This is a genomic window from Telluria mixta (assembly GCF_029223865.1).
Taxonomy (GTDB): domain Bacteria; phylum Pseudomonadota; class Gammaproteobacteria; order Burkholderiales; family Burkholderiaceae_D; genus Telluria; species Telluria mixta.
This window is the reverse complement of record NZ_CP119520.1, coordinates 2,406,107-2,461,962: the sequence shown is the minus strand read 5'-3', so window position 1 is coordinate 2,461,962 and position 55,856 is coordinate 2,406,107. Positions and strand designations below refer to the sequence as shown.

Annotated in this window: 54 protein-coding genes (2 of these 54 running past the window's edge); 16 read left to right on the top strand and 38 right to left on the bottom strand. The window is 65.6% G+C overall.

Going from position 1 to position 55,856, the window contains the following annotated elements; translation table 11 throughout:
* From P0M04_RS10960 to P0M04_RS10925, 8 genes are all read right to left on the bottom strand, one after another.
* On the bottom strand, nt 1-116 hold the 5' end (the start) of the coding sequence (locus P0M04_RS10960) for an NAD-glutamate dehydrogenase domain-containing protein (RefSeq protein ID WP_259450519.1). It extends 4,642 nt beyond the left edge of the window; 116 of the gene's 4,758 nt are visible here — the first part of the coding sequence; the start codon lies at nt 114-116; the stop codon falls past the left edge of the window.
* A 136-nt stretch (nt 117-252) separates the two neighbouring features.
* Nucleotides 253-1,596 (bottom strand): N-succinylarginine dihydrolase, encoded by a 1,344-nt coding sequence (gene astB, locus P0M04_RS10955; protein ID WP_259450518.1) that lies wholly within the window; start codon nt 1,594-1,596, stop codon nt 253-255.
* Nucleotides 1,597-1,601: 5 nt separating this feature from the next.
* Nucleotides 1,602-3,086 (bottom strand): succinylglutamate-semialdehyde dehydrogenase, encoded by a 1,485-nt coding sequence (gene astD / locus P0M04_RS10950; protein WP_259450517.1) that lies wholly within the window; start codon nt 3,084-3,086, stop codon nt 1,602-1,604.
* Nucleotides 3,079-4,110, bottom strand: coding sequence for an arginine N-succinyltransferase (gene astA, locus P0M04_RS10945; protein WP_259450516.1), 1,032 nt, complete (start codon nt 4,108-4,110; stop codon nt 3,079-3,081). Before astA ends, astD begins: the two co-directional genes overlap by 8 nt.
* A 20-nt stretch (nt 4,111-4,130) precedes the next feature.
* On the bottom strand, nt 4,131-5,171 hold the full coding sequence (locus P0M04_RS10940) for an arginine N-succinyltransferase (protein WP_259450515.1): 1,041 nt from the start codon (nt 5,169-5,171) through the stop codon (nt 4,131-4,133).
* Nucleotides 5,172-5,249: 78 nt separating this feature from the next.
* Nucleotides 5,250-6,491, bottom strand: coding sequence for an acetylornithine/succinyldiaminopimelate transaminase (locus tag P0M04_RS10935; RefSeq protein ID WP_259450514.1), 1,242 nt, complete (start codon nt 6,489-6,491; stop codon nt 5,250-5,252).
* A 192-nt stretch (nt 6,492-6,683) separates the two neighbouring features.
* Nucleotides 6,684-7,622: a GlxA family transcriptional regulator gene (locus P0M04_RS10930; RefSeq protein ID WP_259450513.1), complete on the bottom strand. Its 939-nt coding sequence runs from the start codon at nt 7,620-7,622 to the stop codon at nt 6,684-6,686.
* Nucleotides 7,623-7,640: 18 nt separating this feature from the next.
* A complete protein-coding gene (locus P0M04_RS10925) occupies nt 7,641-8,555 on the bottom strand; it encodes a DMT family transporter (RefSeq protein WP_259450512.1) in 915 nt (304 codons plus the stop codon).
* A 98-nt stretch (nt 8,556-8,653) separates the two neighbouring features.
* Here P0M04_RS10925 and P0M04_RS10920 point away from each other — a divergent pair, with 98 nt between their 5' ends.
* The 5 genes from P0M04_RS10920 to P0M04_RS10900 all read left to right on the top strand — a co-directional run bounded on the left by P0M04_RS10920 (nt 8,654) and on the right by P0M04_RS10900 (nt 12,347).
* Complete coding sequence (locus P0M04_RS10920; RefSeq protein ID WP_259450511.1) at nt 8,654-9,124, top strand: MarR family winged helix-turn-helix transcriptional regulator; 471 nt, start codon at nt 8,654-8,656, stop codon at nt 9,122-9,124.
* Between the two features lies 1 nt (nt 9,125).
* On the top strand, nt 9,126-9,407 hold the full coding sequence (locus tag P0M04_RS10915; RefSeq protein ID WP_259450510.1) for a hypothetical protein: 282 nt from the start codon (nt 9,126-9,128) through the stop codon (nt 9,405-9,407).
* Nucleotides 9,408-9,436: 29 nt separating this feature from the next.
* A complete protein-coding gene (locus P0M04_RS10910) occupies nt 9,437-10,273 on the top strand; it encodes an HDOD domain-containing protein (RefSeq protein ID WP_259450509.1) in 837 nt (278 codons plus the stop codon).
* Between the two features lie 196 nt (nt 10,274-10,469).
* Nucleotides 10,470-10,985, top strand: a complete 516-nt coding sequence (locus P0M04_RS10905; protein WP_259450508.1) for a porin family protein — start codon at nt 10,470-10,472, stop codon at nt 10,983-10,985.
* Between the two features lie 393 nt (nt 10,986-11,378).
* Complete coding sequence (locus tag P0M04_RS10900) at nt 11,379-12,347, top strand: MerR family transcriptional regulator (protein WP_259450507.1); 969 nt, start codon at nt 11,379-11,381, stop codon at nt 12,345-12,347.
* A 190-nt stretch (nt 12,348-12,537) separates the two neighbouring features.
* On the opposite strand, the gene secF is transcribed toward P0M04_RS10900, so the two are convergent.
* The 5 genes from secF to queA form a co-directional block, all read right to left on the bottom strand.
* Nucleotides 12,538-13,560, bottom strand: a complete 1,023-nt coding sequence (secF, locus tag P0M04_RS10895) for a protein translocase subunit SecF (RefSeq protein WP_259450506.1) — start codon at nt 13,558-13,560, stop codon at nt 12,538-12,540.
* Between the two features lie 12 nt (nt 13,561-13,572).
* Nucleotides 13,573-15,459 carry a protein translocase subunit SecD gene (gene secD / locus P0M04_RS10890; protein ID WP_259450505.1) on the bottom strand — a complete coding sequence of 629 codons (1,887 nt, stop codon included), beginning with the start codon at nt 15,457-15,459 and terminating at the stop codon, nt 13,573-13,575.
* Between the two features lie 57 nt (nt 15,460-15,516).
* Nucleotides 15,517-15,849: a preprotein translocase subunit YajC gene (gene yajC, locus P0M04_RS10885; protein WP_036234629.1), complete on the bottom strand. Its 333-nt coding sequence runs from the start codon at nt 15,847-15,849 to the stop codon at nt 15,517-15,519.
* Between the two features lie 160 nt (nt 15,850-16,009).
* Nucleotides 16,010-17,149: a tRNA guanosine(34) transglycosylase Tgt gene (gene tgt, locus P0M04_RS10880; RefSeq protein ID WP_259450504.1), complete on the bottom strand. Its 1,140-nt coding sequence runs from the start codon at nt 17,147-17,149 to the stop codon at nt 16,010-16,012.
* Nucleotides 17,150-17,153: 4 nt separating this feature from the next.
* Nucleotides 17,154-18,200 (bottom strand): tRNA preQ1(34) S-adenosylmethionine ribosyltransferase-isomerase QueA, encoded by a 1,047-nt coding sequence (queA, locus tag P0M04_RS10875; protein WP_259450503.1) that lies wholly within the window; start codon nt 18,198-18,200, stop codon nt 17,154-17,156.
* Nucleotides 18,201-18,349: 149 nt separating this feature from the next.
* On the opposite strand from queA, the gene recG reads away from it, so the two are divergent.
* Entirely contained in the window at nt 18,350-20,434 is a 2,085-nt protein-coding gene (recG, locus tag P0M04_RS10870; protein ID WP_259450502.1) for an ATP-dependent DNA helicase RecG, read from the top strand.
* A 154-nt stretch (nt 20,435-20,588) separates the two neighbouring features.
* On the opposite strand, the gene P0M04_RS10865 is transcribed toward recG, so the two are convergent.
* Entirely contained in the window at nt 20,589-20,849 is a 261-nt protein-coding gene (locus P0M04_RS10865; RefSeq protein ID WP_259450501.1) for a hypothetical protein, read from the bottom strand.
* Nucleotides 20,850-20,954: 105 nt separating this feature from the next.
* The gene (locus tag P0M04_RS10860) at nt 20,955-21,623 is read right to left on the bottom strand and encodes a DJ-1/PfpI family protein (RefSeq protein ID WP_259450500.1); all 669 of its coding nucleotides are present in this window, start codon (nt 21,621-21,623) and stop codon (nt 20,955-20,957) included.
* A gap of 87 nt (nt 21,624-21,710) precedes the next feature.
* On the opposite strand from P0M04_RS10860, the gene P0M04_RS10855 reads away from it, so the two are divergent.
* A complete protein-coding gene (locus tag P0M04_RS10855) occupies nt 21,711-22,691 on the top strand; it encodes a GlxA family transcriptional regulator (protein ID WP_259450499.1) in 981 nt (326 codons plus the stop codon).
* A gap of 42 nt (nt 22,692-22,733) precedes the next feature.
* Here P0M04_RS10855 and P0M04_RS10850 read toward each other — a convergent pair whose 3' ends face one another.
* Nucleotides 22,734-23,240 (bottom strand): hypothetical protein, encoded by a 507-nt coding sequence (locus P0M04_RS10850; RefSeq protein WP_259450498.1) that lies wholly within the window; start codon nt 23,238-23,240, stop codon nt 22,734-22,736.
* Between the two features lie 167 nt (nt 23,241-23,407).
* Here P0M04_RS10850 and P0M04_RS10845 point away from each other — a divergent pair, with 167 nt between their 5' ends.
* Nucleotides 23,408-24,331 carry a CE1 family esterase gene (locus tag P0M04_RS10845; RefSeq protein ID WP_259450497.1) on the top strand — a complete coding sequence of 308 codons (924 nt, stop codon included), beginning with the start codon at nt 23,408-23,410 and terminating at the stop codon, nt 24,329-24,331.
* Between the two features lie 8 nt (nt 24,332-24,339).
* Here P0M04_RS10845 and P0M04_RS10840 read toward each other — a convergent pair whose 3' ends face one another.
* From P0M04_RS10840 to pyrC, 5 genes are all read right to left on the bottom strand, one after another.
* Nucleotides 24,340-24,729, bottom strand: coding sequence for a hypothetical protein (locus P0M04_RS10840; RefSeq protein WP_259450496.1), 390 nt, complete (start codon nt 24,727-24,729; stop codon nt 24,340-24,342).
* A 141-nt stretch (nt 24,730-24,870) separates the two neighbouring features.
* A complete protein-coding gene (locus P0M04_RS10835; protein WP_259450495.1) occupies nt 24,871-25,245 on the bottom strand; it encodes a 50S ribosome-binding protein YggL in 375 nt (124 codons plus the stop codon).
* A gap of 17 nt (nt 25,246-25,262) precedes the next feature.
* Nucleotides 25,263-26,249 (bottom strand): Gfo/Idh/MocA family protein, encoded by a 987-nt coding sequence (locus P0M04_RS10830; protein WP_259450494.1) that lies wholly within the window; start codon nt 26,247-26,249, stop codon nt 25,263-25,265.
* The gene (locus tag P0M04_RS10825; protein WP_259450493.1) at nt 26,239-27,054 is read right to left on the bottom strand and encodes a DUF3025 domain-containing protein; all 816 of its coding nucleotides are present in this window, start codon (nt 27,052-27,054) and stop codon (nt 26,239-26,241) included. Before P0M04_RS10825 ends, P0M04_RS10830 begins: the two co-directional genes overlap by 11 nt.
* Before the next feature lie 4 nt (nt 27,055-27,058).
* Nucleotides 27,059-28,108: a dihydroorotase gene (gene pyrC / locus P0M04_RS10820; RefSeq protein WP_259450492.1), complete on the bottom strand. Its 1,050-nt coding sequence runs from the start codon at nt 28,106-28,108 to the stop codon at nt 27,059-27,061.
* Nucleotides 28,109-28,231: 123 nt separating this feature from the next.
* On the opposite strand from pyrC, the gene P0M04_RS10815 reads away from it, so the two are divergent.
* Complete coding sequence (locus P0M04_RS10815; protein WP_259450491.1) at nt 28,232-28,969, top strand: sulfite exporter TauE/SafE family protein; 738 nt, start codon at nt 28,232-28,234, stop codon at nt 28,967-28,969.
* A gap of 108 nt (nt 28,970-29,077) precedes the next feature.
* Here the strand turns inward: P0M04_RS10815 and P0M04_RS10810 are convergent, their stop codons facing one another.
* A complete protein-coding gene (locus P0M04_RS10810) occupies nt 29,078-29,803 on the bottom strand; it encodes an amino acid ABC transporter ATP-binding protein (RefSeq protein ID WP_259450490.1) in 726 nt (241 codons plus the stop codon).
* A gap of 183 nt (nt 29,804-29,986) precedes the next feature.
* Between P0M04_RS10810 and P0M04_RS10805 the strand changes: the two genes are divergently transcribed.
* Both P0M04_RS10805 and P0M04_RS10800 read left to right on the top strand, forming a co-directional pair.
* Nucleotides 29,987-31,258 (top strand): dicarboxylate/amino acid:cation symporter, encoded by a 1,272-nt coding sequence (locus P0M04_RS10805; RefSeq protein WP_259450489.1) that lies wholly within the window; start codon nt 29,987-29,989, stop codon nt 31,256-31,258.
* Nucleotides 31,259-31,333: 75 nt separating this feature from the next.
* Nucleotides 31,334-32,410 (top strand): type II asparaginase, encoded by a 1,077-nt coding sequence (locus P0M04_RS10800; protein WP_259450488.1) that lies wholly within the window; start codon nt 31,334-31,336, stop codon nt 32,408-32,410.
* 9 nt (nt 32,411-32,419) lie between these two features.
* Here the strand turns inward: P0M04_RS10800 and P0M04_RS10795 are convergent, their stop codons facing one another.
* The 4 genes from P0M04_RS10795 to P0M04_RS10780 all read right to left on the bottom strand — a co-directional run bounded on the left by P0M04_RS10795 (nt 32,420) and on the right by P0M04_RS10780 (nt 36,594).
* A complete protein-coding gene (locus tag P0M04_RS10795; RefSeq protein WP_259450487.1) occupies nt 32,420-33,478 on the bottom strand; it encodes a porin in 1,059 nt (352 codons plus the stop codon).
* 86 nt (nt 33,479-33,564) lie between these two features.
* The gene (locus P0M04_RS10790) at nt 33,565-34,890 is read right to left on the bottom strand and encodes an MFS transporter (RefSeq protein WP_259450486.1); all 1,326 of its coding nucleotides are present in this window, start codon (nt 34,888-34,890) and stop codon (nt 33,565-33,567) included.
* A gap of 64 nt (nt 34,891-34,954) precedes the next feature.
* Nucleotides 34,955-35,902, bottom strand: coding sequence for a hydroxyacid dehydrogenase (locus P0M04_RS10785; RefSeq protein ID WP_259450485.1), 948 nt, complete (start codon nt 35,900-35,902; stop codon nt 34,955-34,957).
* Nucleotides 35,899-36,594 (bottom strand): RraA family protein, encoded by a 696-nt coding sequence (locus P0M04_RS10780; protein WP_259450484.1) that lies wholly within the window; start codon nt 36,592-36,594, stop codon nt 35,899-35,901. Before P0M04_RS10780 ends, P0M04_RS10785 begins: the two co-directional genes overlap by 4 nt.
* 104 nt (nt 36,595-36,698) lie before the next feature.
* Between P0M04_RS10780 and P0M04_RS10775 the strand changes: the two genes are divergently transcribed.
* Entirely contained in the window at nt 36,699-37,592 is an 894-nt protein-coding gene (locus P0M04_RS10775; RefSeq protein ID WP_259450483.1) for a LysR family transcriptional regulator, read from the top strand.
* 6 nt (nt 37,593-37,598) lie between these two features.
* Here P0M04_RS10775 and kdoO read toward each other — a convergent pair whose 3' ends face one another.
* Both kdoO and P0M04_RS10765 read right to left on the bottom strand, forming a co-directional pair.
* The gene (kdoO, locus tag P0M04_RS10770; RefSeq protein ID WP_259450482.1) at nt 37,599-38,471 is read right to left on the bottom strand and encodes a Kdo hydroxylase KdoO; all 873 of its coding nucleotides are present in this window, start codon (nt 38,469-38,471) and stop codon (nt 37,599-37,601) included.
* Nucleotides 38,472-38,483: 12 nt separating this feature from the next.
* A complete protein-coding gene (locus P0M04_RS10765) occupies nt 38,484-40,331 on the bottom strand; it encodes an ABCB family ABC transporter ATP-binding protein/permease (protein ID WP_259450481.1) in 1,848 nt (615 codons plus the stop codon).
* Between the two features lie 61 nt (nt 40,332-40,392).
* Between P0M04_RS10765 and P0M04_RS10760 the strand changes: the two genes are divergently transcribed.
* Complete coding sequence (locus P0M04_RS10760; protein WP_259450480.1) at nt 40,393-40,827, top strand: acyl-CoA thioesterase; 435 nt, start codon at nt 40,393-40,395, stop codon at nt 40,825-40,827.
* Nucleotides 40,828-40,843: 16 nt separating this feature from the next.
* Nucleotides 40,844-42,433: an alkaline phosphatase D family protein gene (locus P0M04_RS10755; RefSeq protein WP_259450479.1), complete on the top strand. Its 1,590-nt coding sequence runs from the start codon at nt 40,844-40,846 to the stop codon at nt 42,431-42,433.
* A 118-nt stretch (nt 42,434-42,551) separates the two neighbouring features.
* On the opposite strand, the gene P0M04_RS10750 is transcribed toward P0M04_RS10755, so the two are convergent.
* From P0M04_RS10750 to P0M04_RS10735, 4 genes are all read right to left on the bottom strand, one after another.
* A complete protein-coding gene (locus P0M04_RS10750; protein ID WP_259450478.1) occupies nt 42,552-44,231 on the bottom strand; it encodes a long-chain-fatty-acid--CoA ligase in 1,680 nt (559 codons plus the stop codon).
* Nucleotides 44,232-44,402: 171 nt separating this feature from the next.
* Nucleotides 44,403-46,085: a long-chain-fatty-acid--CoA ligase gene (locus P0M04_RS10745; RefSeq protein WP_259450477.1), complete on the bottom strand. Its 1,683-nt coding sequence runs from the start codon at nt 46,083-46,085 to the stop codon at nt 44,403-44,405.
* Between the two features lie 162 nt (nt 46,086-46,247).
* Nucleotides 46,248-47,363, bottom strand: a complete 1,116-nt coding sequence (locus P0M04_RS10740; protein ID WP_259450476.1) for an aminopeptidase — start codon at nt 47,361-47,363, stop codon at nt 46,248-46,250.
* A gap of 9 nt (nt 47,364-47,372) precedes the next feature.
* Nucleotides 47,373-49,454 carry a molybdopterin-containing oxidoreductase family protein gene (locus P0M04_RS10735; RefSeq protein WP_259450475.1) on the bottom strand — a complete coding sequence of 694 codons (2,082 nt, stop codon included), beginning with the start codon at nt 49,452-49,454 and terminating at the stop codon, nt 47,373-47,375.
* Between the two features lie 148 nt (nt 49,455-49,602).
* Between P0M04_RS10735 and P0M04_RS10730 the strand changes: the two genes are divergently transcribed.
* Entirely contained in the window at nt 49,603-50,817 is a 1,215-nt protein-coding gene (locus tag P0M04_RS10730; protein WP_259450474.1) for a M20 aminoacylase family protein, read from the top strand.
* Here P0M04_RS10730 and P0M04_RS10725 read toward each other — a convergent pair.
* From P0M04_RS10725 to P0M04_RS10700, 6 genes are all read right to left on the bottom strand, one after another.
* Entirely contained in the window at nt 50,783-51,547 is a 765-nt protein-coding gene (locus P0M04_RS10725; RefSeq protein ID WP_259450473.1) for an ABC transporter ATP-binding protein, read from the bottom strand. The genes P0M04_RS10730 and P0M04_RS10725 overlap by 35 nt on opposite strands.
* Complete coding sequence (locus P0M04_RS10720; protein ID WP_259450472.1) at nt 51,537-52,316, bottom strand: ABC transporter permease; 780 nt, start codon at nt 52,314-52,316, stop codon at nt 51,537-51,539. The genes P0M04_RS10725 and P0M04_RS10720 overlap by 11 nt, the downstream gene beginning before the upstream one ends.
* 17 nt (nt 52,317-52,333) lie before the next feature.
* Nucleotides 52,334-52,750: a cupredoxin domain-containing protein gene (locus P0M04_RS10715; RefSeq protein WP_259450471.1), complete on the bottom strand. Its 417-nt coding sequence runs from the start codon at nt 52,748-52,750 to the stop codon at nt 52,334-52,336.
* On the bottom strand, nt 52,747-53,310 hold the full coding sequence (locus P0M04_RS10710) for an SCO family protein (RefSeq protein ID WP_259450470.1): 564 nt from the start codon (nt 53,308-53,310) through the stop codon (nt 52,747-52,749). The genes P0M04_RS10715 and P0M04_RS10710 overlap by 4 nt, the downstream gene beginning before the upstream one ends.
* The gene (locus P0M04_RS10705) at nt 53,307-54,344 is read right to left on the bottom strand and encodes an ABC transporter substrate-binding protein (protein ID WP_259450469.1); all 1,038 of its coding nucleotides are present in this window, start codon (nt 54,342-54,344) and stop codon (nt 53,307-53,309) included. The genes P0M04_RS10710 and P0M04_RS10705 overlap by 4 nt, the downstream gene beginning before the upstream one ends.
* Before the next feature lie 81 nt (nt 54,345-54,425).
* Nucleotides 54,426-55,325 carry an NAD(P)-dependent oxidoreductase gene (locus tag P0M04_RS10700; RefSeq protein ID WP_259450468.1) on the bottom strand — a complete coding sequence of 300 codons (900 nt, stop codon included), beginning with the start codon at nt 55,323-55,325 and terminating at the stop codon, nt 54,426-54,428.
* 151 nt (nt 55,326-55,476) lie between these two features.
* Here P0M04_RS10700 and P0M04_RS10695 point away from each other — a divergent pair, with 151 nt between their 5' ends.
* Nucleotides 55,477-55,856, top strand: partial view of an acyloxyacyl hydrolase gene (locus tag P0M04_RS10695; protein WP_259450467.1) — the 5' portion only. It continues 160 nt past the right edge of the window; 380 of the gene's 540 nt are visible here — the first part of the coding sequence; its start codon is at nt 55,477-55,479; its stop codon lies off the right edge, out of view.

Sequence of the window (55,856 nt, the reverse complement as noted above, 5' to 3'; positions counted from 1 at the left end):
GCGCCGATCCAGGCGCCGATCAGCGCGCCCACTTGTTCCGAGGCGTCGGCCGGCTTGTTCTCATTGACCAGCGCGAGGGTTTGTGTGCGCAGATCGTGAGGCATGTCTTTGTTCATTTTTAGCTTCTCCAAAAGCTGGTTGTTGCGCCGGGTTCGGCGCGGCTTGTGGCCACATGTTCCCGGCTGGTACGGACAGGGTTGTCCCGTCCAGATCTCTTATGCTTCCTGTCTCCGGAAACGATTCGCTATTAAATCATGAAAGGTCGTAAAGACCGGGCAAGCCCAGGATGCGTTCCAGGTCTTCCAGCGCGGCCGCGCACTCGATGGCCAGCTGCGGGTCGGCCAGGTCCTTCGGCTCCACGCGGTCGCGGTAATGACGCTCGACCCACGGCACGAGGCGTGCATACAGGTCTTCCGTCATCAGCACGCCCTGGTGCATCGCGGCCGCTTCCTCGTCCGTGAGCACCACGCGCAGGCGCAGGCACGCGGGGCCGCCGCCGTTGCGCATGCTCTGGCGCAGGTCGAATTCGATCAACTCGTCGATCGGGCCACCGGAAGCCACCAGCTGCTCCAGGTAGCGCGCCACGGTCGCCGTCTCGCGGCATTCGTGCGGGACGACGAGCGCCATGCCGCCGTCCGGCTTGGACAGCAGCTGGCTGTTGAACAGGTAACTGGCGACGGCGTCGGCGACGGGAACGACGCCCGTGTCGACGCGCACGGCGCGCAAATCGGTGCCCGTGACGCCGAGCGCACGGCGAAGCAGATCCAGCGTGGATGCTTCGTCGGCGAACGCCTGCTCGTGGTAGAACAGTACGTTGCCGTTGCCGACCGCGATCACGTCGTTATGAAACACGCCCTGGTCGATCACGGCCGGATTCTGCGACGCGAACACCGTGCGTGCCGCGTCCAGGCCGTGCAGGCGGGCGACGGCCTGCGACGCTTCCAGCGTCTGGCGGGCCGGGTATTTCACAGGTGCCGGTGCGGACGGGTCGAACTCGACGCGTCCGTAGACAAAAAACTCGACGCCGGACGCACCGTGGGCACTGGCGAAGCGCGTGTGGTTGGCGGCGCCTTCGTCGCCGAATGCGGGCGTCGACGGCAGCGGATCGTGCACGACGAAGCGATCCGGATTCGCGAACAGGGCGCGCAGGGTGCGCGTCGCCTGCACGTGCTCTTCGGCGCGGTGCAATTTATTGTTCAGGTTCGCGGCCGTGAAGTGCACGCGGCCATCCGCCGTGTCGGCCGACGGGCTGACGGTGGCGGCGTTCGCCGTCCACATCGGCGATGCCGAGTAGGCGCAGGCCAGGATCACGGGCGATTCGCGGTAGGCCTGCGCCAGCACGTCCGCATCCGTGCCGGAAAAGCCGAGGCGGCGCAGCAGGCGGAAGTTCGGACGCGCCTGCGGCGGCAGCAGGCCTTGCGCAAAGCCGCGCGCGGCCAGGGCGCGCATCTTCGCGAGGCCCTGCAGCGCGGCCTGGCGCGGGTTCGACGCGCTGCGCACGTTGTTGAACGAGGCGACGTTGCCGAACGAGAGGCCGGCGTAGTTGTGCGACGGGCCCACGAGGCCGTCGAAATTGAATTCGCGTGCGTTGCGCATATCGTTCAGAAGGTGAGACCGGGCGACAGCTTGGCCGGCATGTCCAGTTCGGAGGTTTCGATGGAAGCGACCGGGTACGCGCAGTAGTCGGCCGCGTAATAAGCGCTCGGACGATGGTTGCCGGACTTGCCCACGCCGCCGAACGGCGCGGAGCTGGCGGCGCCCGTCGTCGGACGGTTCCAGTTGACGACACCCGCGCGCGCCTTGATCGCGAAGCGCTTCCACAGGTCTTCCGACGGCGACAGCAGCGCGGCGGCGAGGCCGTACTCCGTGGCGTTGGCGGCGTCGATGGCGCGGTCGAAATCGGCCACGCGCACGATCTGCAGCAGCGGTCCGAACCACTCTTCGTCCGGGATGCCCTTCGCGTCGGTGACGTCGACGATGCCGGCGGTGACGAAGCCCGCGTTCGGGTCGAGCTGGCGCATGCGCAGCAGCACCTTGCCGCCCTGCGCTTCCATCATTTCCTGCGCCTGCACGAGGCGCTTCGCGACGGCGGCCGAGACGACGGGCCCCATGAACGGCTGCGGCTCCGCATTCGACGGGCCGACGGCCAGCTTGGCGGCGACTTCCACGAGACGGTCGATGAACGCCTGTCCTTGCGGCGTGTCCTGCACGATCAGGCGGCGCGCGCACGTGCAACGCTGGCCGGCCGAGATAAACGCGGACATGACGGCGTGGTGCACGGCCGCGTCGATGTTTTGAACGTCCCACACGACGAGCGGGTTGTTGCCGCCCATTTCCAGCGCCAGCATCTTGCCCGGCTGGCCGCCGAACTGTTTATGCAGCGCGACGCCCGTCTGGCTGCTGCCGGTGAACAGGATGCCGTCCACGTCCGGATGCTGCGACAGTGCCACGCCGGTCGCGCGGCCGCCGTTCACGAGGTTCAGCACGCCGCGTGGCAGGCCGGCCTGTTCCCACAGCTGCACGGTACGCACGGCGGTGCGGGGCGCGTATTCGCTCGGCTTGAACACGAGCGTATTCCCCGCGATCAGCGCCGGCACGATGTGACCGTTCGGCAGGTGGCCGGGGAAATTATAGGGGCCGAACACGCCGAACACGCCGTGCGGACGGTGGCGCAGCACGGCATTGCCGTCGGCGACCTTGGCGGCCGTCTCGCCCGTGCGCGCGGCATGCGACTGCACGGAGATGTCGACCTTGTTGGCCATCGTCGTCACTTCCGTGCGGGCTTCCCACAACGGCTTGCCCACTTCCTCGGCGATGATCGCGGCCAGTTCCTCGTTGTGCTCCTTGAGCAGGTCGCGGAAGCGCTGGCAGATGGCGATGCGTTGTTCGAGCGGCGTGAGCGCCCAGTCTTCGAACGCGGCGCGCGCGGCTTTCACGGCGCGGTCCACATCCTCTGCCGTGGATTCGTTGCTGGTCCAGGTCTGGCGGCCGGTGGACGGGTCGATCGTGTCGAGCTGCGGACCGGAACCGGCCAGCCATTCGCCGCCGATGTAGTTAGCGCAGTTAGAGCTCAATTCTTTAGCCATTGTTTTTCCTTACGTTGAGGGCCAGCGAGCGAATAGGGTCGCCCGGCTGGCAATGCAGCAACTGGAGTTCGCGCACGGATAGCGCGACCTTGCGGCCGCCGTCGCAGGCCTGGGTAAGGACCATGCGAAAATCGTCGAGCTTCGTGTTGGAGACGAGCGTGACTTCGCACTCGCCTTCCGGTTGGCCTTCCTCGGCCGTGGCCAGCACGCTGTCGCGCACGGCGCGCAGCTCGGCCACGCGGCCCTGCAGCACGGGGCCCGCGTCGAAGATGTCGACGTAGCCCTCGTAGTGCATGCCTTCCTGTTCCAGCAGCTTCCTCGCGGGGAGCGTGGAGCGGTGCACCTGGCCGATCACGGCCTGCGCGTCTTCCGGCAGGTACGCCACGTACAGCGGCTGGCGCGGCATCAGTTCGGCGATGAAGGACTTCTTGCCGAGCGCCGTGAGGCCGTCGACGTGGTTGAAATCCATCTTGAAGAAGTGGCGGCCGAGGCCTTCGTAGAACGGCGACGTGCCGTCCTCCGCCTGGTAGCCGCGCATCTCGGCGATGATCTTTTCCGTGAACAGGTGCTGGAACTGGGCCATGAACAGGAAGCGGCTCTTCGACAGCCACTTGCCGTTGTAGCCCGTGCGGTATTCCGGCATCAGGAACAGCGAGCACAGTTCCGTCGACCCGGTCAGGTCGTTCGACAGGTACAGCGTGTCCATGCGCGTGAACACGCCCAGTTCGCGGCTGGAGTGCACCAGCGTGCCGATGCGGTAGTTATAAAACGGCTCCGTGAGGCCGACAGCGGCCTTGATGGCGCACACGCCGGCCAGGCGGCCGTTGGACGTGTCTTCCATCACGAACATGTAGTCGCGTTCTTCGGGCGGGATCGTCTGCGCGAACGATGCCACCGCGGTCTCGACGCGCTCGCCCAGCATGGCGCGGTCCGGCTTCAGCGTGGTCATGCCGCTGCCGACCTGGCGCGCCATCTCGATCAGCGGATCGATGTCGTTCAGGGTGATTGCGCGGATTACGAGCATGGGTTCCTCATGGTTGTGCATCAGATGCGTACGCAGATGACGCTGTCGCCGGTCGCGGCACCGAGCGCGTCGCGTGCCGCGGGCGGCAGGCAGATGGACTCGGAACTCTCGGCCGGGTCGCACGGCAGCACGATCGCGCGGAATTTGCGCTCGCTGCTGGCCACCGCGTAATTCACCATCGCGGCCTTGCCACCGCGCGTGGGCGGCTGCAGTTCGGCGTTCGCGACCTTCTTCACCATCGAGCCGGAGAACGACCGCAGCGCGTGCTTGTGCGCCTGCAGGATCGGGCCGCCGTCGAAGATGTCGATGTATTCGTCGGCCTCGAAGCCCTCTTCCGTCAGCAGGTCGAACGCGAGTTCGCCGCTCGGGTGGATCTGGCCCATCACGGCCTGCGCGGGACCGGGCAGCAGCGGCACGTACACCGGGTAGTGCGGCATCAGCTCGACGATCAGCGTGCGGTTACGGGCGCCGCCGATCGTGCGCTCCGCATCGAGGAAATCCATCTTGAAGAACTTGCGGCCCAGTGCGTCCCAGAACGGCGACTGGCCGCCTTCGTCGGTAACGCCGGCCAGCGGCACGAAGAAACGGTCGCCGAAGCGGTGCGGCGCCAGCACGGCATACAGCAGGCGCGCGCGCGACAGCAGCGCCGCTTCGCGCCGGGCCGTGTCGCGGTCGCGAATATAAAAGCCGGACAGCTGCGAATACGCGGTCAGCTCCGAGCACAGGGTCAGCGCGTGCACGCTGTGACTGATGTTCAGGTCGCGCGAGACCTGCTGGATCACATCGTTGCGGAACGCGAAATAGGTGCCGTTCGAACCGGCCGACGCGTGGATCGCGGCGGTGCCGACCAGCTCGCGGCTGTCGACGTCTTCGAGCACGAACAGGTAGGACTCTTCGCTGGGGATGTCGACGTGGGCGGCGAACGACGCCACCGATCGCTCCACGAACGCGGCGATTTTCTCGCGCGTGCGCGGCAGGGTGTGCACTCCCGGCGTGGACGCGGCAAGCAGCGTCTCGAGGGCGCCGACATCCGCTGGTTCTACCGGACGAACTACGTACATGGATTCTCCCGACTAAGGCATCGAACGAACGGAGCCGGCCGGGCTGGGGTGGCCCCCCTTCCGGCCGGGTAATACGGCTTAGCCGGCGAGGAACGCGTCGGCGGCCTGGCGCATGATGCGGTCGGCTTCCGCGATCTGCTCGTCGGACACGACCAGCGCCGGGGCCAGGCGGACGACGTCCGGGCCGGCGATCAGCAGCATCAGGCCGAGCTTTTCCGCGACCTTGGTGTAGTCCTTCGACTTGCCCTTGTAGCCGTCGGCCATCGGCAGGCCGAGCAGCAGGCCCTTGCCGCGCGGCTTGGTGAACAGCTGCGGGTAGTCGGCGGCCAGCTTTTCCAGGTTCGCGACGATCTTGCCGCTCGCCTCGCGCACGCGCGCCAGGAAAGCCGGCTGGTTGATCTGCTCGATCACGGCCAGGGCCACCGACGTCGCCAGCGGGTTGCCGCCGTACGTGGTGCCGTGGCTGCCGACGGCCAGGTATTGGCCGATCTCGGTCGTGGTCAGCATCGCGCCGATCGGGTAGCCGTTGCCCAGGGCCTTGGCCGTGGTCAGCACGTCCGGGGTCACGCCGACGTTCATGTAGTCGTAGAAGGTGCCCGTACGGCCCACGCCCGACTGCACTTCGTCGAACACGAGCAGCGCGCCGGTCTTGTCGCACAGCTCGCGCAGCGTTTTGAGGAATTCGATGTCGCCCGGGATCACGCCACCTTCGCCCTGGATCGGCTCGACGATCACGGCGGCCACGTCATCGCCGATGGCGGCGCGTGCGGACTCGATGTCGTTGTAGTTGATGTGGTTGATTTCCGGCGGCAGCGGCTCGAAGCCTTCGGTGTACTTCGACTGGCCGCCGACCGACACGGTGAACAGCGTGCGGCCGTGGAACGAGGAATAGCACGACACGATGCGCGACTTGTGCGGGCCGAACTTGCCGTGGGCGTACTTGCGCGCCAGCTTCAGTGCGGCTTCGTTGGCTTCCGCGCCCGAGTTGGCGAAGAAGCAGCGCTCGGCGAACGTGGCCTCGATCAGGGCCGACGCCAGGCGCAGGACCGGCTCGTTGGTATAGCCGTTGCCGACGTGCCAGAGCGTGTTGGCCTGGCGGGTCAGCGCCTCGACGACGACCGGGTTGCAATGACCCAGGCTCGAGACGGCGATGCCGGAGGTGAAGTCGAGGTAATGCTTGCCGTCCTGGTCCCAGACGTCCAGGCCCGAAGCACGCACGGGCACCATCGCGGCGGGTGCGTAGGTCGGGACGAGCACCTCGTCGAAAGTCTGGCGTGTGACAGGCCGCGTGGCGACACCCGAGTCGAGCTTAGCATTCATGACGTTTTCCTCATCCAAATAAAAGGTTGCGCGGACTCCAGCAGCCGCGCCGAGCGACTCATTATAGAGAAGCCAATCCTTGCCGTTCTTTCCAAACTGCGACAGGCATTTTCATTTTTGGACGAGCAACATAAACCGGGGTCAGAGCCCGAATTTTGGAAATTGCCCAAAATCGGGCTCTGACCCCGGTGTTTACTGGCTCAGCTTGCGCTGGCGCTCTTCGCGGGGCGTGTTGCCGAACAGCGCGCCGAAGGCGGTGGAAAAGTGGGAGCCGGACGAGAAGCCGCACATCAGCCCCACCTGCACGATGGAGTAGTTGGTGTCGCGCAGCAACTGGCGCGCCCGTTGCAGGCGCAGTTCGAGGTAGTAGCGCGACGGCAGGCTGCCCAGGTATTGCTTGAACAGGCGCTCCAGCTGCCGGCGCGACACGCCCGCCAGCTGGGCGATGTCGTCGGTCGACAGCGGTTCCTCGATGTTCGCTTCCATCAGGGTCACGGCTTCCGTCAGCTTGGGCTGCAGCACGCCGAAGCGGGCTTGCAGGGCGACGCGCTGGCGCTCGTCCGGGCCGCGTACGCGGTCCACGCACAGGATTTCCTTCACTTGCGCCTGCACCGTCGCGCCGAACAGCAGGTCGACGAGGGTCAGCGCGAAGTCGATGCTGGCCGCGCCGCCACAGCTCGTCAGGCGCGCGCCGTCGATCTCGTACAGGTGTGGGCTCAGCAAGGCCTGGTCGGCACGCATGTCGACGTCGGGATACAGCGACCACGGCAACGCCGCGCGCGCACCGTTCAGCGCGCCCGCCTCCGCGAGCCACAGCACGCCCGCGCCGACGCCGCCCCAGCACGGCGCCGCGCGGCAGCGGGAGATGACCATGCGCAGGTTGGCGGGACGCAACCCGGCCTCGGCCTCGTCGGCGACGAGGAGCACGAGGTGCCAGTGGCGCTGGTCGGCCGCGAATTTGTCGGGGGTGCGCACGTCCACGTGCAGGCGTTCCGGCCCCAGCACCTTGGCCGCCAGGCGCAGCGGCTGCACGAGGCCGGACCACGTCAGCGAATCCGGCTCGCCCGCATGCACGAGCAGCACGCGCAGCGGCGCCTCCAGCGCGAGGCGGGATAATTCAGCTTGCTGCATCGGGACAAACAGGGGTCATCACTCGGGGGCGAGCGCGGCGGCCGGCCGGCTTTCGGCATTCCATTGACTGACTATCATACCGGAGATCAACAAAGCCGCGCCGAGCCACCCCCGGCCGCCCATCGCCTCGCCCAGCCAGAAATACGCGAAGAACGCGGCGCCGCCGGGCTCGAACGCATAGATGACGGCCGCCTCGTTGGCGCTGGTGCGCGCCTGCCCCCAAGCCTGCATCGAGATGATGGCGGCCGTGCACAGCACGCCCAGGTAGGCAAAATTCGGCGAGTAGTGAAACAGTCCATGGCCGATATAGGTCCAGTAATTCGCCGCGTCCTCGACGCCGAGCGCGCCCCGCGGCACCTCGCGCGCGAACAGCCACAACGCGGCACACACGGCGACGGTGCCGATCTGCGCGGCCGTCACGGTCATCAGGCGGACGGCGCGGCGCGTATACATCTCCATGACCTTGATGTAGGCGCCAAAGGTGAGCGCGGCCAGCAGCGCGAGCGTGTCGCCGCGGCCCCAGCCGCCGCCGCCATCCCAGCACAGCGAGACGAGTCCCGCGATCGCGAGCAGCAGCGCGATGACGATGTGGCGTTCCGGCAGGCGTCCGCCGAGCAAGCCCAGCAGCGGCACGACGAGCACGTTCAGGCCGCAGATGAACGCGTTGCGGTTCGACGTCGTCAGCGCGAGACCTTCGACCTGGAACAGGTAGCAGAAGAACAGCAGCAAGCCGAGTATGCCGCCCAGCGTCAGGTCCGAGCGGCGTGCGCGCCACAGGAACGGCGACAAGAGCACCGTCGCGATGGCGAAACGGGTCAGAATGATCCAGACGGGAGAAAAATATGCCGTCAGTTCCTTCATCGCGGGAAATGTCGTCCCCCACACGAGGACGACGACGACGAGGGCGAGGATGCCGCGCAGATGCTGGGTCATGAAACGTTGAATGTAGTCTGGCAAGATTGCTATGGTAACGGACGCGGCCGCAACGACGAAGACTGGGGCCTGTCCGCGCCGGCGGCTATAATCGTTTCATGGGTGAACGATATCTGAAGAGTGTGCGCCTGCTGGCCGAATGCCTGCAAGGGTTCGAGCGCTTCGTCGCCGAACCGGTGCGCCGGCATGGGCTGACGCATCCGCAATTCGACATCATCGCCACCCTCGGCAACACGCCCGGCATGACTTACAAGGAACTGGGCGAGCGGACCCTGATCACGAAGGGGACGCTGACCGGCGTCATCGACCGCCTCGAGCAGAAAGGACTCGTGGAACGCGCGCGCAATTGCGACGACAAGCGCTCGTTCCTCGTGCGCCTGACGGCGGAAGGGGATACCCTGTTCCGCAACGTGTTTCCGGCCGTGGTCGCACACGGCAAGCAGCTGTTCGCCGATTATGGCGACGGCGATTTCGAACAACTGGACCACGCGCTGCGCCGGCTGCGCACCCGGCTCGATACGCCGGGCCTGGTCACACCGGGCGGGCATGTTCCCGCCGACGAAGGATGATATGAATACAGCACTACTCGAAGGCAAGAAGCCTCCCCATTTCGACAAGCACATCATCGGCAACCTGCTGCTGGACGTGGCAACGCCCGCCGAAGTGCGCGAGGAACCGATGGTGATCGGCGTGCGCAACGATGCCGGCGAGATCTACCGCCTGATCGGCGCCGCCACCCTGAACAGCTTCATGAACGCGGTCGAGGAATTGTTCGACCTCGGTCTCATCGACGAGCTGCAGGATACCGAGGAACCGAAAGAGGGCTGCGACGCCATTTTCAGCGAGCCTTGACGAAGTTCCTGGGGGTATAATTTTTTCCCATGGACAGAATCGACGCCCTCAAGAGCATTGCCGCGCAAGCCGGGCGCGGCGACCTCCACTTCCCCACCCACGTCGACGCGACGCTCAAGCTGCAGCGCGCGCTGACCGATCCGGAATGCCACATCGACGAAGCGGCGCGCCTCGTGCAGACGGAGCCGCTGCTGGCCGCGCGCACCGTCGCCATCGCCAACTCGGCCGCCTATAACCGCTTCGGCAACGACGTCACCAACGTCAAGGCGGCCGTGCAGCGCGTGGGCTTCCGGACGCTGGGCGCGCTCGCTGCCGCCGTCATCGTGCGCCAGCTCGCGGGCGAAATCCACGACCCCGGGTTGCGCGCCAAGGCCGATCGGTTATGGCTGCACTCGACCCACGTGGCCGCGCTGTCGCAGGTGATCGCGCGGCGCGTGTCGTTCGTCGATCCGGAAACGGCCATGTTCGCCGGCATCGTGCACGAGGTCGGCGGCTTTTATCTGCTGTCGCGCGCGGCCGAGTTCCCGGGCCTGCTGGACGGCGGCGCCGACGAATGGATCGAGCACGGCGAGACCGCCATCGGCCGCGGCGTCCTGCTCAAGCTGGGCGTGCCCGCCCCCGTGATGGGCGCTATCGAAGCGCTGTGGAACGGCATGCGCGCCCTGCCGCCCGAAACCCTGGGCGACACGCTGCTGCTGGCCAACGATCTCTCTCCCGTCGCGTCGCCGCTGCTGGAGCGCGATCCCGGCGTGCCCGGCATCCAGGTAGGCGCCACCATCGACTTCGCCGTCGGCGCAGGCACCCTGAAAACCATCCTCCAGGAATCGGAGGATGAAGTGAACAGCCTCACGGCCGCCCTGGCCTGATTCCCGTTCCTCACATCGACACCGGCCGCTGCATGCGGCCGGCGTCGTTTCGACCATTTGTGACTTTCGAGTCACTTACTTTCATCTTGTTACATTCCTTACCGTTTAAGAACTTCTCTTAGGGAAACACGGTGCTATCTTGACCATATTGCGATTCACGACGAATCGCGAGCCCGAGAACACCAAGGAGTGAACCATGAAGAAACTGCTGCTCGCACTGATCGCCACGTCCGCCGTCGCCGGCGCCGCTCAAGCCCAGACCACCACGCCGCACGCCTATGTCGGCATCGGTGCCGCCACCGCGGACAACAAGTCGACCGACGATTACCACACGAACGCCAAGATCTACGGCGGCTATGAATTCGACCAGAACTGGGGCGTCGAAGCCGGCTACACGAACTTCGACAAGCAGGACATCCCCGGCGGTAACGTGAAAGGTTCCGGCACCTATGTCGCCGGCAAGTACAGCCTGCCCCTGGGCGAGCGCTTCACCGGCTACGGCAAGGCAGGCCTGTCGTACAACGAACGCAAGTACAGCGGCCTGGGCGGCCAGGTCAACAACTATGACACGGGCCTGTACGGCGGTGTCGGCGTCGAATACAAGCTGAACCAGAACTTGGCCCTGAACGCCGAGTACGAGCGTTACGGCAAGGACAAGGCCTTCGGCGCCAAGGCTGACGTCTACACCGTCGGCCTGAAATACGGTTTCTAATTCCCCCTCCCCGGACCCGGCAACGGGTCTGCTGCACCGACGTCGTCCCTGCGCAAGCACGGACGACGTTTTTTTTCGTGGCATCCGGATAAAAAAAATGCCCACTCCGAGGAGCGGGCAAAGTCCAAAACTAGGGATGTCCTGAAAGAGACGAGTCCATCTTAGTTCCCACAGCGCGAGCACTCTGTGCGTGAACTCACATTTGTTAAATATTTTGACTAATTCGTGCGTGGCCGCAAAAAAAACGCCACCCGCAGGTGGCGCCAAGGGCCGTCCCGCCAAGGACGGCCCACCAGCTTGGTTGCTACACACTGCCAATGTAGATGCAAATATCATCAGCGTCCATGACTTGAACCGATATAATCCAAGCTTTCCTGTTCAATTTCGGTTCATATGGACGCAATCGACGAGCAACCCCAGGACAATGCCAGTGACTTGACCTACCGCAGCGGCGTAGCGGCCCGGCTGGCCGGCCTGTCGGTGGAAACCCTGCGTGTGTGGGAAAGACGCTACGACATCTCGGGTACGCGCCGCTCGGCCAGCGGCCAGCGGCTGTACACGGCGGATCAGGTGCAACGCCTCGGCCTGTTGAAGCAGTTGGTCGACCGTGGCCATCCCATCGGCCAGCTGGCCCATTTGTCCACGGACGAATTGCGCACGCTGGGCGGCGGCGGCGCGCGCGACGGCATGCCGGTGCGGCCCATCGACATCGTCGTCATCGGCCTGGGCCTCGCACGCCGGATCGCCGCGAGCCCGCACGACACCCTGCTGCTGAACGTACGGGCCAGTTGCTCGCGCTTTGAACCGGCCGAGTGCCTGGGGCCGGACCTGCGCACCGAGGTGCTGCTGGTGGAATTGTCCGAACTCGACGAGCACGCGATCCCGATGATCGCAGCGGCAAGCAGCGCCCTGCATGCGGCGGCCGTCGTCGTGCTGTACCGCTTCAGCCCGAGCGCGACCATCCGCGCGCTGCGGGCGCAAGGCTGGCTCGTGGCGCGCGTGCCATCCGAAATGGGTGAACTGGTGCCGTTGTGCCGGCAGGCGCTGGAAGGACAGCATTTGCCGGCCCGCGCCGCCGACGCCCTGCCCACGGGCCCGCGCTTCGACGAAGAGACGCTGGCCGGCATCACGGGCGCGAGCAGCGCGCTGGCCTGCGAATGCCCGCGCCACATGGCGGAACTGCTGCTGATGGTCGGGAGTTTCGAGCGCTACAGCGCCCAGTGCGCGTCGCGCAACAGCGCGGACGCGCAAGTCCACCTGGATCTGCACCAGTCCGCGGGCCAGGCCCGCATGATCCTCGAGGCGGCGCTGGAGCGCCTGGCGCGCGCGGAAGGGATCCCGCTGCCGCCGCCGGCCGGATAAAAAAAAACCCGCTCCTTGCGGGAGCGGGTGAAGTCCAAAACTAGGGATGTCCTGAAAGAGACGAGTCCATCTTAAGGCCGCCTTGTGTCGGCGCTCTGTGCGCTGCTTCACACAATGCAAAAAAAACAAAAGCCGCCACGGCCAGGCCGGGCGGCTTTTGCTTTTACGCAGTCCAGGACGATACGCGTACTTACACGACGGCGCCGTCCGTTTCGTCCTTGGCCTTGATCGGCTTGATCAGGTCTTCGCGCTTGACGCCCAGCCACATGGCGATGGCGGCCGCGACGAACACGGACGAGTAGATACCGAACAGGATACCGATGGTCAGCGCGATCGCGAAGTAGTGCAGCGTCTGGCCGCCGAAGAACAGCATCGACAGGACCATCATCTCGGTACAGCCGTGGGTGATGATCGTACGCGAGATCGTGCTCGTGATCGCGTGGTCGATGACCTGGGTCACGGACAGCTTGCGCTCCTTGCGGAAGGTCTCGCGGATCCGGTCGAAGATCACGACCGATTCGTTCACGGAGTAACCCAGCACGGCCAGCACCGCGGCCAGCACCGTCAGCGAGAATTCCCACTGGAAGAAAGCGAAGAAGCCCAGGATGATGACGACGTCGTGCAGGTTGGCGACGATCGCGGCGACGGCGAACTTCCATTCGAAGCGCACGGCCAGGTAGATCATCACGCCGACGACCACCATGATCAGGGCGTTCAGGCCGTTCTGCGCCAGCTCGTCGCCGACCTGCGGGCCGACGAATTCGACGCGCTGCTGGCTCAGCACCTCCGCGCCCGCCGCGTTGACGCAGCTGGTGCGGGCGACGTTCTCGCCCTTGTCGGTGGTGATTTGCACCTGCTTCGGCGTGCCGGATTCGGCCGCGCACAGCGCGTTGAACACGGTAGCCGACGTGCCCGAACCGGCGACCTCCTTGCGGATCGGCAGGCGCAGCATGATGTCCTGCGCGGTGCCGAAGCTCGTCACTTCCGGCTGCTCGTAACCCAGTTTTTCCAGCGTGTGGCGGATCTTTTCCTGGTCGGCCGCGTGCGGATAGCGCAGTTCCATCACGGTACCGCCCGTGAACTCGACCGAGAAGTGCAGGTGCTTGGTCACCAGGAAGAACACCGCGGCGACGAAGGTCAGCGCCGAGATCACGTTGAAGATCAACGCGTGGCGCATGAACGGGATGTCCCGTTTAATCTTGAAAAATTCCATGTTCTACCCCGGTTATCCTTTCTTGACGGCCGCCTTGGCCGCGGCGGCATCCGCATTCCACACGGTGCCGATGGCGATCTTGCCGAGCTTCTTCTTGCGGCCGTACCACAGGTTCACGACGCCGCGCGACAGGAACACGGCCGAGAACATCGACGTCAGGATGCCCAGGCAGTGCACGACGGCGAAGCCGCGCACGGCGCCCGAACCGAACACCAGCAGCGCCAGGCCGACGATCAGGGTCGTCACGTTCGAGTCGAGAATGGTCGCCCACGCATGGCTGAAACCGGCCGAGATCGCCGCCTGCGGTGTGTTACCCGCCCGCAGTTCTTCACGGATGCGTTCATTGATCAGCACGTTAGCGTCGATCGCCATACCCAGCGCCAGCGCGATTGCCGCGATACCCGGCAGGGTCAGGGTCGCGCCCAGCATCGACAGCAGGGCCAGCAGGAACAGCAGGTTGCACGCCAGCGCCACGACACTGAAGAAGCCGAACAGCTGGTAGTAGATGATCATGAAGATCGCGATCGCCACGAAGCCCCACAGCGTGGAATGCAGGCCTTTGGCGATGTTCTCGGCGCCGAGCTGCGGGCCGACGACGCGTTCCTCGACGAATTCCATCGGGGCCGACAGCGCGCCGGAGCGCAGCAGCAGCGCCAGCTCGGCGGCGGCCTGCGGGCTGGCCATGCCGGTGGTCTGGAAGTTCGCACCGAATTCGCTCTGGATCGTCGCGACCTGCAGCACGTTGTACTTGCCCTTCTCCTTCAGCAGCGTGGCCATGCGCTTGCCGACGCGCTCGCGCGTCATGGCGCGCATCTTGCGGCCGCCTTCGGCGTTCAGCTCGATGTTCACGGCCGGACGCTGGTTCTGGTCGAAGCCGGCGACGGCGTTGATGACGGAATCGCCGCTCACGAGGACGTCCTTCGACACGACGACCGGCGCGCCGGCGCCTTCGGTGAACAGTTCCGAATTCAGCGGGATCGCGGCGGACAGCTCGGTGCCCGGGGTGACGGTATCGTCGGTCACGCGGAATTCCAGCGTCGCGGTGCGGCCGATGATGTCCTTCGCGTGGGCGACGTCCTGCACGCCCGGCAGCTGGACGACGATGCGGTCGCGGCCCTGTTGCTGGATCACGGGCTCGCTCACGCCCAGTTCGTTGATACGCTTGCTCAGCGCGCTGATGTTCTGCTTGACGCCCTCTTCCACCACGCGCTGCAGCGCGGCCGGCTTCAGGGTCACGATCAGCTTCAGGTCGGAACCGTCGGCGGCGTCGGCAAACGCCAGGTCGGCGTTCTGGGCCAGCGCGTTGCGGGCCTGCGTACGGGTGGCCTCGTCGCGGAACTTGATCTCGATGTTGTTGCCGACGCGGTCGATGCCGGCGTGGCGGATGCTCTTGTCGCGCAGCTCGCTGCGGACGCTGGACAGGACGCCCTTGACGCGGGTCTCCTGCACGGCCTTCGCATCCACCTGCAGCAGGAAGTGCACGCCGCCGCGCAGGTCGAGACCCAGGTTCAGCGGCTTGGCATTGATGGCCTGCATCCAGGCCGGCGTGTTCTTGACCAGGTTGACGGTGACGATGTAGTCGGGGTCGGCCGGGTCACGGTTCAGGTCGCGCTCCAGCGCGGTCTTGGCCTTGAACTGGATATCGGGGGTCGCGAAGCGCGCACGCACGGAAGCGCTGTCGCCCGATCCTTCCAGACCCACGGCGTCGGCAGGAATACCTTCGCGCTTGAGCGCTTCGGCAACCCGGGCGGCCGTGTCGCTGTTGACCTTGACGGTCGCCTTGGAGGTCGTCACCTGCAGGGCCGGCGAGTCGACGAAATAGTTGGGCGCCGTGTACAGCAGGCCAACAAGCACTGTCACGAGGATCAGTATGTACTTCCAGAGGGGGTAACGATTCATGATGTTCCAGCGTTCAGGATCGGGCGGGAAGCGCGGCGCTCTGGCCGCGCGGCCGGATTACAGGGACTTCAGCGTGCCCTTCGGCAGCAGCGCGGTCACGGCGTTCTTCTGCACGACCACTTCGGTACCGGCCGCCACTTCGACGGTCACGTACGTGTCGGTCACCTTCGAGACACGGCCCAGCAGGCCGCCGGCGGTGATGACTTCGTCGCCCTTGGCCAGCGCGTCCATCATGGTTTTCAGTTCTTTCTGGCGCTTCTGCTGCGGACGGATCATGAGGAAGTACATGACCACGAACATCAGGATCAGCGGGGCGAACGTGGTGAGGTTACCCATCAGACCCGGATCGGCTGCACCGGCGGTTTGCGCGTAAGCGTTGGAAATGAACACAAGGACTCCGATTATGAGATGAAAAAACAAGCGCTGTATTCTAGCACCGGCAAACTTGCAACAGCCAGTTTCCCGCCATGTGGGAACGGCGTGCCCGAATGCAAGACGTTATCGGAAAATTAATTGTAGGGTGGGCACCCCGTGCCCACCCAACGTGGGATCACACGCCGCGGGCGCGGTCTGCGTTGAACTGCAGGCGGAAGGCGTGGAACCGATCCGCATCGATGGCGTCGCGGATCTCCTGCATGAGGTTCAGGTAGTAATGCAGGTTGTGGATGGTGTTCAGGCGCGCCCCCAGGATCTCCTTGGAGCGGTGCAGGTGGTGCAGATAGGCGCGCGAGAAATTCTTGCAGCAGTAGCACGAGCACGACTCGTCCAGCGGCGACTGGTCGTCCTTGTAGCGGGCGTTCTTGATCTTGAGGTCGCCGAAGCGGGTGAACAGCCAGCCGTTGCGCGCGTTCCGGGTCGGCATCACGCAGTCGAACATGTCGACGCCGTTCGCCACGCCCTCGACCAGGTCTTCGGGCGTGCCGACGCCCATCAGGTAGTGCGGCTTGTTTTCCGGCAGGCGCGGGCCAACGTGCTGCAGCACGCGCATCATGTCTTCCTTCGGCTCGCCCACCGACAGGCCGCCAATGGCCAGGCCGGGGAAGTCGATCTCTTCCAGCCCGGCCAGCGATTCGTCGCGCAGGCGCTCGTACATGCCGCCCTGGACGATGCCGAACAGCGCGTTCGGGTTCTCGCCCTTGTTAAATTCGTTCATGGAGCGTTGCGCCCAGCGCAGCGACATGCGCATCGACTTGGCCGCTTCCTCGCTCGTGGCCGGACGGCCGTCGATCTCGTACGGCGTGCACTCGTCGAACTGCATGACGATGTCCGAGTTCAGCGAGCGCTGGATCTGCATCGAGATTTCCGGCGACAGGAACAGGCGCGAGCCGTCGATGGGCGACGCGAACTTCACGCCCTCTTCCGTGATCTTGCGCATCGCGCCCAGCGAGAACACCTGGAAGCCGCCGGAGTCGGTCAGGATCGGCTTGTCCCAGCCCATGAAGCCGTGCAGGCCGCCGAACTTGTCCATGACGTCCGTGCCCGGGCGCAGCCACAGGTGGAACGTGTTGCCGAGGATGATCTGCGAGCCCACGTCCTTCAGCTCGTTCGGCGCCATCGCCTTGACGGAGCCATAGGTTCCGACGGGCATGAAGATCGGCGTCTCGATGGTGCCGTGGTTCAGTTTTAAACGACCGCGGCGCGCGTGCGACAGGCCGCTCGTGTCTTTTTTAAGGAGGGTAAATTCGAGCATGGGTTCAATTCGTCTTGGTTGCCCGCGAATGCGTCGTCAGCAGCATCGCGTCGCCGTAGCTGAAGAAGCGGTATTCGCTGGCGATCGCGTGCGCGTATGCGGCGCGGATCTCGTCGTAGCCGGCAAAGGCCGAGACGAGCATCATCAGCGTCGACTTGGGCAGGTGGAAGTTGGTGATCAGGCGGGTGACTGTCTTGAACAGGTAACCCGGCGTGATGAACAGGTTGGTGTCGCCGCTGCCGGCCACGAGCTCGCCCGACTGCGACGCCGATTCCAGCGCGCGCAGCGACGTCGTGCCGACGGCGACGACATCGCGTCCGGCGTCCCGCGCGGCGCGCACGGCGTCGACGGTCTCTTGCGGGATCGTGTACCACTCGCTGTGCATCTTGTGCTCGGCGAGGTTCTCGACACGCACGGGCTGGAACGTGCCGGCGCCCACGTGCAGGGTCACGTACGCGATGCGCACGCCCTTCGCCGCGACCTTGTCGAGCAGCGCCTCGTCGAAGTGCAGGCCGGCGGTCGGCGCGGCGACGGCGCCCGGTTCCTTCGAATAGACGGTCTGGTAACGCTGCTCGTCGAAATCGTCGGCGTCATGCTCGATGTACGGCGGCAGCGGCAGGCGGCCGTGGGCCTCGATCAGCTCGAACACGTCGCCGTCGAAGTGCAAGGTGAAGAACTCGCCGGCGCGCTCGCCGACGCCGACCTCGAACGCATCGGCCAGGCGGATGCGCGAGCCGGGCTTCGGCGACTTCGATGCGCGCACCTGCGCGAGTACCGTGCGCGGGTCGAGCACGCGCTCGACGAGCACCTCGACCTGGCCCCCGGTGTCCTTCTGGCCGAAGAAGCGCGCCTTCAGCACCCGGGTATTGTTCATCACGAGCGTATCGCCGGCCTGCAATTGGTCGACGATGTCGGAGAATTTACGGTCGGTGATGCGGTCGCCGTCCAGCTGCAGCAGGCGCGACGCGCTGCGGTCGGGCAGCGGCACCTGGGCGATGCGCTCGGGCGGCAGGTCGAAATCGAAGTCGGAGAGGGAGTACGTTTTGCTCATCTGGGAAAAACTCGGCGTGGCGCCTTACAATATGGGCTACAGCGTGCGGCGAACCCATTATTTTACACCCGGATTCCGGCCGGCGGGCGCAGGCCATAACCGTTATGCCCAAATCCTGATAAGCCGACAACACGCGCCAACGAACCGCCATGCCAGCCACGAATGCCAAACCGGCGGCCAAAGCCGCAGACAAACCCGCAGCAAAAAGCATCGAGAGCAAGCTCGCCAAGCTCGGCCTGCGCACGGACATGGACCTCGTCCTGCACCTGCCGATGCGCTACGAGGACGAGACGCAGATCGTGCCCATCCGCGAAGCCTGCCTGCGCGGCGGCCACGTGTCGCAGGTCGAAGGCGTCGTCACGAAGAACGAAATCGCGTATAAACCGCGGCGCCAGCTGCTGGTGACCATCGCCGACGAGACGTCCGACATCCAGCTGCGCTTCATGAATTTCTACGGCAGCCAGGTGAAACAGCTGGCCGAGGGCACGCGCGTACGCGCCCGCAGCGAGGTCCGGCACGGCTTCTTCGGCGCCGAGATGGTCCACCCGGTGTATAAAATCGTCAACGAGGGCGCGCCGCTCCCGAACTCCCTCACGCCCGTGTACCCGGCCGGCGAAGGGCTGTCGCAGACGATATTGCGGCGCGCGATCGCCGACGCGATGAAGCGCGTGGACTGGACCGACACCGTGCCGCGCGCCGTGCGCGAGAAACTGAACCTGGCCGAGTTCCAGCCCGCCGTGCGCCTGCTGCACTATCCGCCGCCGGACGTCGACGAACACGCGCTGACGGAACGCAGCCATCCTGCCTGGACGCGCGTGAAGTTCGACGAACTGCTGGCGCAGCAGTTGTCGTTGAAACGCGCGCAGCAGGCCCGCCGTGAAAAGGGGGCGCCGGTGCTGGGTGCGGTGGGCGAGCTGTCCTCGTCGTTCCTGCAGGCCTTGCCGTTCAAGCTGACCAATGCGCAGCAGCGCGTGGTCGAAGAGATCCGCCGCGACCTGCGCGAGGATTACCCGATGCAGCGCCTGCTGCAGGGCGACGTCGGCAGCGGCAAGACCGTCGTCGCGGCGCTGGCGGCGGCACAGGCCATCGACAGCGGCTACCAGGCCGCGCTGATGGCGCCGACGGAGATCCTGGCCGAGCAACACTTCCGCAAGATCGCCGCGTGGATGGAACCGCTGGGCGTGAAGGTCGCGTGGCTGACGGGCAGCCTGAAAAAGAAGGAAAAGACGGCGGCCAGCGAGATGGCGGAATCGGGCGAAGCGCACCTCGTGATCGGCACGCACGCGCTGATCCAGGACACCGTGCAGTTCGCGAAGCTGGGTCTCGTGCTCGTCGACGAACAGCACCGCTTCGGCGTCGGCCAGCGCCTCACCCTGCGCAACAAGGGGTCCGATGGCCTCGTCCCGCACCAGTTGATGATGTCCGCGACGCCGATCCCGCGCACGCTGGCGATGACGTATTACGCCGACCTGGAAGTCTCCGTCATCGACGAACTGCCGCCGGGCCGCACGCCCATTGTCACGCGCGCCATCGATCAGAACCGGCGCGACGAAGTGATCGAGCGCGTGCACGCGGCCGCGCAGGAAGGCCGGCAGGTGTACTGGGTCTGCCCGCTGATCGAGGAATCGGAAGCGCTGCAGCTGCAGACGGCCACCGAGACCTACGAGACGCTGGCGGAAGCCCTGCCCGACCTCGTCGTCGGCCTCGTGCACGGCCGCATGAAGCCGGCCGAGAAGCAGGTGATCATGGATGCGTTTACCGCCGGCGAGGTGCACGTGCTCGTGGCGACGACGGTGATCGAGGTGGGCGTGGACGTACCCAACGCGTCGCTGATGGTGATCGAGCACGCCGAGCGCTTCGGCCTGTCGCAGCTGCACCAGTTGCGGGGCCGCGTGGGCCGGGGTTCCGCCGCCAGCGTGTGCCTGCTGCTGTATCAGAGCCCGCTGGGGCCTGTGGCGAAACAGCGCCTGATGACGATGCGCGAGACGACCGACGGCTTCGAGATCGCACGGCGCGACCTGGAAATCCGCGGCCCCGGCGAGTTCCTCGGCGCGCGCCAGTCGGGCCAGGCGATGCTGCGCTTCGCAAACCTGGAGACGGACCAGTGGATCGTCGAGCAGGCGCGCGACGTGGCGGCGTGGCTGCTCGAGTCCGACCGGCCCGAAGCCGAGGCCATCGTCGATGCGCACCTGCAGCGGTGGCTGGGCGGGCGGGAAGAGTTTCTTAAAGTCTGACCCGCTGCCCCAAAACGTCATCCCCGCAGCCCTAAAACGTCATCCCCGCGGCCCTAAAACGTCATCCCCGCGAAGGCGGGGATCCAAGTTTTACGCGCAGTGGCACGCTCACAAATTGGGCCCCCGCCTGCGCGGGGGCGACGGTACATCTTGCTTACTTGGTCGCAGCCGGCGCAGTCGTATCGGCCGCCGCATCCTTCGCGGCTTCCTTGGTCTCGGCCTTCTTCGCGTGCTTGGCCTTCTTCACGTGCTTCGTGGTCTTCTTCGCTTCCTGCTTCTCGTGCGTCGCTTCGGCCTTGGCGACGGCCGGCGGCGTGGCCGAATCCGGCGTCGTCGTCGGGGCCGGAGCCGGGGTCTGGGCAAAGGCAGCGGTGGCGAACAGGCCGGCGATCAGGGTGGCGATGGTACGTTTCATGATGAAGGGTCCTCGTGGTGTTGGGTAGGCAGTGATGCACGTTTGCGTCTCACTTGTGCTGGAAACGGCCCACCCTGCCCCGCTGTTGACGCGATTTACAAACACTTACAGCTCAGCCGTTTGCGCCAGCACCGCCTCGATCCGCGCCAGCCGCGGCGCCACCATCTCGCGGTAGCGCGCCACGAGCTCCGCCCCGGCGCCCTGCGGCGAGCCTGCATCGAACGGCGGCCGCGGATCGTATTCGAGCGCCAGCTGGATCGTGCGCGCGACGTCTTCGCCGGCCAGCTCGGCCGCCAGCGCAAGGCCAAAGTCGATCCCCGCCGTCACGCCGCCGCCCGAGATCCGGTTGCGGTCGCGCACGATGCGTTCCGCGACAGGCACGGCGCCGAAACGCGTCAGGAACGGCAACCAGATCCAGTGACAGGCAGACCGGTAGCCGTCGAGCAGTCCGGCTGCGCCCAGCACGAGCGAGCCGTTGCACACGGACGTGACGTAGCGTGCATGCTCTCCCTGACGGCGCAGGAAGGCCAGCGTATCGGCATCGCCGAACAGGTCCTCGATGCCGAAGCCGCCCGGCACGCACAGCACGTCCAGCGGCGGACAATCGTCGAACGTCGTGGTCGGGTTGATCGTGAAGCCGACGTCGGTCGGCACCGGATCGCGCGTCTTCCACACGAGGTGGACCTGGGCGCCGGGGACGCGGCTCAGGATCTGGGCGGGACCGGTCAGGTCGAGCTGGGTCACGCGCGGGAACAGCAAAAATCCAATATTCATGTCGGGCTCCGTTGTGGATGAAGGATGACCCCATTCTAGAAAGCGGCTAGCATTGGCAGCAATGTCAAACTTGTGTCGATTCCTGCCATGCCTTCCACATCGCGCCAGGTTGCGCTGATCACGTTCGACGACGTCCAGGTGCTCGACGTCACCGGTCCCGCCGCCGTGTTCGGCGCCGCCAACGACGCCGCCTGCCATGCCTTTTATCGCGTGCACATCCTGTCGCCGCAAGGCGGCCACGTGACGAGCAATTGCGGCCTCGCGGTCGTCACGAAGCCGCTGGCCAGCGTGAAGCCGGGTGCCATGGACACGGTGCTGGTCGCCGGCTCCAGCCGCCGCAGCCTGCAGGCGCTCGCACAGGACGCGGCCGCGCAGGCGTGGCTGCGGCGTGCCTGCGCCCGCGCGCGCCGCTACGGCTCCGTGTGCACGGGCGCGTTCGCGCTGGCCGCGTGCGGCCTGCTGGACGGCAGGCGCGTCGCCACGCATTGGGAAGCGACGGACGCCCTCGGGCGCAGGCATCCCGACGTCGACGTCGACGCGAACGCGCTGTACGTAGAAGACGGCCACGTGTGGACGTCGGCCGGCGTCACCACCGGCATCGACATGTGCCTGGCGCTCGTCGCGCGCGACCTGGGCGACGCCGTCGCCAACGCCATCGCGCGCCGGCTCGTGCTGTATGCGCGGCGGCCCGGCTACCAGTCGCAGTTCAGTACCGTGCTGGCGGCGCAGGAAAAAGCGGACAGCCCGTTCGCGGGCCTTGTCGACTGGATCCGCACGCATCTTGATGGAGAGCTCGACGTGGCCAGCCTGGCGGAGCGCGCAGGCATGTCGCCGCGCACCTTCCATCGCCGCTTCACGGATGCGCTGGGCGAGACGCCGGCGCGCTTCGTCGAGACGCTGCGCCTCGACCACGCGCGCACGCTGCTGCAGACGTCGATGGCGCTGAAGACGGTGGCCACGCAGGCGGGATATGCGACGCCGGGGCAGCTGTCGAAAGCGTTCGCGCGGCGCTTCGGTGTCAGTCCCGGTCTGTTCCACGCGATGCATGCGGATGAGACCGGGGCATGAAAAAGCCCGCATCGCGCGGGCTTCGTGAGGAGGGCTTCCGGCTTACTGGGTGACCGGCGCGGCAGGAGCGGGTGCAGCTTCCGGTGCCGGGGTAGCCGGGGTAGCCGGGGTAGCCGGCGTGGCAGGAGCAGCCGGGGTCGCCGGGGTCGCCGACGCGTCCGACGTGCCCGAGGTACCCGAGCTGCCCATGGCAGCCGACGAGGCCGGAGCGGCCGGGGTAGCCGGGGTGGCGGGAGCGGCTGCATCAGCCGGTGCCGGTGCCGTCGTGGCGGCCGTGTCTTCTTTCACGGCATGCTTGGTCTTGGCTTTCGCATGCTTGGCGCTCGCCTTCGCATCCTTGGCGTGCGTCTTGGCCGTCTTCGCATCGGCTTTTGCTTCCTTCACGTCGGCTTGCGCTGCCTTGGCTTCGGCCGGGGCTGCCTTCGTCTCGGTCTTCGTTGCCTTCACGTTGGCGTTGTCGACCAGCACCGCTTGCTTGGAAGCAGGCGCCTGGGCGAAAGCTGCAGTAGCGAACAGGCCGGCGATCAGGGTAGCAATGGTTTTTTTCATGATGAAGGGTCCTTTGGTTGTCGGTCAAATTGCACATCGTTGTGTGTGACTTATGCCATCAACGAACCCTGCCGTCCGTGTGTTGACGAACTTTACAAACGGTTACGTGGTTGACAGATACTTACAACCGATGCAACGATTTCCCATCGCCAAGTAAAAGGACGTATATGCCCAGCCTCGTTCCCTTGCCCGCCTCGCTCGCCCGTCCCGAAGGACCGCGCCGCTACCTCGTCGCGGCACCGCCCGGCGCGGCACCCGGCGGCCGGGCGCTGGTCATCGTGCTGCACGGCGCCGGCGCGTTGGCGGAGCAGGTGCTGGGGCTGGCGTATCCGCCGTCCCCGCTGTCCGTCTGGCTGGACATCGCGGCGCGCGAGCAGCTCGTCGTGATCGCGCCGGACGCCGGCAAGGGCGGCTGGAGCGATTGTTTCGCGTCGGAAGCACGCGTGGCCAGGAAGGATGACGTCGCCTGCATCGACGCGCTGATCGACCACGCGATCGCCCACCACGGCGTCGACCCGGCGCGCGTCTACCTGATCGGCGTGTCGCGCGGCGGCTGGATGGCGTATGCCGCGGCGACGCGGCTCCCGCATCGCCTGGCCGCATTCTCGGTCGTGCTGGCGGGGATGCCGCCGCCCGGCCGCACGCAGGCGCCCACGACGCCGCTGCCGGTGCTGATCTTCGGCTGCACGGCCGACCCGCTGATCCACTATCACGGCGGCAAGCCCTGGTATGCGCTCGGCTTCGCCGAACCGGTGCGCGGGATCGAGGATTCCGCGCACGCCTGGCGCGAACTGGCGGGCTTGCCGGACACGCCGGACGTCGTGCGGCTGCCGGTGAGCGACCCGCGCGCCAGGACGAGCGTCACCCGTCTCATGTGGGGCCAGGAACCGGATGGATTGCAGGTCGGCCTGTACCGGATCACGGGTGCCGGCCATGCGGAACCCAGCCGCCTGAAACGCTATCCCCGCTTCATCAACTGGCTGACCGGCCTGCAGAACGCGGACCTGGAAGTCGCGGAAGCCGCATGGGACTTTTTTCGCGAGAAGCGGAAACAAAAAAGCCCGCATCGCGCGGGCTTTGTAACTGCGTAACGAACCGCTTATTTGGCGGCGGCGACGGTCGTTGCCTTGTGCTCAGCCTTCAGTTCAGCCTTGTGCTCGGCCTTGACGTGCTTGGCGTCGGCTTTCGCTTCCTTCACGTCGGCCTTGGCTTCTTTCTTGACTTCCTTGGCGTCGACCTTGGCTTCTTTCACTTCAGCTTTGGCGTCGGCCTTGGCTTCCTTCACGTCGGCCTTGGCTTCTTTCTTGGCTTCCTTGACGTCGGCTTTCGTGGCGGCTTTCGTTTCCTTCACTTCAGCCTTGGCGGCCTGCTTCTCCTGCTTGGCTTCGACCTTGGCCGCGGCCGGCGTGGTGGCGGCAGGCGTAGGCGCCTGGGCGAAGGCAGCGGTTGCGAACAGGCCGGCGATCAGGGTAGCAATGGTCTTTTTCATGATGAAGGGTCCTCAGAGTTTTTGGGGTTCGGTGCAGGTCGTTTTGCGCTGCACTTGTCCCTAAAACGGCGCGGCCGGCCCGTCTGTTGACGGGCTTTACAATCCGTTACCGCGCTGACACATCCTTACAACTCAGCCTTATTAGAACCCGTAGCCGTGCCACGCATCCTTGAAATCCTTCGCGCGCGCATCGACCACTTCCGGCCGCCCACGCAGCCACGCGATCACGGCTTCGCGGTCCTCTTCCGACGGCGAGCCCCGCTCGATGCGGGCAACGACGCCTTCCGTCTCGCTGAACGGCTCGCGGCCGCCGAAGCCGCCGCCCAGCAGGCCGCGCTCTTCCAGCGCACCGAAGAAGTCGTTGATGAAGTCGTGATACGGCTCGCCGCGCATCGGGCTGTGGAAGACGAGTTCGACGTCGAAGCAGTGTTCCTTGAATTCGCCGACGCGCAGCTTCTTGCGCTGGCGGGGATTCAGGCGCCGCATGCGGCTGGTCGAACGGGGGTCGCGTTTCATGAATTCTCCTTGGTTGTTTATGAATGATCGGCTACGTACGAAAGGCCGATCTGGCGCCGGATCTCGTCCATCACGCCCATCAGCGCCAGCGTGTCCGCGTGCGTCATGCCCGGACTTTCGACGAGGCCCGCGCGCCAGCAGCGCTGCGCCTCGATCACTTCGTGCACGTAGCCGTTGCCGCTGAACGGCGTGGGCACGGTGCGCGAGATGCCGTCGGCACGCACCACCGTCACGGTCTGCGCGCGGTAGAACATGGTGTTCATGCGCACGTGACCGCGTTCGCCGGCGATCGTCAGCTCGCTCGGCAGGCGCGCGCGCAACGAGCAGCTGCACACGGACATGCCGCCGCCGCTGTGGCGCAGCAGGATGCCAGTCTGCTCGTCGACGCCGGTCGGGCCGATGTCGGCGTGGGCCAGCACGGTATCGACGGGCCCCAGCAGCGCCACGGCGATCGACAGCGGATAGATCCCCAGGTCGAGCAGCGCGCCGCCGCCCAGCACCGGATTGAACAGGCGGTGCTCCGGCCCGAAATCGGCCTTGAAGCCGAGGTCCGCGTTCACCTGGCGCACGGTGCCGATCTCGCCCGAATCGACGATGCGGCGCACTTCCGCCAGCGCGGGCAGGAAGCGCGTCCACATCGCCTCCATCAGGAACAGGTGTTTTGAACGCGCGAGCTCGACAAGTTCCTCGGCCTGCCGGCGGTTGACGGTGAAGGCCTTTTCGCACAGGACGCCTTTGCCGGCTTCCAGTGCGAGGCGCACGTTCTCGTAATGCATGGGGTGCGGCGTGCCGACGTAGACGAGGTCCACGTCGGGCGCGTTCACGAGGTCGTCGTACGATGCGTAAGCCGTGCCGCCGAATTCGCGGGCGAACCCTTCGGCGCTGGCCAGGTTGCGCGAGCCGACGCCGGCGAGCTGCGCATCCGGCGTGTCCTTCAATGCGGTGGCAAAGGCCTTGGCAATCTTGCCCGTGCCAAGGATGCCCCAACGTACCTTATCGGTCATGGTGTCCTCCTTCAGTGGTGCTGACCGGCCTTTTGGGCCGGAACACGGTGTGGTCGAGATAGAAGGCTTCGTCCTGGTCCGGCCACCAGCCCGGCACGCCCAGCACGGGCAGCGGGGTGAAGCCGGCCGTGGACAAGCCTTCGGCCGCTATCGCCTTGGACACCGCGGCGTCGATCCAGTCGCGGCGTCCTTCATGGTCGAGCGCAAAAAAATCGTCGCTGGCGAACACGACGCGCACATGGGCCGTGATCGCCTTGCGCGGCGCGACGAGCTTTTCCATCAGCGCGTGCCCGAACAGCCACAGCTCGGCATCGCGTCCGAACATCGCGCGCTTGTCGAACAAAGCCGAACGCCACTGGTGCGCGCGCAGGTCGTCGACGAGCGTGTGGCCCGCGGCATCGTCGCGGACGACGAGCAGCGCCGCGTTCTCGTCAAAGATGGTGGCGGCATCGCGCGCCGGTCCGCGCGATTTGCCGACGCCCGCCTGCGCGATTTGCGCGGCCTGCAGGGCGTTCAGCTCCCGCTTGATGCGCGGGAAGGTCTGCCACACGAGGCCGTTGAAGAAATCGTGCAGGTTCTCGCGCGTGGGCACGCAGCCCGTGGCGCCAATGAACGCCTCGTATGCCATACCCTCCGGCAGGTCTGCCTGGGGCACGAAGCGGATCGGCTGGCCTTTGTCGTTGGCCAGCCCGAGCCGCGCCGCATTGGCGTTGAACGCATCGATGAACGGACCGGCAGGCGGGCTGTCGAAGGCGGGACGCACCGTGTCGTACCACGGCCGCGTCCAGTCGATCTCGGGGAACATCCCGTTACAGCATCTTCCAGCCGATCTGTTCGCCCGCGTTCAGCGGGACGAGCTCCTGCTCGCCCATCGGCACGGTTGCCGGCAGGGTCCACGCTTCGCGCTTCAACGTGATCGTGCCCTCGTTCACCGGCAGGCCGTAGAAGGCCGGGCCGTTCAGGCTCGCGAACCCTTCCAGTTTATCCAATGCGCCGGCCTGTTCGAAGGCGGCGGCGTACAGCTCCATCGCATGCAGCGCGGTGTAGCACCCGGCGCAGCCGCAGCTGGCTTCCTTCGTGTGGACGGCGTGCGGCGCGGAGTCGGTGCCGAGGAAGAAGCGCTCGTCGCCGCTCGTGGCGGCCGTCACCAGCGCCAGGCGGTGTTCTTCGCGCTTCAGCACCGGCAGGCAGTAGTAGTGCGGGCGGATGCCGCCCTTGAAGATCTCGTTGCGGTTGTACAGCAGGTGGTGCGCGGTGATCGTCGCGGCGATCGGGCCTTCGGCCTCGGCCACGTACTCGGCAGCGTCCTTCGTCGTGATGTGCTCGAACACGATCGGCAGCTCCGGGAAGTCGCGGCGCAGCGGACGCATCACGCGCTCGATGAACACGGCTTCGCGGTCGAACAGGTCGATGTGCTGGTCCGTGACTTCGCCGTGCGTCAGCAGCGGCATGTCCAGTTCCTGCATCACTTCCAGCGTTTTATAGCATTTGCGCAGGTCGGTCACGCCGGCGGCGGAATTCGTCGTGGCGCCGGCCGGGTACAGTTTCACGCCGTGGATGAAGCCGGTGTCGCGCGCGCGGCGGATCTCGTCCGGTTCCGTGTTGTCAGTCAGATACAACGTCATCAGCGGCTCGAAGCTCATGCCTTGCGGCAGCGCGGCCAGGATGCGCGCGCGGTATTCGGCGGCCAGCGCGGCCGTCGTGACGGGCGGCTTCAGGTTCGGCATGACGATGGCGCGGGCGAACTGGCGCGCGCTGTGCGGCAGCACGCTGGCCATGGCCGCGCCGTCGCGCAGGTGCAAGTGCCAGTCGTCGGGGCGGGTGATGGTGAGGGTGTCGGGGATTTCGAAGGTGGACATGGCGGCTCTCGGATTGCGAACCCCGACATTTTACCTGCATGCCTTCGCGCCGGGCAGCATTGTGGGTGCGCACGATACATTGCAATACAGAACGAAAATACCCGTTAGGGCTAAAATCGTGGCATGACGTTCGATCTGCTCACGCTCGCCCAGCTGGCGCTCATCATCGTGTTCGGTTACACGGTGTTGGGCCTGACCGGGTTCGGCTCATCCGTGACGGCGATGCCGCTGCTCGTGCTGTTCATGCCGCTGCGCATGGCGGTGCCGCTGATGCTCATCTTCGACTTTGTCTCGAACGTGCTGCTGGGCCTGAAGAACCGCCGCTACATCGACAAGCGCGAAGCGCTGCGGCTGATCCCGTTCATGGCGGCCGGGATGGCCGTCGGGGTGCTCGCGCTCGTGCGCGCGCCGGAACGCACGCTGCTGGTCGTGCTCGGGCTGTTCATCCTGAGCTATTCGGCCTGGAGCCTGCTCGCGCGCCGCAAGCCGCCGCCGTTCGCGCCCGCGTGGGCGGGGCCGTTTGGCGTCGTCGGCGGCATCTTCACGGCGCTGTTCGGCACGGGCGGGCCGTTCTACACGATCTTCCTCACGAGCCGCCTGGACGACAAGCTGGCCTTGCGCGCCACCCTCAGCGGCGTGCTGTTCTTCAGCGCCATCTCCCGCCTCGTGCTGTTCACGGGCGCCGGCCTGTACAGCCAGCCGTCGCTGCCGCTGCTGGCCGTCGTGCTGCTGCCGTTCGCGCTCGGCGGGCTGTATGTCGGCAACCGGCTGCACCAGTGGCTGCCGGCGGAGAGGATCAAGCAGGCGGTGTGGGTGGTGCTGATTGCGAGTGGGGTCGGTCTGTTACTGCGTAACCTTTGAACCGTCGTCCCTGCGAAGGCAGGGACCCAAGCTTGTTCGCGCTGCCATGCACGCAAAATTGGGCCCCCGCCAAGGCGGACGGCTAGTCCGGGGGCGACGGTCTCCAAGTTAATGGATGATTCGCGCCAAAAACTCCCGCGCCCGCGCCGACTGCGGCGCCTCGAAGAATGCCTCGCCCGCACTGTCCTCGACGATCCGTCCCTCGTCCATGAACACGACGCGGTCGGCCACGCGGCGTGCAAACCCCATCTCGTGGGTCACGACCATCATCGTCATGCCCTCCTGCGCCAGGCCCGTCATCACGTCGAGCACTTCTCCCACCATCTCAGGATCGAGCGCGGACGTGGGCTCGTCGAACAGCATCGCGACCGGGTCCATCGCCAGCGCCCGCGCGATCGCCACGCGCTGCTGCTGGCCGCCCGAGAGCTGGGCGGGGAACTTGTCCTGGTGCGCCAGCAGGCCCACGCGCTCCAGGTATTTCAAACCGTTCGCCGTCGCCTCGTCGCGCGACCGCTTCAGCACCTTGACCTGCGCGAGCGTCAGGTTGTCGCGCACGGACAGGTGCGGGAACAGCTCGAAATTCTGGAACACCATGCCGATGCGCGCGCGCAGTGCCGGCAGGCGCGTGGCCGGGTCGCCGACGGACGTGCCGTCCACCCTGATCGTCCCCTGCTGGAAAGGCTCGAGGCCGTTGACGGTCTTGATGAGCGTCGACTTGCCGGAACCGGACGGCCCGCACACGACCACCACGTCGCCGCGCGCGACGTGCGTACTGCAGTCGCGCAGGACCTGCACGGGGCCGTACCACTTGCTGACGTTGTCGATTTCTATCATTTGTTTTCGTCCGATTTGGGTTTGCTTGACAGTACCATCAACGCCTAGGATACTGCCGGGACTTGTCAATATCGCAGCACCAGGCACCCGGCAACTCCCTGATCTTGCACGAGATTGTGCCACGGCAGCGGAACAGGACGGACGATCTCCCCTGCTCCGCCATCCGCCACCTAGAGGAAACGTATGAACAAAAGAAACCGCCTCACCACCTGGATCCTCGTGGGCCTGGTCCTCGGCATCGCCACCGGCTACATCGCGCACACCAGTCTCGCCGATCCCAAGAGCTTCGCCGACACGATGTCGCTGATCACGACCCTGTTCCTCCGCCTGATCAAGATGATCATCGCACCGCTCGTGTTCTCCACGCTGGTGGTGGGCATCGCCAAGATGGGCGACGCCGCGGAAGTCGGGCGCATCGGCGTCAAGGCGCTGGGCTGGTTCATCATCGCATCGATTCTCTCGCTCACGCTGGGCCTGATCCTCGTGAACCTGTTCCGTCCGGGCGACGCGATGGCCTTGTCCGGCACCCTGCCGGCAGCCGGTGCCTCGTCGGGCATCACCGCGTCCGGCCTCACGCTGAAGGACTTCATCACCCACCTCGTGCCGACGTCGATCTTCGACGGCATGGCCAAGAACGAGATCCTGCAGATCGTGATTTTCTCGATCTTCTTCGGCACCGGCGCCGCCGCCATCGGCGACCGCGCCGCGCCGATGATCGCCGCCATCGACGGCGCCGCGCACGTCATGCTGAAAGTGACGGGCTATGTGATGAACTTCGCGCCGTTCGCCGTGTTCGCGGCCGTCGCCGGCGTCGTCGCCACGAGCGGCGTGGGCGTGCTCGCGACCTACGGCAAGTTCATGGGCGAGTTCTACCTCGGCATCGCGCTGTTGTGGGCGATCCTGATCGGGATCGGCGTGCTGTTCGTCGGCCCGCGTCTCTTCAAACTCCTCGGCCTGCTGCGCGAGCCGACCATCCTCGCGTTCACCTGCGCCTCGTCGGAAGCGGCGTATCCGAAGACGCTGGAAGGCCTGGAGCGCTTCGGCGTCAAGAACCGCCTGGCCGCGTTCGTGCTGCCGATCGGTTACTCGTTCAACCTGGACGGCTCGATGATGTACTGCACGTTCGCCACCGTCTTCATCGCCCAGGCCTACGGCATCGAACTGGCGCTGTCCACGCAGCTGACGATGATGCTCGTGCTGATGCTGACGTCGAAGGGCATGGCCGGCGTGCCGCGCGCGTCGCTCGTCGTCATCGCCGCCACGCTGAACCAGTTTCATATTCCCGAAGCCGGCCTGCTGCTGCTGCTCGGCATCGACCACTTCCTCGACATGGGCCGCTCGGCCACGAACGTGATCGGCAACGGCATCGCCACCGCGGTCGTCGCGAAATGGGAGGGGGACCTGACCGATCCCGCGCTCGCGGACAAGGACATCGCCACAGCGCCGTTGCGCTGACCGGCACCCAGAACCCAGGCTCCTCCCAAGGAGCCTTTTTTTTACCTTCCAAAAATTGTTAAAAAAGGAGATCTTATGTTCTTAAAAGTTGTACGCACGTGGTTCGCACTGTGCCTCATGACGATGCTGGCCGCGGCCGCGCAGGCCCAAACGGCGGCCCGCCTGCCCAACATCATGATCCTCGCCACCGGCGGCACCATCGCCGGCACGGGCGCCACCAGCACGACGACCGTCGGCTACACGGCCGCCAAGGTCGGCGTCGATGACCTGATCAAGGCCGTGCCGGAACTGAAGCAGGTCGCCAACGTGACGGGCGAACAGGTCTTCCAGATCGCCAGCGAAAACATGAGCAACGAGCACTGGCTCACCTTGGCCAAGCGCGTCAACACGCTGCTGGCCAAGCCGGACGTGGACGGCATCGTCATCACGCACGGTACCGACACGATCGAGGAAACCGCGTACTTCCTCGACCTCGTCGTGAAGAGCAAGAAGCCGGTGGTGGTGGTGGGCGCGATGCGTCCGTCGACCGCGATCTCGGCCGACGGCCCGATCAACCTGTACAACGCCGTGCTGACGGCCGGCAGCGCGGACGCCGTCGGCAAGGGCGTGCTCGTCGTGCTGAACGACCAGATCAACGCCGCGCGCGACGTCAGCAAGACCAACACGACGACCACCGACACGTTCAAGGCGACGGAACTGGGCCTGCTGGGCTACGTCGTGGGCAACAAGGCGCACTTCTACCGCGCGTCGACCCGCAAGCACACCGTCGACACGGAATTCGACGTGAGCAACCTGTCGGCGCTGCCGCAGGTCGACATCGCGTACACCTACGCGAACGTGGGCCCGACCGCCGTCAACGCCCTGGTCGCCGCCGGCGCCAAGGGCCTGATCCACGCGGGTGTCGGTGACGGCAGCCTGCCGAACAAGGTGCGCCCTGCCCTGTCGGCCGCGCGCGAAAAAGGCGTGATCATCGTGCGCGCGAGCCGCGTGGGCCAGGGCATCGTGGCGCGCAACGGCGAAGCCAATGACGACCAGCTGGACTTCGTCGTGGCCGACACCCTGAATCCGCAGAAGGCACGCATCCTGCTGATGCTGGCGCTCACGAAGACGAACAGCACCAAGGAGATTCAGCGGATGTTCTATACCTACTGACGCCGCCCGTCAGAACAGGTGCATGACGCCCAGCGACATCCCGCGCTGGGATGTCTGCTGCGATGCCGGAATCAATGCGCCGTCGTAGCGGTTCACGTCGAACTCCGCATACAAATTCGTGCGCTTCGAGAAGGCGTACGTCGCGCCCAGCAGGAACAGCTGGCGCCGCCCGGCACCGGCCGCGCTGTCGTAATCCGAGCGATACACGGCCGCGGTGACCTCCACCGGGCGGTTGACCTGGTAACTGACGCCGCCGAAGCGCGTCTCGTTCTGGTACGTTCCCGCGGCGGCCGTGTCCTGGCGCTCGCGCGACATGCCGCCTTTCACCGTCATGCTGCCCAGTTTGAAGCCGCCGCCGGCCACGAACACGTTATTGGTGAAGCCGGTCGGGGTTTTCTTGCGAATGTAGGCGCCCGCCGCCAGCAGCCTGCTGCCCGTGTAGCTGAAGGCCGCGCCGCGGGCGGTACCCTTGCCCGTGTCGCCCGCGACTTCGCCCGGCGCGTACTCGGCGCGCAGCGTCAGGCCGCCGAAGGTGCCCGTGTACTGGATATCGTTGTTGAAGCGCGTGCCCGAGTTCGACGACGCCGTGAGACCGGCGGTCTTCGCCGCCGCCGGCAGGCTCGTGCCCGCGCCCGACGACAGCGGGACGATCGAGGTGTAGTTGTGATTGAACGGATCGAGGAATTTCTCGGTCCGGAAGGCGACCGTGTACTGCCGGCCCAGATCGATCGAGCCCCAGGCGCCGCCCAGGCCGACCGCCGCGGTACGGTTGAACAGCACGTTGTTCGTGTTGTCCAGCGCACCGGTCTTGGTATTGAAGCCGCTCTCGAGCTGGAAGTGCGCGTTCAGCCCGTTGCCGAGATCCTCCTTGCCGCGGAAGCCCAGCCGGTTCGGATAGTAGTTGCCGGATGCCGTCGACAGCAGGCCGCTGCCCGCCGCGTCGACATTGGTTTGATAACGCACGCCGCCATCGATGGAGCCGTAGATCGTCACGGCGGAGGATTGCGCGCAGGCGGCGGCCGGCAACAGCGCGGCCGCTGCCAGCATCAGGGTGGCTTGTGTCTTCATTGTCTCGTTTTATAGTAGGTGTGATCGGCGGCCGGGACGTGGGAGGTCCACGGCTGGCCGCCGGTGAAAACGCAGTGATGCGATGCTCAGGCCGCGACCTTGGCTTGCGCGTTGCGCGCGGCCTGGCGGGCGTCGTTGCTGAGTGCGAGCAGGGTGATGATGCTGGCCACGGCCAGGACCGCGATCGGCAGCAGGCCCAGCGCATGGCTGCCCGTCGCTTCCTTGATCCAGCCGTAGGCATTGACCATGAGGCCGCCGCCGATGAGGTTCGATGCCGCGTTGATGGCCGCCAGGCCGGCCGCCGCGGAACCCGAGGCGAGCCACGACGAGCTCAGTGCCCAGAACGGTCCCTTGAACGAGTAGGCGCCGATCAGCACGCAGGTCAGCAGCACGACGGTCGGCGCGAGCGACGTCACGAACAGCGTGCACAGCATGCCGCCCGCGATCAGCGCCAGCGGGATCGCGGTATGCCAGCGGCGCTCGCCCTTGCGGTCCGAGTGGCGGCCCCACCAGACCATCAGCACGGCGGCGATCACGTAGGGAATGGCGTTGACGAGGCCCGTCTCCATCACGGTCAGGCCGAACGATTTGATCAGCTGCGGTTGCCACACGCCCAGCACGGTGCCGGCCGACGACGCGGTGGCGCATACGAGGGCCATGCCCAGCACTTCCTTGCTGCGCAGGACCTTCCACAACGACGGGTGCGGGCCGGCGGCCTTCTTCTCGCCGCGTTCCTTCTCCAGGCGCGCCACCAGCCAGTTACGCTGCTCGACGCTCAGCCAGGTCGCCTGGTCCGGACGGTCGGTCAGGAAGAACAGGCACGCGACGCCCATCACGACGGTCGGCAGGCCTTCGAGGATGAACAGCCAGTGCCAGCCGCGCAGGCCGAGCAGCCCGTCAGCCTGCAGCAGCAGGGCCGACAGCGGCGAACCGACGAAGCTGGCCATCGGCACCGCGACCATGAAGATGGCGACGATGCGCGCGCGGTACGCGGCCGGGAACCAGTACGTGAGGTACAGCACGACGCCGGGGAAGAATCCCGCCTCGGCCGCGCCGAGCAGGAAGCGCATGATGTACAGCGACGTCGCGCCCTGCACCAGCGCCATGCCGGCCGAGACGAGGCCCCACGTGATCATGATGCGCGCGATCCACTTGCGCGCACCGAACTTCTGCAGCGCCAGGTTACTCGGCACTTCGAACAGGAAGTACGAGATGAAAAACAGGCTGCCCGCGAACCCGAACATCTTGGTCGTGAGACCGAGGTCGTGGTTCATCTGCAGCGAGGCCATGCCGATGTTCCCGCGGTCGATGAAGGCCAGCAGGTAACACAGCATCAGGAAAGGGATGAGGCGCCAGGTGATCCTGCGGATGGTGTCCGCTTCCAGGCGCGCGTTGTGATCAGTTCCATTCATGGTCGTCTCCAATACTGTAATCGTTATGCGCGTCTTGGTGCGCGCTTGTCGTTGTTTTCCGGTGTCAGGCCGGCTGTTCAAGAACCGTCAGCACGTTGCGCGCCGCGGCTGTGCCCATGCCGACGTAGGCGTCGCCCGTCACGCCGCCGATGTGCGGCGACAGGATCGCGTTCGGGATCGCCGTGAACGGGTGGCCGGCGGCGAACGGCTCGACCTGGAAACTGTCCAGGCCTGCCGCGCGCAGGGCGCCGCTCTTCAGCGCGTCCGCGAGGGCCGCCTCGTCGATCAGCCCGCCGCGCGCCGTGTTCACGACGATGGCGCCGGGGCGCATCGTCGCGAGGGTCGCCGCGTTCAGCATGTTGGCGTTGTCCTGCGTGAGCGGGCAGTGCAGCGACAGCACGTCGGCTTGCGCGATGACGTCCGCCAGCGGCAGCAGCGCGACGCCCTCCGGCGCGGCCTTCGCAAACGGGTCGTGCGCGATCACGGTCATCTCCATCGCGCGGCCGACCGCGGCGACGCGCGCGCCGATCGCGCCCAGGCCCACGAGGCCCAGCGTACGCCCGCGCAGTTCCAGGCTCTTATGCGTCGCCTTGTCCCAGTGACCATCGTGCATGCGCTGGTCCAGCGCTGAGACGTTCTTGGCGCACGCGAGGATCAGGGCCCACGCATGCTCGGCCACGGCCGGCGCATTGGCGCCGACGGCTGCCTTGACCGCGATACCGCGCGCGGCGGCCGCGGTCTTGTCGATGTTGTCGGTGCCGCTGCCGTGCTTGGAGATCACGCGCAGGCGCGGGCTCGCGTCGATCACGCGCGCCGTGATGCGGCCGTAGCGCACGATGATCGCGACCGGCTGGTGCTCGGTGCACAGCGCGACCAGTTGGTCTTCGTCGGGCGTCTTGCCGGCATAGACGAGGTCGAAGCCGGCCAGCAGCTCGACCGCCTGTTCGGCCAGGTCGGCGCCGGTCACGATGATGACGTCCCTGCGGACTTGCGGGGCGAGGACGGCGCTCACAGCGTCTCTCCTTCGGCCAGCACGCCGGCCTTGCGCAGCGCCGCGTCGAGCCACGTCGGGCGCAGCTGGGCACCGCTGCGGATGCCTTCCAGGCGCGCCGTCTCGTCGGCCAGCTTCTTTTCCGCCAGCTGCAGCACGGTCGGCACCTTGGCCGGTTCGACGGCGACGACACCGTCGCCATCGGCCACGATCAGGTCGCCCGGGTTGACGGTCACGCCGCCCACCGACACCGGCCAGTTGATCCGGCCCGGCACCAGTTTCGACGGCCCGTTGGGGTTCGCGCCGATGGCGTACATCGGGAAGCCCAGGTCGCGGATCGCTTCCGTGTCGCGCACGGCGCCGTACACGATGACGCCGGCGATACCGATCGCCATGCATTGCGAGACCATGATCTCGCCCATCAGCGCGCAGGATTCGTCACCCTTGCCGTCGATGACGAGCACGTCCCCGGGTTTCGCGAGCGCCATCGCCGCGTGGATCATCAGGTTGTCGCCGGGGCGGACCTCGATCGTCAGCGCCGGTCCGGCCAGGCGCATGGTTGGCGCCAGCGGCGCGATGCGGCTGGACAGCGCGCCGCGGCGGCCGGCGACATCGGCCAGGATGGACGAGGGATAGCGGGCGGCGCGCGCGACCAGGGCGGAATCGACCCGCTGGATGTCGCGGATCACGTCGGGTGGAGTGGACTGGCTCATGAGGTCTCCTCGTTGGAAAGTTTTAGTTGAAACGAGTATAGGAATGGCCATCCATAATGTATATTCACTTAATTTTGAAAATCCTAAACTTTCAGGAATATGTCATGGACTTCCGCGACCTGAAGTATTTCGAAGTCATCGCCACCGAAGGCAATCTGGCACGCGCCGCCGAACGCGTGCACCGCACCCAGCCGGCGCTGACGAAATGCATCGACCGGCTCGAAGAATCGCTGGGCTCCCGGCTGTTCGAAAAGGATGGCCGCGGCATGCGCCTGACGGCCGCCGGCCACGTGCTGCTGAAACGCACGCGCCAGATGGCGCTGATGGTGGAAGAAACGGCGCGCGAGATGCGCGACCACGCCGGCGGCCTGCAGGGCCAGGTCCGCATCGGCTGCGTGCCGACGATGGCCGAGCACCTGATGCCGGCCGTGTTCGCGCAGCTGCTGGCCGAGGCGCCCGCGATCACGGTCACCCTCGCCGTCGCGATGAACGACAACCTGCTGGCCAGTCTGCGCGACGGCGAAATCGACCTCGTCGTCGGGCCGATGCTGGACGGCGATCCGGACATCGTCAGCGAGCAGATCGCGGAAGACACCGTGGTCGTGATGGCGGGCCCGCACCACCCCGTGTTCGACGCGCCGCGCACGCTCGCGGACCTCGTGCACTACAAATGGATGCTGCCGGCGCGGTCGGTGGCGTCGCGCCAATGGATCGACCAGACCTTCGAGCGGCACGGCCTGCCGCGGCCGGACGTGCAGATCGAATCGAACGTGCTGAACTGGATCCTGCCGATGCTGGAGACGACGCCGCTGCTGGGGTTCGTCACCCGCTTCAACCTCGTGTCCGGGCGCGCGCGCGTGCGCGAGGTGGTGCTGCCCGAGGCGCAGATGAAGCGGCGGCTCGGGCTCGCGTATCGAAAGAACGGTTACCTGTCGCCGGTGGCGGCGCGAGTGGCGGATATTTTAAGGGTGCGGGGGAAGGAGTTGCTGCTCATCTGAACGCGGTCACACCAATGCATGCCCCTGCATCCGCGTGAGAATCGCCAGCGGACTCGCATCCTTGTCGTACTGGTGCATGGGCGACAACTGCAGCGTGTGCTCCATCATGTACTGCCCCGCCATCACGGCGTGCGAGGTCTGGTCCGAGAAGCACACCCACGCGCAGCCGGGCGGGAAGTTGAACGTGACCTGCGGCGCATTCTTCTGGTAGTCGAGGTCCGACTTCATCGCGTCGTGCAGCTGCAGCATGATGTGGTCGTATTCGCTGCGCAGCGACTTCGTCACGTGCAGCGCATTCAGCACCTTCGCCTGCCATGCCGAATACGGTTTTACTTTCGGCAGGAAGCGGCGCGCCACGTCCTCGAACGGTTCGCCCACGCGCCACACGCGCGGTTCGCCTTCCAGGTTCACGTTGGTGAATACGCGCAGCAGGCGCTCGCCGTAGTTCGGGCGCGACGGGAAGGCGTCCACGTGCATGCGGCGGTCGTCGGCGCGCCACGACTGCACGCGGTTCTGCACGACGGAAGGTCGGAAGCTCGTCGCGCCGCGGCGCAGGTGTTCGCCGTAGCGCGGCACCAGGTTGCCCAGCAGGCTCTCGGCTTCGGCGCGGAAGCGCCCGATCATCCCGGCCATCAGCGCCTTCGTCGCATCGTCGCCGACGACGCCTTTCAGGTCGCCGCTCGTGGACAGGCTGATGTTGCGGGTCTTCGGGTCGCGGATGTCTTCGCGGAACAGCGCCAGCTCTTCCTTTTGCGGCGCGAAGCCATGCTGTGCGAAGTTGGGGAAGTACAGCACCTTGCCCGCTTCCAGCGCGGCGATCCAGGCCGGGTTGCCGTGGCCGACGTCGGCCATGTCGATCTCGACGATCTGTTTTTCCATCCTGTTCAATCCTTAATCTTGTACCACTTCGACCGGCGGTGACGCCAGGTCCTCGTCCTGCCTTGCCTGCTGGCGGTCCCACATCTGCCTGTACAGGCCGTCCGCCGCGATCAGGGCCGCGTGCGTGCCCCGCTCGACGATGCGGCCGTGGTCGAGCACGAGGATCTGGTGGGCGTCCGCGATGGTCGACAGGCGGTGCGCGATGACGAGCGTGGTTCTCTGCTTCGCGATTTCCTTCAGCTGCGCCTGGATCGCCTGCTCCGACTTCGAATCGAGCGCAGACGTCGCCTCGTCGAAGATCAGGATCGCGGGATTCTTCAGCAGCGTACGCGCGATGGCCACCCGCTGCTTCTCGCCGCCCGACAGTTTGAGGCCGCGTTCACCCACCATTGTCGCATAGCCGTCCGGCAGGCTTTCGATGAAGTCGTGGATCGACGCCGCACGCGCCGCGGCCACGATGTCCGCGCGGCTCGCGCCCGGACGGCCGTAGGCGATGTTGTATTCGATGGTGTCGTTGAACAGCACCGTGTCCTGCGGGACGATGCCGATCGCGTGGCGCAACGAATCCTGGGTCACGTTCTTCACATCTTGCCCGTCGATGCGGATCGCGCCCTGCTGCACGTCGTAGAAGCGGAACAGCAGGCGCGACAAGGTCGACTTGCCCGAGCCGCTGTGGCCCACGACGGCGGTCGTCGTGCCTGGCGGGATCGTGAAGTCGACGTCGAACAGGATCTGGCGTTTCGGCTCATAGCTGAATTCCACGTGCGCGAACTCCACTTTCGCGCCATGCGTCACAAGGGGTCGCGCGTCCGGCGAATCCGCCACTTCGCGGTTCTGTTCGAGGAGACCGAACAGACGCTCCATGTCCGCGAGGCTCTGCTTGATCTCGCGGTAGATCACGCCGAGGAAGTTGAGCGGGATGTACAGCTGGATCATGAAGGAGTTCACGAGCACGAGGTCGCCCAGCGTCATCGTCTTGTCGATCACGCCCTGCGTCGCACGCCACAGGATCGCCGTGACGGCCGCCGCGATGATCAGGGATTGGCCCGTATTCAGGAACGACAGCGACGTCTGCGAGCGCACGGCCGCCTGCTCGTACTTCTGCAGCCCTTCGTCGTAGCGCTTCGCCTCGTAGTCCTCGTTGCCGAAGTATTTCACCGTCTCGTAGTTGATCAGCGAATCGATCGCCTTCGTGTTCGCCTTCGAATCCAGGTCGTTCATCGTGCGGCGGAAGTGCGTGCGCCATTCCGTCACGGTGACGGTGAACGTGATGTAGGTGACGAGCGCAATGGCCGTGATGCCCGCGAACCAGGCGTCGTAATGCGTGCCGAGGTAGCCCAGCACCAGCGTGATCTCGACGAGCGTCGGCAGGATCGAGAACAGGGAGTACGACACGAGCGAGCTGACGCCGCGCGTGCCGCGCTCGATGTCGCGCGTCATGCCCCCCGTCTGGCGGTTCAGGTGGAAGCGCAGCGACAGCGCATGCAGGTGCCGGAACACTTTCAGGGCGATCGTGCGCACGGCGCGCTGCGTCACGCGCGCGAACAGGAATTCGCGCAGCTCGGTGAACAGCGTCGTCGAAAAGCGCAGCGCACCGTACGCGACCAGCGCGCCGAGCGGCAGCACGAGCAGCGCGTGCGGATCGGAGGGGCTGATCGTCAGCGCGTCGATGAGCTTTTTCAGCACGAGCGGCACGCCCACGTTGGCCATCTTGGCGCCGACGAGGCAGATCAGTGCGGCCAGCACGCGCCATTTATAGACCCACAGGTAGGGCAGCAGCGTGCCGATGGTGGCCCAGTCGTTCCGTTTGGTGTTCGGATCGGATGGGGGCGGCAGGGAATTCGGAGAGGAGCGTCGCATGGCAGGGCTCGAGGTTTTATGGTTCAATCGAGAGGATTGTAGCCTTTACCGAGAAATGAAGATGACCCAGCCTGTAAACACCACCCCGTCCATCACCCGCCTGCCTGAAGGAAAGATGCCCGTGCTGCGGATGATGCCCGCCCCGTCCGATGCCAACGTGTACGGGGACGTGTTCGGCGGCTGGATCATGGCCCAGGTCGATGTGGCCGGCTCCCTGCCGGCCGTGCGCCGCGCGAACGGCCGCGTTGCCACCATCGCCGTGAATTCCTTCGTGTTCAAGAATCCCGTGTTCGTGGGCGACCTGCTGTCGTTCTATGCCGACATTGTCAAGGTCGGCAATACGTCGATCACCGTCTACGTCGAGGTCTATGCGGAGCGCAACCGCCTGCAGACGGACGTCGTCAAGGTGACGGAAGCGACGCTGACCTATGTCGCCACGGGCCCGGACCGCAAGCCGCGCCAGTTGCCGCCGCTGGAATCGCTGATCGCCGAGTAAACACGGCCGCCATCAGATGACCTGGCCGCGCCGTCTGTTCCTGCTGAACGCCGCGCGGCTGGTGGGTGCTTCCACTGCGGCATCGTCGTCGCTGCTGCTCGCAAAGCCGTCGAACGCGGCCGGGTACCCGTTCAGCCTCGGCGTCGCGTCGGGCTCTCCCCTGCCCGATTCCGTGATCCTGTGGACGCGCATCGCCCCCGATCCGCTCGATGCGACGAAAACGCCGCCGCTCGCGCTCACCCTGCGCTGGGAAGTGGCGCACGATGGCGCGTTCCGCAAGATCGCCGCGCGGGGCACCGCCGTCGCGACGCCGGAACTGGCGCACAGCGTGCGCGTCGACGTGCGCGGCCTGGAACCGGCACGCTGGTACTGGTACCGCTTCATGCTGGGCGACGCCGTCAGCCCCGTCGGCCGCACGCGCACGGCGCCCGCGCCGGACAGCATGCCGGACAGCCTGAAACTGGCCGTCGCGTCGTGCCAGCACTGGGAGTTCGGCAGCTATGCGGCGCACCGTTACCTCGCGCAAGCGAACCCGGACCTCGTCGCCTTCCTCGGCGACTACATCTACGAATGGGGTGCGTACCGCCTGCAGCATCCGGCGCCGGGCGTACGGATCGTGCGCCAGGACGAGTCGTTCACCCTGGCGGACTACCGCCGCCGCTACGCGCAATACAAGACGGACCCGGACCTGCAGGCCGCGCACCTGATCGCACCGTGGATCGTCACGTGGGACGACCACGAAGTCGCGAACGACTACGCCGCGGACCGCGACGAGCGCCTGTCGCCGACCTTCGTGCAGCGGCGCGCGGCCGCCTACCAGGCCTTTTACGAGCACATGCCGCTGCGCCTGCCGCCACCGAAGAGCTTCGCGAGCGTGCGCATGTTCCAGCGCTACGACTGGGGACGCCTCGCGCGCTTCCACGTGCTCGACGACCGCCAGTACCGCGCGTGGGAAGCGTGCTCGCATCCGGGCATCGGCGGCTCGAATTCCGTGACGCCGCGCGCGTGCCCCACCCTGCTCGATCCGCGCCGCTCGATGCTGGGCAGCGAACAGGAAGCGTGGCTCAAGGCCGGGCTGGCGTCGTCGAAGGCGCGCTGGAACGTCCTCGCGCAGCAGACGATGATGGCGCAGTCGTCGCAGATCCCGGTGACGGCACCGGACGGCGGCCGCTTCTGGACGGATGGCTGGGACGGTTATCCGGTCGCACGCCGGCGCCTGCTCGACACGCTCGTGGAGTCCCGCGCCGCGAACCCGCTCGTGCTGGGCGGCGACGTGCACACGTTCTATGCGACGGAGCTGCGGCGCGATTTCAACCGGCCCGTGTCGACCGCGAATCCGGTCGTGGCGACGGAATTCGTCGGCACGTCGGTCACGTCCAATTCGCGCCCGCAGCAGCGCACGTCGCAATACGTGGCGATGAACCCGCATATCCGGTTCGGCCGCAGCGACAAGCGCGGGTACATGCTCATGGAGATCACCCCGGGCGAGACGCGGACGCGCTTCATGGGGCTGGACGAGGTGCGGGACCCGAAGACCGTCCAGCGGGAGCTGGCGGCGTTCAAGGTAGAAGATGGGAAGCCTGGGGTAGAGATTACGGCGATTTAGCCACTACGTCGTCCCCGCGGAGGCGGGGACCCATACTGAGCATCAGGAATCGCAATATTGATAGTGCGACTCCGGTGCCTCAGCATGGATTCCCGCGTGCGCGGGAATGACGGTGGTGTTACGCCGTCTGCTTCTCATCCCGCAGTTCGCGCCGCAGGATCTTGCCGACATTGGTCTTGGGCAGGCTGTCGCGGAACTCGACGTACTTGGGACGCTTGTAGCCCGTCAACTGCTCCTTGCAGAAGGCCAGCAGGTCGTCCTTGGTCAGCGTCTTGTCCTTCTTGACGACGTACAGCTTGACGGCCTCGCCCGAATGCTGGTCCGGCACGCCCACGCACGCCACTTCCAGCACGCCCGGGTGCGCGGCGACGACGTCTTCCACTTCGTTCGGGTACACGTTGAAGCCCGACACGAGGATCATGTCCTTCTTGCGGTCGACGATCTTCACGGCGCCGGTGGCGTTCATCACGCCGATGTCGCCGGTCTTGAAAAAGCCGTCGCGCGTCATGACCTTCGCCGTCTCGTCCGGACGCTGCCAGTAGCCGGCCATCACCTGCGGGCCGCGCACCGCGATCTCGCCGGCCGTGCCGAACGGGACTTCGTTGTCCGATTCGTCGATGATGCGCAGCTCCGTCGACGGCAGCGCATAGCCGATCGTGCCCGTGAATTCCTTGATGTCGCAGCGGTTGGCGGCGACCACCGGCGACGTCTCCGACAGGCCGTAGCCCTCGACGATCGGCGCGCCCGTCACCGCGAGCCATTTGTCGGCCACGACCTTCTGCACGGCCATGCCGCCGCCCGGGCAGACCTTCAGGCCCGAGAAATCCAGGCTCGCGAAATCCGGATGGTTGAGCAGGCCGTTGTACAGCGTGTTCACGGCCGGGAAGACGTTCACGCGGTAGCTCTTGAGCTCCTTGATGAAGCCGCCGATGTCGCGCGGGTTCGGGATCAGGACATTCGTGCCGCCCGCGCGCAGGCCCATCAGGGCGCACACGGTCAGCGCATAGATGTGGTACAGCGGCAGCGCGCACACGAAGATCGGCGTCTCGCCGGCCGGGATCTTGGCCAGCGTCGGCGCGAACCACGCTTCGTTCTGCAGCACGTTGGCGATCACGTTCCTGTGCTTCAGCACCGCGCCCTTCGACACGCCCGTCGTGCCGCCCGTGTACTGCAGGAAGGCGACGTCTTCATGGCCGCACTCGACGGGTTGACGGGACAGGCGCGCGCCTTCGGCCAGCATGCGCTTGAACGGCACGGCGGACGGCAGCGACCACGCCGGCACCATCTTCTTGACGGTGCGGACGACGAAGTTGACGAGCAGGCCCTTCACGCCCAGCAGGTCGCCCATGCTGGCGACGATGACGTGCTTGAGCTTCGTGTTAGGCGCGACTTCGGCGACGGTGTGCGCGAAGTTTTCCAGCACGACGATGGCTTCCGCGCCCGAATCGTTCAGCTGGTGCTGCAGCTCGCGCGCCGTGTACAACGGGTTGACGTTGACGATGGTATAGCCGGCGCGCAGGATGGCGGCCATCGCCACCGGATACTGCAGCACGTTCGGCAGCATGATCGCCACGCGCGCGCCCGACGCCAGGCCCTTCTGCTGCAGCCACGCGGCCATCGCGCCGGACAGCTTGTCCAGCTCCGCGAACGTCATGGACTTGCCCATGCACGCAAAGGCGTTGCGGTTGGCGTACTTGCGGAAGGAATCCTCCAGCAGGTGCGTGAGGGAGCGGTACTGCGTCCAGTCGATCTCCGCCGGCACGCCCGCTTCGTACGACTTCAGCCAGAATTTGTCCATGTCATTGCCTCGCTAGTTCTCAATCATATAAATCGTATGCGCAAAAAAAGCCGCCGACGGCGGCTCGTCGCCCCTGCGAAGGCAGGGGCCCAATTTGCACGCGGTTCGATAGCGCATGCAAAATTGGATCCCCGCCTCCGCGGGGACGACGTTGTTTTGCGTCTCAGTCTTTTACGCCGCCTGCTTTTCGTCGCGCAGCGCGCGGCGCAGGATCTTGCCGACGTTCGTCTTCGGCAGCTCGGTGCGGAATTCGATGTACTTGGGCTTCTTGTAACCGGTAAGCTCGCGCTTGCAGTAGTCCATCAGCTGCTCGGCCGTCAGGTTCGGATCCTTGCGCACGACGAACACTTTCACGGCCTCGCCGGAATGCTCGTCCGGCACGCCGACCACCGCGCATTCCAGCACGCCCGGATGCGCCGCGATCACCGCTTCCAGTTCGTTCGGGTACACGTTGAAGCCCGACACGAGGATCATGTCCTTCTTGCGGTCGACAATCTTGACGTACCCGTTGTCGTCCATGATGCCGACGTCGCCCGACTTGAAGAAGCCGTCCGCCGTCATGACCTTCGCCGTCTCGTCCGGGCGGTTCCAGTAGCCGGCCATCACCTGCGGACCGCGGATCGCGATCTCGCCGATGCTGCCCACCGGCAGCGGCTTGCCGTCGTCGTCGACGATGGCGATGTCCGTCGACGGCACCGGCAGGCCGATCGTGCCGGTGAAGCCGGGGACGTCGCAGCGGTTACACGTGGCCACGGGCGACGTCTCCGACAGGCCGTAGCCCTCGATGATGTTCGTGCCCGTGAGCGACTTCCACTTGTCGTTGACGGCCTGCTGCACGGCCATGCCGCCGCCGTTGGAAATCTTCAGTGCGCTGAAGTCGACGTCCTTGAAATCGGGGTGATTCACCAGCGCGTTGTACAGCGTGTTCACGGCCGGCAGCATGTTGATGCGGTACTTCTTGAGCTCCTTGATGAAGCCCGGGATGTCGCGCGGATTCGGAATCAGGATGTTCAGCGCGCCCACGCGCATGCCCCACAGCGCGCACGCCGTCAGCGCGAAGATGTGGTACAGCGGCAGCGCACACACGATGGTCGGGAATTCGACGAGCGGCGGCTGGCTCATCGCCGGCTTCGACCACGCCTCCGTCTGCAGGATGTTGGCGATGACATTGCGGTGCGTGAGCGTCGCGCCCTTCGACACGCCCGTCGTGCCGCCCGTGTACTGCAGGAAGGCGACGTCGCTGCTCTTCAGCTGCGCCGGCTGGAACGGCATCTTCGCGCCCTGCGCCAGCGCGTCCTTGAAGCGCACCATGTGCGGGATCGTAAAGTCCGGCACCATCTTCTTGACGTTGCGGACGACGAAGTTGACGAGCATGCCCTTGGCGCCGCCCAGCAGTTCGCCCATGCTGGCCACGACGACGTGGCGCACGACCGTTTTACTGAGCACCTGCTCGACCGTGTGCGCGAAGTTCTCGAGCACGATGATGGCTTCGCTGCCCGAATCCTTCAGCTGGTGTTCGAGCTCGCGCGGCGTGTACAGCGGATTGACGTTGACGACCGTATAGCCCGCGCGCAGGATGGCGGCCAGCGCCACCGGGTATTGCAGCACGTTCGGCATCATCACGGCGACGCGCGCGCCCGGCTTCATCTCGCGGCTCTGCAGCCACGCCGCCAGGCGCTTTGACATGTTGTCCAGCTCCCCATACGTGAGGAACTTGTCCATGCAGACGTAGGCGTTGTTCGCCGCGTACTTGCGGAACGACTCCTCCAGCATTTGCACCAGCGAACCATACTGGTCGGGATCGATTTCCGCCGGCACGCCGGGCGGGTAAGCCTTGAGCCAAATCTTGTCCATCGGTGCCTCTGTCTCCAGTATCGTTATCGTTCTGAGCGCGGCCCACAAAAATCGCACGGTCGTGCTGATATTACTAAGCAAGATGCTATCGGGCAGCGCGCGTGGACGCAAGCACTTTTGCGCTTTTCGAACAACGACTCTATCGACGTTTTGGCGAAATAGCTACGGACGGATTTCGCTGCGCTGCACCATCAGCGGCGCCGTCACGAGCGGCGGCACCAAAGCGTTCAGCACGCGATGGCGGTCGGACCGGTCCATGTCGGCCAGCTTTTTGACGGCGTGATAAAACTTCGGGAAGCTGCCCTCGCGCTGCAACAGTGCGCGGAACGCGGGCACGAAATCCTCGTAGGTCGCGATCGATGCCAGGTGGGCGTTCGACAACGGCTGTTCGAAGAACCGATCATACCCCGCATAGCCGCCCCAATTGCCCTTCAGGACCTGGTATTCGTCCTTCAGCTCCTGGAACAGACGCGCCTTGACGGCCCGCTTCTGGGCGTCGCTGCGGTCGAGGAACGCGTAATTCTGCTCGAGCGCCTTGCGGTACTTCATCAGCAAACCGAGGAAATCCTTCTTGCGGCTCCGGTAGCGCGCATAGGCGTCGCGCATCTGCTGGTTGCCGAAGCGCTCCATCCAGCGTTCGACGCCGACCTCTTCCACCGTCGACGCGAACGATTCGTTGAATTGCGAATCTCCCTGCACGTACACGATCTGGTGCGCCAGCTCGTGGAAGATCATGCGGGCCAGCTCGCCGTCCGGGTAGTTGATGAACGTGGAGATCAGCGGATCGCTGAACCAGCCCAGGGTCGAATACGCGGCCACGCCGCCGACCTCGACGTCATCGCCCGCGTCGCGCAATTCCTTCGCATACGACTCGGCCGCTTCCTTGCTGTAATAGCCGCGGTAGTTCACGCAGCCGGCCACGGGGAAGCACCATTGCAAGGGCCGCAGCGACAGCTCGGGCGTGGCGACGACGTTCCACAACACGTATTGCCGCTTCAGCGCCGCGTAGTTCTTGTAACTGTTGTTGTCGGGTAAAGCCATTTCGGCAACTGCGAAGCGGCGGATCTGGCGCGCCGTCTCGAGGCGATGGCGCAGTTTGGTACTGGTGCCGGGGTCGGCGATCCAGTCGTCGATCGGACGGGCGTCCGACAGGAGTTCAAGCTGCCCCTGGGCCGCCTGGGAGTAGTAGTTCAGCGTCGAGCAGCTGGCCAGCAGCCCCGCTGCCGTGCCTGCGATGAGCACGGGGCGGAGCCACGGGGTAATCCGTGTGAGTTTCATATTTCCAGATCATGGTGCGGCCTTTTCAACCTGCACCAGCGTGTCGTAAAAGGTGGGCGCCCGGCCCATGTCGGTCAGGCGCTGACTGGTGACTTCGTTGGCGTTCTTGCCGTCGCTGGCGAGCTTCTTCCACCAGACCGACAGGCCGACCACGAGGCCGGCCCGCGCTTTGGCGGTGACCCGGGCGCGCGCGACGAACGCGCCCCGGTCGTTGAAGATGCGCACCATCTCGCCGTCTGCGATGCCCCGGGAGGCTGCGTCGGCGGGATGGATGTCCAGGTGAGGTTCACCTTCCGTTGCGCGGAGGCTCTGGACATTGACAAAGGTCGAGTTGAGGAAGTTCCTGGCCGGCGGAGAAATCATCGCCAACGGATATTTCTCTGCCAGTTCGGGGTTGGAGGCGACCGACTCGTGGTTCGGGATATAGGTCGGCAGCGGATCGAGGCCATCGGCCAGCATCGAGCTCGAATAAAACTCGCACTTGCCGGACGGCGTCGGAAAGCCGCCTTCGGCGAACGGCGCGACCGGCATGTTCAGCTTTTGCCAGCCCGTGCGCTTCAGCGACGACCAGTCGAAGTGCACGGCGCGCTCGTGTTTCTTGTCGAAAGCCTGGGCGGCCAGTTCGTCGTCCGTCTCGTCGAACAACGGATCGTTCATGCCCATGCGCTTCGCGATCAGGCGGAAGATTTCCGTGTTCGGTTTCGATTCGCCCAGCGGGGCAATCGCCGCGTTATTGGCCATCATGTACAAGTGACCATATGCGAGGTGCGCGTCGACGTGTTCCAGCTGCGTGGTGGCCGGCAGCAGGATGTCCGCGTAGTCGGCGGTGTCGGTCTGGAAGTGTTCCAGCACCACGGTGAACAAATCCTCGCGCTCGAAGCCGCGCTGCACCTGCGCCGAATCCGGTGCGATCGCGAGCGGGTTCGAGTTGTAGACGATGACGGCTTCGATCTTCGGGCCGAATTCCGGCGACGCGTCCTTCTGCAGGTCGGCGCCGATGGTGTTCATGTTGATCGTGCGCGGGAGCTTGCCGCGCAACAGGTCCGGGCGTTGCAGGACGGTTTTATTGGCCGGGAACGTACCCGACGTCGACAGCTGCACGCCGCCGGCCGCATGGCGCCACGCGCCCACGAGCGCCGGCAGGCACGCGATGGTGCGCACGGCCATGCCGCCGCCGTGCACGCGCTGCAGGCCGTAGTTCATGCGGATCGCGACCGGCTCATTCTGCCGCGCCGTGCGGCCGTACTCGCGCGCGAGGTCGACGACTTCTTCCACCGTGATGCCGCAGGTTGCCGCCGTGCGCTCCGGCGTCCATTCGGCCACGCGGTCTTTCAACTGCGCGAAGCCGAACGTGTATTTCTCGATGTAGTCGTGGTCGAGCAGGTTCTCTTTCACCAGCACGTGCATCATGCCCAGCGCCAGCGCCGCGTCCGTACCGGGCATCAGCGCGATGTGCTGATGGCATTTTTCGGCGGTGAGCGAGCGATACGGATCGATGGCGATCAACTTGGCGCCGCGGCGCTTGGCTTCCTGCAACCGCATCCACAAATGCAGGTTCGACGCGATCGGATTCCCGCCCCAGATCAAGATCAGCTTCGCATCCTGGAACTGTTCGGTATCCGTGCCGATCGAACCACCAATGGTGTATTTGTAGCCCGTGGCGCCGGCGTTCGCGCACACCGTGCGGTCGAGCAGAGAAGCGCCCAGCGTGTTGAAGAAGCGCATCGCCATCGCCTCGCCCTGCACGAGACCCATCGTGCCGCAATAGCTGTACGGCAGGATCGCCTGCGGGTCGCGCGCGGCGATGGGTTGCAGGCGGTTCGCGATCTCGTCGAGTGCCTGCTCCCACGTGATGCGTTCGAACTTGCCTTCGCCCTTTTTACCGACGCGGCGCATCGGGTACAGGAGGCGGTCGGGGTGGTACGTGCGTTCGACGTAGCGCGAGACCTTGGTGCACAGCACACCCGCCGTCGTCGGATGATCCGGATCGCCCTTGACCTCCGTGGCCACGCCGTTCTCCACGGTCACGAGCAACGCGCAGGTATCGGGGCAGTCATGCGGACAGGCGCCGCGGACGATGGTCTTGGTCATCGGATTCATCCAGAAAAACGTCGATAAACCAGTACTTTATACGATTCCGGTGGCAGCCGTTGGGGCTCTGGCCTTCCACATGATGGAAGGGCTACAATAGTTCAATAGATGCATGCCTACGAGGCATCACAGCATACGGAGAGAAACAATGAGACTGGTCGAACCTATTCTCGCTTACCAATCCGAGCTCGAAACGATCCGGCGCGACATCCACGCCCATCCCGAACTCTGCTACGAAGAACAACGCACGGCCGACGTCGTGGCCGCGCGCCTCACCGAATGGGGCATCCCCGTGGTCCGCGGACTTGGCGTGACCGGTGTCGTCGGCATCATCAAGAACGGCACCTCGGACCGCGCCATCGGCCTGCGTGCCGACATGGACGCCCTGCCGATGCAGGAACTCAACACATTTGATCACGCGTCGCGCCACGCCGGCAAGATGCATGCTTGTGGTCATGACGGGCACACAACGATGCTGTTGGGTGCAGCCCACTATCTGTCGCAGAACCGCAACTTCGACGGCACCGTGTACCTGATCTTCCAGCCGGCCGAGGAAGGCGGCGCCGGCGCGCGCCGCATGATGGACGACGGTTTGTTCGAACGTTTTCCGATGGACGCCGTGTACGGCATGCACAACTGGCCGGGCATCAAGGCGGGCAGCTTCGGCGTCGTCGCGGGGCCGATGATGGCATCCAGTAACGAATTCCGCGTCGTCGTCAAGGGCAAGGGCGCGCACGCCGCGCAGCCGCACCGCGGCATCGACCCGGTGATGGTCGCCGTGCAGATCGCGCAAGCGTGGCAGACGATCATCTCGCGCGAAAAGAACCCGCTCGATACGGCCGTCCTGTCGATCACGCAGATCCACGCCGGCAGCGCCACCAACGTCATCCCGGACGAAGCCGTCATGATCGGCACCGTGCGCACGTTCTCCACCAGCGTGCTGGACCTGATCGAGCGGCGCATGAACGAACTCGCGAGCGGGCTGGCAGCCGGCTTCGGCGCCACTGTCGATTTTTCGTTCAAGCGCAATTACCCGCCCCTCATCAACCATCCGGAACAGACGGCATTCGCGATCGAAGCGATGCGCGCCGTGGTGGGTGCGGACAACGTCGACACGAACGTCGAGCCGACGATGGGCGCCGAGGATTTCGCGTTCATGCTGCAGGAAAAGCCGGGCTGCTATGTCTTCATCGGCAACGGCGACGGCGATCATCGAAGCCATGGCCACGGCCTCGGACCGTGCCAGCTGCACAACGGCAGCTACGACTTCAATGACCACCTGCTGCCGATCGGCGCCAGCTTCTGGGCGAGACTCGTCGAGATGAGCCTTACAGCCCCAGCTCCTTCAACACCGCTTCCTTGAGATCCTGCGCTTCGGGGCTGGACATCTTGCGCGGATGCGGGATGTTCACCTCGAACGTGGCCTGGATCGTCGTGGGCCGCGGCGACAGCACGACGATGCGGTCCGCCAGGTGCACCGCTTCCTCGACGTCGTGCGTGATCAGGAGCACCGTGTGGCGCTCCTCTTCCAGGATGCGCAGCAGCTCCATGCGCATCTTGAGGTTCATGAGCGCATCGAGCGCGGAGAACGGCTCGTCCATGTAGAGGATCTCGGGCTTCATCACGAGCGCCCGCGCGATCTCCACGCGTTTCAGCATGCCGCCCGACAGTTCGTGCGAATAGCTTTTCTCGAAACCTTTCAATCCCACCATCGCTGTGTAGTGGTCGGCGAGTTCCGCCTTTTCGGCCTCGCTGATGCCGTCCAGGCCGAACATCAGGTTCTGCTGCACCGTCAGCCACGGGAACACGGAGCCGTGCTGGGAAATGAGGATGCCCTTCGGGCTCGGACCGTGGCGCACCTGGCCGTCGATCAGGACGCGGCCTTCGTCCGGCTGGTCGAAGCCGCACAGCATCTTCATCAACGTGGACTTGCCGCAGCCGGACGGACCGACGATGGCGACGAATTCGCCGTCGCGGATGGTCAGGCTGATGCCGCCGACGACCGGCAACGTGCCCTTGCGCGTCTCGAAGCTTCTCCGGATGTCGTCGACGACGATCTTGTCCGCGACCTTGTATTGCACCTTAGCGTCCATAGCGCCACCTTACCGATTTGAGACGTTCCAGGAGACGGGTGATCCCGTCCAGCATGAGGCCGATGATGCCGATGATGATCATGGCGGCGATCACGAGGTCATAGCGATTACCGGCATTGCGCGAATCCATGATCAGGTAGCCGAGGCCCGAACGCAGCGCGATCATCTCCGCCGCCACGACGACCAGCCACGCGACGCCCAGCGTGATGCGCATGCCGACGATGATCTCGGGCAGCACGGCGGGAATGATCACCTGGCGATACAGCTTGGCGCGCGACACGCCGAAGTTTTCCGCCGCACGCAGGTAGCGCCGCTCGATCGTGTGCACGCCGGCGGCCGTCTGCACGATCATCGGGAACACGGACGCGATGAAGATCAGGAAGATCGGCGACGCGTTACCCACGCCGAACCACAGGATCGCGAGCGGGATCCAGGCGATCGGAGAGATAGGGCGCAGCAGCTGGAACAGCGGATTCAGCGTGACCCAGGCCGCGTCCATGCGGCCGATCCACAGGCCCAGCGGAATGGCGACGGCGATCGCCAGCAAAAAGCCGGTACCGACGCGCATCAGCGAGGAACCGATGTGGTCCCACAGCGTGCCGTCCTGGATCAGTTCCCACGTGCCCGTGACGACCTGTCCCGGCGTCGGGAAGATCGCGCTGTGCGTCGCGACGACGACGGCCCACCAGACCGCGATCAGCAATGCCAGCACGATGGCCGGCGCGATGATCCGCGCCCGCTTCTGTGCAAAAAAACTCTTCTTTTTCACAGCCTCTTGTCTCCCTCTTATGGTTGCAACCAATGTCGTGCGCGCCACACCAGCCGCCGCCAGCCCGCATCGGGTGCTGGCTCGACGACGATGCGCATCTGACCGCTCGCGTGCGCCGTGCATTCGAACTGCACGTCTCCCGCGACGCCGAACGGCATCCTGAAACTCTGCCCCGGCATGATCAACACGGGCCCGAACGTCTGCGGCACATTGTCGAGGTTCTTCAGCACGAGGATGTCCTTCACGCCCAGCGTGAGCCGGATCGACGTCGGCAGGATCTCGACCTTGTCGCCCGCGGCGCGCCGCGCGTACGTCCCCGCAGGAATCTCGAACAGCTGCTCGCGCGAGCCGGCGGGGATCGGCGCAAACATGGCCCACAGCGCCGCGATGGCGAGGGCTGCCGCGGCCAGCACCAGGATGCGGGAACGCGTCATTGATTCAGCAGGACGCGTACGTCGTGCACGACGTCGTCCACCGCGCGGCCGTACGGACTCAATGCGCGCAGCTTGCCGGACCGGTCGATCAGGTAAACGAAGGACGAATGATTGAAACCGTAGTTCGCAGCGCTGCCCGTCCTGGTGGACGTGACGCCGTATTCCTTGCGCACCTCGGCCAGTTGCGCGGCGGGGCCGGTCGCGCCCACGAACGACGGATCGAATGCCGTCAGATAGGCGCGCATCCGGTCGGCCGTGTCGCGCTCCGGATCGACGGTCACGTACACGACCTGGAAATCCTTGCCCTGCGCGCCCAGCTTCGATTTCACGGCCGCCAGTTCGGCGAGCGTCGTCGGGCAGACCGCCGGGCACGATGTGAACCCGAAGCCCAGCGCCACGACCTTGCCGTGGTAATCGGACAGTTTAAGAGGCTTGCCGGTCGAACCCTGCAGCGTAAAATCCGGCGCCATGCGGGGCGGCGAGAATTCGCCCGATTTCAATGCGTCGGCGCTTGCGGCCAAAGGCAAGGCAAACAGCAACGCCGTGACGAAGCGTTTCATAGCGAAATCGTGACGGGGCGGACGGCCTTGAAAAAGCTCTCGTCCACGTACTGGTTGAACTGGATGGGCTTCTTCAGCGTGCCCGCATCCAGCGACATCTGCATCAATTCGTCGAACTCCTGCCGGATGATGCGCAGGTCGCCATACGTGACGCGGTCGCTCGGATTCGTCATCACGAATTTCAGGATCTTCGGATCCTGGTTGAAGTATTTTTTCGTGGCCGCGATCGCGATCGCCTTGTCGCGGTGCGCCGCATCCGCGTCCATCCAGTGGCCGGCCGCCTGCACGTAGTTGACGAGGTCCTGCACGGCGGCACGGTTACTCGCGATCAGGTCTTCGCGCACGGTGAGCACGCAGCAGATGTAGTTCGGCCATTCATTGCGCGTCATGCGCAGCGGCGTCGCATAACCCGCCATCTGCGCGGCGGCGCCGAAGGGCTCGCCCGTGCAATAGGCGTCGATGGCTTTCGCGTACAGCGCGGCAGGCATGTCCGGCGGCGGCATTTCGACCAGTTCGACATCCTTGATCGACATGCCCTCTGCCGCCAGCATCTTGCGCAGGAAGAGCAGATCGACGGCGAAACGGCTCGGAATGGCGACGCGCTTGCCCTGCAGGTCGCGGAATTTTTTGTAGCCAGCATCCGTGCGCACCATGATCACCGCGCCGGAGCGGTGGCCCAGCGACACGACCTTGACGGGGATATTGCTGGACACCAGGTCCATGACCATCGGCGCCAGCACGTAGGCCGCCTGGATACGGCCCGCCATCAGCGATTCCTTCAGCTCGGGAAAGCCGCTGTATTTGCTGTACTCGAAGCCGAGCGGGTTCGCCGGTTTTGTCGAGGCGATCTCGGCCTCTTTCGCCGCGCACGCGACGGGCAGGGTCAGGTTGCAGGTCACCGGCAAGCCGGCGACGACCAGTGATGCGCTTTTCTTCTCCGAAGAACACGCCGCAAAAGCGGACGGCAACGCCATCGCCGACGCCAGTTTCAACAACTGCCGCCGCGTGCGGAAGCTGCTTTCCAGATTATCCATGCCGCCCCAGTCCTCTCCGTGGATTACGTAACGACGTAATACCTCTGAGAATTATACGGAGTTGTATTGATAGCGCAAACGTTATGGCATTTTGTCTGGCTCCGTACCCAACCGCTTGCCGGGATTCATGCGCTCCAGCGCGATGAGGCCGGCTGCGTGGTCGGCGGACGGGATGTCGTCCACGATGCTCTCGAACTGCCGCGTCACCAGCGCCGTCACGGGCAGCGTGACGCCGGCCGCGCTCGCCGCGGCAAGAATGTTGCGCTGGTCCTTCAACTGCGTCTTGACCTGGCCGCCGGGCATGAAGTTCCGCTCCAGCATGCGCTGGCCATGCACTTCCAGCACGCGGCTGCCGGCGAAGCCGCCGCGGATGGCGTCGCGCACGGCGGCGGGATCTGCGCCGGCGGCCTCCGCCAGCAGCAGCGCTTCCGCCACAACATTGATCGTTGCGCCGACGATCAACTGGTTGCACAGCTTGGCCACCTGGCCGCTGCCGACGGGGCCGACGGCTTTCGGCGAGCCCATCACGCGCAGCACCGGTTCGGCCTGGGCGTAATCGGCCGCGTCGGCGCCCGCCATGATCGCGAGCTGGCCCGCTTCCGCACCGCCCACGCCGCCGGACACGGGCGCATCGACGAAGCGGCAACCGGCCTGGCGCAGGCGCGCGGCGAAATTCACGGCTTCGTCCTGGCGCGTGGAGCTCATGTCGATCCACAGCGTGTGGTGCGCGAGTGCCGGCAGGGCATCGTCGATCACCTGGCCGACGACCGGTCCCGCTTCCAGGATCGAAATCACGATGTCGGCACCACGCACGGCATCCTGCAGGTCGGCATGCGGTTGGGCCCCGGTGTCGCGCAGCGGTTCGGCCTTGGCGGCCGTGCGATTCCACACGCGCAGCGGATAGCCGGCCTGGGCCAGCCGGGTCGCCATCGGCTTGCCCATCAGGCCGATGCCGAGAAATGCCACAGTCGGTAACGTCATTGCTTCCTCACGAAATTCTATTAACCACATTTTAACAATTGGCAGCTCGACCACGTGCTGTCGAGGACCTCGCTACAATAGCGGTTTGGCCGTGACCATTTTGCTCGCACGGCTTCCATTTACAGCAAAGGCAATGTTCTCCATGAAAAAAATGATGCGTTCCCTGGCGGCCATGGCCGCGATGTCGGCCGCAGCGGCGGGCCATGCCGCCGACGGTTATTTCGATTCGTCGTCGGTGGAAGTCGGCGGCGGCGAGCACGTGCAGGTCGTCCGTCTCGCGGTCCAGAAAGACTGGAACAAGACCTGGCTGCCGACCAGCGGCTACCACCTGAACGGCTACTGGGACGCGAACGTCGCCTACTGGCGCGCCAACCAGTGGCTCGACCAGCCGGGCAACACGAAGGACCTGGCCGTCGTCGGCATCACGCCGGTGTTCCGCTGGGAAGCCGACAATAAACTGGGCTTCTACGCCGACGCCGGCATCGGCGCCGCCGTCTTCTCGAGCGTGTACCGCAACACGCACCGCCAACT

Excerpts from the sequence above, each read along its gene's own strand:
- P0M04_RS10735 (WP_259450475.1), bottom strand. The coding sequence starts at position 49,454 with ATGACCAAGACCATCGTCCGCGGCGCCTGTCCGCATGACTGCCCCGAT.
- astD (WP_259450517.1), bottom strand. The coding sequence starts at position 3,086 with ATGGCTAAAGAATTGAGCTCTAACTGCGCTAACTACATCGGCGGCGAA.
- P0M04_RS10795 (WP_259450487.1), bottom strand. The coding sequence starts at position 33,478 with ATGAAGACACAAGCCACCCTGATGCTGGCAGCGGCCGCGCTGTTGCCG.
- P0M04_RS10900 (WP_259450507.1), top strand. The coding sequence starts at position 11,379 with ATGGACGCAATCGACGAGCAACCCCAGGACAATGCCAGTGACTTGACC.
- P0M04_RS10715 (WP_259450471.1), bottom strand. The coding sequence starts at position 52,750 with ATGACGCGTTCCCGCATCCTGGTGCTGGCCGCGGCAGCCCTCGCCATC.
- kdoO (WP_259450482.1), bottom strand. The coding sequence starts at position 38,471 with ATGGAAAAACAGATCGTCGAGATCGACATGGCCGACGTCGGCCACGGC.
- queA (WP_259450503.1), bottom strand. The coding sequence starts at position 18,200 with ATGAGCAAAACGTACTCCCTCTCCGACTTCGATTTCGACCTGCCGCCC.
- P0M04_RS10825 (WP_259450493.1), bottom strand. The coding sequence starts at position 27,054 with ATGTTCCCCGAGATCGACTGGACGCGGCCGTGGTACGACACGGTGCGT.
- tgt (WP_259450504.1), bottom strand. The coding sequence starts at position 17,149 with ATGCTCGAATTTACCCTCCTTAAAAAAGACACGAGCGGCCTGTCGCAC.
- P0M04_RS10905 (WP_259450508.1), top strand. The coding sequence starts at position 10,470 with ATGAAGAAACTGCTGCTCGCACTGATCGCCACGTCCGCCGTCGCCGGC.
- P0M04_RS10730 (WP_259450474.1), top strand. The coding sequence starts at position 49,603 with ATGAGACTGGTCGAACCTATTCTCGCTTACCAATCCGAGCTCGAAACG.
- P0M04_RS10845 (WP_259450497.1), top strand. The coding sequence starts at position 23,408 with ATGCCCAGCCTCGTTCCCTTGCCCGCCTCGCTCGCCCGTCCCGAAGGA.
- P0M04_RS10925 (WP_259450512.1), bottom strand. The coding sequence starts at position 8,555 with ATGACCCAGCATCTGCGCGGCATCCTCGCCCTCGTCGTCGTCGTCCTC.
- astA (WP_259450516.1), bottom strand. The coding sequence starts at position 4,110 with ATGCTCGTAATCCGCGCAATCACCCTGAACGACATCGATCCGCTGATC.
- P0M04_RS10790 (WP_259450486.1), bottom strand. The coding sequence starts at position 34,890 with ATGAATGGAACTGATCACAACGCGCGCCTGGAAGCGGACACCATCCGC.
- P0M04_RS10755 (WP_259450479.1), top strand. The coding sequence starts at position 40,844 with ATGACCTGGCCGCGCCGTCTGTTCCTGCTGAACGCCGCGCGGCTGGTG.
- P0M04_RS10850 (WP_259450498.1), bottom strand. The coding sequence starts at position 23,240 with ATGAAAAAAACCATTGCTACCCTGATCGCCGGCCTGTTCGCTACTGCA.
- P0M04_RS10745 (WP_259450477.1), bottom strand. The coding sequence starts at position 46,085 with ATGGACAAGATTTGGCTCAAGGCTTACCCGCCCGGCGTGCCGGCGGAA.
- P0M04_RS10915 (WP_259450510.1), top strand. The coding sequence starts at position 9,126 with ATGAATACAGCACTACTCGAAGGCAAGAAGCCTCCCCATTTCGACAAG.
- P0M04_RS10780 (WP_259450484.1), bottom strand. The coding sequence starts at position 36,594 with ATGAGCCAGTCCACTCCACCCGACGTGATCCGCGACATCCAGCGGGTC.
- P0M04_RS10765 (WP_259450481.1), bottom strand. The coding sequence starts at position 40,331 with ATGCGACGCTCCTCTCCGAATTCCCTGCCGCCCCCATCCGATCCGAAC.
- P0M04_RS10740 (WP_259450476.1), bottom strand. The coding sequence starts at position 47,363 with ATGAAACTCACACGGATTACCCCGTGGCTCCGCCCCGTGCTCATCGCA.
- P0M04_RS10800 (WP_259450488.1), top strand. The coding sequence starts at position 31,334 with ATGTTCTTAAAAGTTGTACGCACGTGGTTCGCACTGTGCCTCATGACG.
- P0M04_RS10865 (WP_259450501.1), bottom strand. The coding sequence starts at position 20,849 with ATGAAACGTACCATCGCCACCCTGATCGCCGGCCTGTTCGCCACCGCT.
- P0M04_RS10830 (WP_259450494.1), bottom strand. The coding sequence starts at position 26,249 with ATGACCGATAAGGTACGTTGGGGCATCCTTGGCACGGGCAAGATTGCC.
- secF (WP_259450506.1), bottom strand. The coding sequence starts at position 13,560 with ATGGAATTTTTCAAGATTAAACGGGACATCCCGTTCATGCGCCACGCG.
- P0M04_RS10920 (WP_259450511.1), top strand. The coding sequence starts at position 8,654 with ATGGGTGAACGATATCTGAAGAGTGTGCGCCTGCTGGCCGAATGCCTG.
- pyrC (WP_259450492.1), bottom strand. The coding sequence starts at position 28,108 with ATGTCCACCTTCGAAATCCCCGACACCCTCACCATCACCCGCCCCGAC.
- P0M04_RS10935 (WP_259450514.1), bottom strand. The coding sequence starts at position 6,491 with ATGAATGCTAAGCTCGACTCGGGTGTCGCCACGCGGCCTGTCACACGC.
- P0M04_RS10760 (WP_259450480.1), top strand. The coding sequence starts at position 40,393 with ATGACCCAGCCTGTAAACACCACCCCGTCCATCACCCGCCTGCCTGAA.
- P0M04_RS10860 (WP_259450500.1), bottom strand. The coding sequence starts at position 21,623 with ATGAATATTGGATTTTTGCTGTTCCCGCGCGTGACCCAGCTCGACCTG.
- P0M04_RS10910 (WP_259450509.1), top strand. The coding sequence starts at position 9,437 with ATGGACAGAATCGACGCCCTCAAGAGCATTGCCGCGCAAGCCGGGCGC.
- astB (WP_259450518.1), bottom strand. The coding sequence starts at position 1,596 with ATGCGCAACGCACGCGAATTCAATTTCGACGGCCTCGTGGGCCCGTCG.
- P0M04_RS10805 (WP_259450489.1), top strand. The coding sequence starts at position 29,987 with ATGAACAAAAGAAACCGCCTCACCACCTGGATCCTCGTGGGCCTGGTC.
- P0M04_RS10940 (WP_259450515.1), bottom strand. The coding sequence starts at position 5,171 with ATGTACGTAGTTCGTCCGGTAGAACCAGCGGATGTCGGCGCCCTCGAG.
- secD (WP_259450505.1), bottom strand. The coding sequence starts at position 15,459 with ATGAATCGTTACCCCCTCTGGAAGTACATACTGATCCTCGTGACAGTG.
- P0M04_RS10725 (WP_259450473.1), bottom strand. The coding sequence starts at position 51,547 with ATGGACGCTAAGGTGCAATACAAGGTCGCGGACAAGATCGTCGTCGAC.
- P0M04_RS10700 (WP_259450468.1), bottom strand. The coding sequence starts at position 55,325 with ATGACGTTACCGACTGTGGCATTTCTCGGCATCGGCCTGATGGGCAAG.
- P0M04_RS10835 (WP_259450495.1), bottom strand. The coding sequence starts at position 25,245 with ATGAAACGCGACCCCCGTTCGACCAGCCGCATGCGGCGCCTGAATCCC.
- P0M04_RS10840 (WP_259450496.1), bottom strand. The coding sequence starts at position 24,729 with ATGAAAAAGACCATTGCTACCCTGATCGCCGGCCTGTTCGCAACCGCT.
- recG (WP_259450502.1), top strand. The coding sequence starts at position 18,350 with ATGCCAGCCACGAATGCCAAACCGGCGGCCAAAGCCGCAGACAAACCC.
- P0M04_RS10750 (WP_259450478.1), bottom strand. The coding sequence starts at position 44,231 with ATGGACAAATTCTGGCTGAAGTCGTACGAAGCGGGCGTGCCGGCGGAG.
- P0M04_RS10705 (WP_259450469.1), bottom strand. The coding sequence starts at position 54,344 with ATGGATAATCTGGAAAGCAGCTTCCGCACGCGGCGGCAGTTGTTGAAA.
- P0M04_RS10810 (WP_259450490.1), bottom strand. The coding sequence starts at position 29,803 with ATGATAGAAATCGACAACGTCAGCAAGTGGTACGGCCCCGTGCAGGTC.
- P0M04_RS10775 (WP_259450483.1), top strand. The coding sequence starts at position 36,699 with ATGGACTTCCGCGACCTGAAGTATTTCGAAGTCATCGCCACCGAAGGC.
- P0M04_RS10930 (WP_259450513.1), bottom strand. The coding sequence starts at position 7,622 with ATGCAGCAAGCTGAATTATCCCGCCTCGCGCTGGAGGCGCCGCTGCGC.
- P0M04_RS10815 (WP_259450491.1), top strand. The coding sequence starts at position 28,232 with ATGACGTTCGATCTGCTCACGCTCGCCCAGCTGGCGCTCATCATCGTG.
- P0M04_RS10855 (WP_259450499.1), top strand. The coding sequence starts at position 21,711 with ATGCCTTCCACATCGCGCCAGGTTGCGCTGATCACGTTCGACGACGTC.
- P0M04_RS10710 (WP_259450470.1), bottom strand. The coding sequence starts at position 53,310 with ATGAAACGCTTCGTCACGGCGTTGCTGTTTGCCTTGCCTTTGGCCGCA.